The organism is Paenibacillus sp. YYML68, assembly GCF_027923405.1.
Lineage (GTDB): Bacteria > Bacillota > Bacilli > Paenibacillales > NBRC-103111 > Paenibacillus_G.
Map to the genome: position 1 here is coordinate 2,725,762 of NZ_BQYI01000001.1, position 57,671 is coordinate 2,783,432.

Genomic DNA, 57,671 nt, shown 5'->3' on the forward strand with positions numbered 1-57,671 from the left:
GTCACGAGTCTAGCGTCTAAAAAATGGATGTCTACACGAATCGTATAAAAGTTTATTGCTCTCGGCATGCCATAGTCGAAGCCATTGGTTGGGGGGATTCAGATGGACCGTATATTACGTTCCCGTTATGTCGTCCATAAGCCGATCTTGCCGCTGCGTAGCGGGATGCTGTACGAAGGGACGGACCTGTCCCTGCAACGTGAGCTCGTGCTGTTCATTCATGAGCTGCCGGGCGAATTCGAGCAGCAGTCCTTCCTGAGAGCGCTGCAGGCGGTGGCACACTTTAACGATAACCACTTTCTTCAGCTTCTTGACGTCGGGGTGGAAGATACTTCCAGCTATGCCGTCCTGAAGGCGCCGAGCGGTGAGCCGTTAAGCTTGCAGCTCTCGCAGCTGAGCCTCAGTGTTGGTGACGCCGTGCGCTGTGTAACGGAGCTGAGCAGTGGTATCCTTGATGCGCTGGAGCGGGGCATCGCGGGCTACTCCCTAATTGCGGACAATGTGTGGGTGAATGATGAGGGCCGATTACTATATATCAACTATTGGCAAAAAGGCAGCGAAGGCGACGTCGGTGCAGCAGGTCTCGCTTCGCTGATGTATCAGCTGACAACGGGCAGCGAGGCGCTTCCTGTGAGTGCGGAGGCGCGCGAGCTCAAGCTGCTCGCCTGTATGAAGCGCGGTGCTGTGGCGGAGGTGTACGTGCAGCAGATCGTGTCCCTGCTGGTGCGCGGCTGGAACGGGCAGGAGACGCTCGTCTCCTTCATCGTCCAGCTGCAGCGGCTGAAGGAGTCGCTGTCTGCTGCTCATGTGGAGCCGATGGGAGAAGATGCTGGCCGTGGGAGTCGTACTGCGGGTGAGGAAGGTGCGGCTCGGCATGGGGAGATGGAGGCCGGGCGTGCTGGAGCGGAACAGCATGAACAGCGGGAGGCGGAGCGCAGCAGCTCTGGCACTATGCCGATCAGACCGTCACATGCTTCTGCCGCGGCCGCGCAGCAGTCTGTACATTCAGAGGGAGAGGCTCACGCTGAGAAGCCGGATGAGCGCACGGCTGAATTCCAAGCGGTTAAGCTGACTCCAGAGGAGAGAAGTAAATCGTCCAAGGAGTTATTGCATAAGCGCGAGGATGAGGTCGCTGATGTGGCACTAGCCGACGAGGATGAGGGTGAGGATGAGAATGAAGCGCCGCAGCGGGTGTCGCTGCTGAAGAAGGCGCTGTTCGGCTTCCTACTCGCTGGTGTGGCCGCGGTGACAGCCGTGAGCGTGTTCTTGTTCATACTCGAGGCGGGTGCGAATCGTGCAACGCCTAGCCGGCTGAAGGCTGCAGCAGAGGCGAATGCCACAGTGACCCCGCAGGAGGGAACGGCTCAGCGGAAGCCGCCAGCAGCCTCGGAAGGGGCAGCACCGGTCCCGAAGGAGGAGCAGCCTTCCCGTGAAGCAGAGGCGCCTGCTTCGGTGGCCGAGGGAGCTGAGGTAAAGGTGCCGAACCTCGTCGGGCTGAAGAAGGAGGAGGCCGAGAAGCTGGCGCTGTCCTCCGGTGTGAAGTATCAGTATTTTCTCGAGAAGAATGATCAGCCCGCTGCTACCGTCATTCGGCAAAGCCCTGAGCCAGGAGCTACCGTCAAGAAGGGGGAGCAGATGACGTTCTGGGTGAGCAAGGGATCGTGAGTTATTCCTCCTTCGTACGATCAATCGCCTCCGCCATCGTTCGGTCGGTGAGATGGGCGTAGATTTGCGTCGTCTCGGGCGAGGCGTGACCGAGCTGCTCCTGCGTTTTGTACAGATCGTTGCGCAAGTAATAGTCCGTCGCGAACGAGTGCCGCAGCTTATGCACAGACAGGTACGGCTTGCCGAACCGCTTTGCATATTTGATGACCATCTCTTGAATGGCACGCTTAGTCATCCGATCGCCTTCTTTTTTGCCGTTGGCCAGGGCAAGGAAGAGGGCCTTTTCACGCTTCGGCGCCTTGTAGATGGACGAACGCAGCTCCAGATAAGCAGTCAGGTCGTCGATGGCGTCGGCGCGGAAGTAGACGGGCGTTTTGAACGTCTCGTCATTTTTACCTTTGCGGAACACGTACAGCAGCTTCTTCTTCAGATCGACGTCCTCTACATTCAGATTGACGACCTCCGACACACGCAGACCGGAATTAAGAATAAGGCTGACGATGCAGACGTCGCGTGTCTTGTTGATCTCGTAGGCGTAGGTCGCTTGCTTGTTGCTCGCCACATCCGTTCCGTAACCTAACCTGACGTAGTTGATGAATTCGGTGATCTCTACCTCTTGAAGCAGCTTGCCCTCCAGCTTGGCCGCCGTATCCTTCGGCTTATGCGTCCGCTTGATCTCGACCTTGGCCATCACGTTGCGCTTCAGAAGCGGGTAGAAATTCTCATCCTCAGCAATCTGGCTTAAGTAGTGAAAAAGCGACCTCAGCGACGACAGCTTGCGGGATATGGTCGTACGTGTGTTCGCATTCGTTCTACGCGAGGCGAGGTGCATCTTGAAGTTGTCGATGCTCTCCATATGCAGACGCTCGAGGTCCTCGATCGGTACGCCCTTCATGTGAGCGGCAGTGGTCAGACCTTCCGCGATGAGCCACGACAGGAACGTCTCGTAATCTCTCGTATATTCGAGCAAGGAGGAGGGGGAGAGATCCGGCAGCTTGTAGTTGATGAATTTCTCAATGTACCACGGCATGGAAGGCAGCTTCTTGTCGAGCTCGATGCGATCCTTGGCTTTGATGACGTTCATGGTGACCTCCTATGTAGGGTAGTGATGGGGTGGTAAAACGATGTCAAACGAATTGGCTCCGTTGAGGGTACCTTCTGGATGGAATGTGGTTTACAATGATTTAAGATGCTCGTTTCATCTCGAAGGCGATGATACCCAGAATCAAAAAGAAAACCTGTTGGTGATGACGTACCCCTATTACTCGAAAATCATCGATCTGGGTTGGTACCCATTTAGAAACGAGGGAGAATACTGTCTGGTCTTAACGGAATATGCAGAAGGTGTTGAGCACCTTGGTTACTGGATTGATCCTATCTTTATCTATAAGTCAGCTGAGCTACCACAAATCATTGATGTGATCAATCATGTGTTATACGAAGTTTCCAGAGGAAGACTCCTGTAACGCACGCCTTAAGCTACGAACTCTGGAATGACCCATAAGCCGGCTTCCCTAGCTAGTGGAATCTCCGGCTTGATGGATTATAGTGCGCTACACGTACATTCTCAGGGTAAAGCTTTACTTCACTCGCGCCTTAGCCGCCTCGCAGAACCGAGCAAGCGCCTCGACCACGATGGCACGCGGGCACGCGAGGTTGATCCGCAGCCAGCCTTCGCCTTCCGCGCCGAAGACGGAGCCTTCGCTGAACGCGACCTTGGCCTCCTTGAACATGAGCTCCTTCAGCCCCTTCACATCTAACCCAAGTCCTCGGCAGTCGACCCACAGCAGGTACGTTCCTTCCGAACGCAGCGGCTTAACCTCCGGTAGTTGATCAGCTAAATAATCAATGGTATAAGTCATATTGCCGCTCACGTACTCGATCATCGCATCGAGCCACTCCTCGCCCTCGCGGTAAGCAGCCTCGACAGCGTCCTGGGCGAAGTGCTGGGCCATGTGCAGGCTGAGCGTCTTGATCCGGTGATCGAAGCGACGCTTCAGCGAGCTGTTCGAGGTGACGACGAACGACGTGTGCAGGCCAGGCAGGTTGAACGTCTTCGTAGCAGCAAGACACGTAATCGTAATGTCTGCGAGCTCAGGCGACAGCGATGCGAACGGAACGTGCTTGTAGCCCGGCAAGGCGAGATCGGCATGAATTTCGTCGGAGACGACGGTGACGCCGTAGCGTAGACACAGCTCCCCGAGCTTCAGCAGCTCCTCGCGCTCCCAGACGCGTCCGCCTGGATTGTGTGGGCTGCATAAGAGCATCAGCTTCGCGCCCCCTGCGAACAATGACTCCAGATGGTCGTAGTCCATCTCATAACGGTTGTTACGCTGCACGAGCGGGTTAATCGCAAGCTTCCGATCATTGCTCAGTATGACGTCGTAGAACGGATAATAGACCGGAGACTGCAGTACGACTTGTCCGCCCGGCTCGCTGAACAGCTCGATGGCGATGCTCAGTGACGTGACGACACTTGGTACGTCGGTAATCCATTGCGGCTTAATCGTCCAGCCGTGGCGACGCTCGAACCAGCTGACGATCGCGTCGAAGTAGCTGTCCGTCCGTATCGAATATCCGTACACACCGAGTGCGGCACGCTCCTCGATCACCTTTCTCACCGCTGGCGGGCTGTAGAAGTCCATATCCGCTACCCATAGCGAGAGGACGTCAGCGTCTCCGAACAGCTTGTCGTTCTGATCCCATTTATAGGAACGTGTGTTGCGTCGATCAATGTGCTTGTCAAAGTCAAATGGCAAAACAGGTCACCTCATCCATATATGATGCCCTATTATACCATTACTTGGACGCGATGGGCGAGTGAACGAGCGGTTAAATAGGTGGCTTTTATACGTCACGCCTTGTGGAACTGGTAAGTGAAACGCTATAATGGACAGGAGAGCTATGAAGCCGTACCGATATTCATTGTTGAAAGTGAGCTGGGATTATGGGTCGCAAGTGGAACAATATTAAGGAAAAGAAAGCGTCCAAGGACGCGAATACGAGCCGGGTGTACGCGAAGTTCGGCATCGAAATCTATGTAGCTGCCAAGCGCGGCGAGCCAGACCCGGAATCGAACCGGGCGCTCAAGGTCGTACTGGAACGCGCGAAGACGTACAATGTGCCAAGAGCGATCATCGACCGAGCGCTGGAGAAGGCGAAGGGCGCTTCGGACGAGCAATATAATGAGCTGCGCTACGAGGGCTTCGGGCCGAACGGCTCGATGGTGATCGTTGATGCGCTGACGAACAACGTAAACCGTACCGCATCCGATGTGCGTGCATGCTTCACGAAGAATGGCGGCAGCATGGGCGTCAGCGGCTCTGTCGCTTATATGTTCGACCAGACAGCCGTTATTGGCGTAGCGGACAAGTCGATGGATGATGTACTGGAGCTTCTGATGGAGGCGGGCGTCGACTTCCGTGACATTCTCGAGGAGGACGAGTCCGTGATCGTGTACGCGGACCCGGATCAATTCCATGCTGTACAAGAGGCTTTCAAGCAGTCAGGCGTAACCGATTTCACCGTGGCAGAGATTACGATGCTAGCGCAGAACTACGTAACGATCCCAGCTGAATCGATGGCTCAGTTCGAGAAGATGATCGATGCGCTGGAGGATCTCGAGGACGTGCAGCAGGTGTATCATAACGTGGAGTTTGAGGAGTAGTCTTAAATCGATCTTGAATGTTACTATAGGCCAAGTGTGTCCAGCACTTGGTCTTTATTGCTTCAATTCAAGTATATTTGATTATAGCGATTCCAATAATACATGATTTGTATTTTTTTCGGAGGTTATGTTCATGTCAGAGATCAAGAGCTTAAGTCCGCAGGACGAGTTCACCGGCTACTACTTATTGAAGGAGCTGGAGGTGAAGCAGACGAACGGAACACCGCCCAAGGACTACTTCGATCTGGTCATCGGTGATGCGACGGGTCAGCTACCAGCGAAATATTGGGACGTGTCGGCGGCGGATAAGGAAACATTCTTCCCCATGACGCTGGTGAAGCTCAAGGGACTTGTGCACCTGTATCGGGAGAAGCCGCAGGTGAAGGTGCTGAAGCTTCGTCCGGTGACGAGCGAGGATGGTCTGTCGTTATCCGACTTCGTTCGGACCGCGCCGATTCGGCCAGTTGACCTGGTACATACGATCAAGCAGGTGATGAATAGTATTGAGGACGCACAAATACGAGCACTCGTGGCGTACTGCGTCGGCAAGGTCGAGGAGAAGCTGATGCATTATCCTGCGGCGAAGACGCACCATCATGCTTACTGCGCTGGACTTGCTTATCATATTGTACGCATGCTTGAACTCGGAGAGTTCGTATGTAAGCAGCGTCCATTCCTCAATGCGGATCTGATCAAGGCTGGTATCATCCTTCACGATATCGCGAAGCCCGAGGAGATGGAGGCTCAGCTCGGCGTCGTTACCGAATATTCCGTGCAGGGCAAGCTACTCGGACATATCTCGATGGCATCGAACTGGATTACCGAGGCCGCTATTCGCTGCGACGTCGACCTGCAATCCGAGAAGGTGCTCGCGCTGCATCATCTTGTGCTGTCTCATCACAACACGCTCGAATGGGGGAGTCCTGTGCAGCCGCAGTTACCGGAGGCGGTGGCTCTGCATCATATCGATTCGCTGGATGCGAAGCTGCAGATGGTTGAGGATGCGCTGGATACGACGCCTGAGACTGAGCGCTGGACACCTGTCATTCGGGGACTCGACAGCAAGCAGATCTATCGATTGAAGCTGGAGTAGCGTGGATGGTATTTATGACGAAACGGAGGCGTGGGGCCTCCGTTTCTGTCTGTCGATCGGTGCGCTGTGATGACGTACATGGAGTGCAGTAGTGCACTATAGTTTACATAATATTTATTATGTTATGTTGAAGCTGCTCGTTCGTACTGATGGTGTTTACTGAGGCAGCTTGATATTCACAAAAAATTATTTAGAAAAAAATATATGATTGATGATATATTAGGAAATGTACTTAAGTTATGAACGGAAGGAGGATCTCGACCGCTCATATGCGTGTTGTCTATGCGCTGTCGATGAGAGACTATACCGGAACCGCTTCCGAATAAGCATTCGTCACCTTAGATATGTATGCGGGAATGGTTATCAGCCCCAATCGGAGATGGGGCCATTGTAGTTGCTCAAGAACGGGATATGTACTCCTGGGTCTTTTGGCCGGACCATAGGGAGTATGAGAATACAGACAATCAGCCCTTCACTATTCCCCCCCAGAGCGCGAATACTCCTTTTTTTTCAAACCTCTTTTACTTTCCTACGATCGCAACAGAGAACTGTTAGTAAGAAGAACACCCTTTCACTTATGGCATTATTAGATTCAACTGCTTTGAATGAACGAACCGACGATGATATAACGTTAATTCTCGCTACGAGAAGAGGCGTGTTTACCATCCCAAAAAGTATGATCGGGATAATCGGCAAGGGGGATTATGTACCCTTTAGAGCAGAACTTGGTCGTGATTAAGCGTTGCAGCCCAATAAGCAAGAAAAGCTACGCGATTGAATCTTAAGGCTGATAAGGAGTGAAAGTATTGACTCGGCAATGGACAGCGTACCCGGAAGGGAACGTAGGGCTGGAGAATCAGGAACGGGATGCGGCAATCTTGTATTGGAACGGATATTTGTCCGGATATGAGCAGCAAACGCTAGTGCCGTTCGGAAAGCCGCAAAGCAAAGTCGACGGCTATGTAGCCCGCACGCTTTATTTTCGCTTTAGCGAGTCGCTTTGCATGGGCATGGAGCGGCTTGCAAGGGAGTGCCAAGCCACGATCAGCACGTTGATGCAAACGGTGTGGGGGCTGCTGCTGCAGCGCTACTACGGCAGCGGCGACGTTGTATTCGGCAGCGTCGTGCGGGCGCGCCCTGCCGGTCTCCCGGATGCAGAGCGAATAAGCAGGTTATTTATCGACACGATACCCGTTCGGATTCGCTGCGACGGGGCAGCGATCTTTGCCGATTTTCTGCAGCAAAACCACAAGCAAATTGTCGCTTCATGTTCGCACATGCCGCTTCCGCAGCATGATATTCAGAAGTTAATGGAGCAGAACAATAATTTGACCGGCAACCTGGTAATCTTTGAATACGATCCGATGGAAGAGCGAAATGAACAAGAGGGTGCAGCCGAAGCTACCCTCATAATGAAAGCGGAGATAGCGGAGCGAACGAACGATGACCTAATCGTGCGCGTATTGTCGGGCGAGGAGATTCAAGTCGGCATCTGCTACAACACGCTCATGTACGATTCGGAGAGCATCGAGCGAATATATGGTCACTATGCACATCTGCTGGAGCAGGTGGTTGCGAATCCGCACATGCCGATCCGCGATATGAATGTCGTGACGGAAGCTGAGAAAGCGCAAATTTTCGAGACGTTCAACGATAAAGCGATCGACTCGCCCCACAAGCAGACGATTCACGGCTTGTTGGAGCGGCAGACGGAGCGGACGCCGGACGTGCCGGCGTTGTACTTTGAAGGGAAGATGCTGACGTACCGGGAGCTGAACGAGCGTGCGAATCGTCTGGCGCGGACGCTGCGCAAGCTTGGCGTCGGCCGGGATACGCCTGTCGGTCTAATGGCGTATCGTTCGCTCAGCTTGTACGCAGGTTTGTTTGCGATATTGAAGGCCGGAGGCGCGTATGTGCCGATCGATCCTGAGCTTCCGAATGAACGGATTGCGTACATCCTCGAAGATTCCGGCGCAAAGCTACTACTGACCGAGGAGCGGCTGAAGGCGCAGGTACGGACGACAGGCGCAGTTCTCGCGCTGGACAACGAAGCAGCCTACGATGCGGATGGCTCCAACCTGGAGCCGACGTCGAGCGCGGACGATCTGGCCTATTTGATTTATACGTCGGGGACGACCGGCAAGCCGAAAGGGGTCATGGTCGAGCATCACGGCCTCGCCAACCTGAAAGTATATTTCGACCGGGAATTGAAGTTGACCCCGGCGGATCGAATACTGCAGTTTGCGAGCCTTTCGTTTGACGCGGCGTGCTGGGAAATATTCGCGGCGCTCTTCTGCGGTGCGACGCTGTATGTCCCGACTTCGGCGACCGTGTTGAACTACCAGCTGCTCGAACAATATGCGGCGGACCACGGCATAACGATGGCAGCACTGCCGCCGGCGTACGCGATTTATGTGGAGCCGGATCATATGCCAAGCTTGCGGATTCTGTTTACGGCCGGTTCGGCATCGTCGATGGCATTGGTGAAAAAGTGGAAAGACAAGGTGAAGTATTACAACGGATATGGTCCTACAGAGAACTCGATCGCAACGACGATCTGGCCGGTTTCCGATGACCCGCAGGCGGAGCGCTTCATGTCGATCGGCCGTCCGGTGCCGAACCATCGTGTCTATATCGTCGATGCTTTCGGCCATTTGGCGCCGGTGGGTGTACCCGGGGAGCTATATGCAGCAGGTATCGGCTTGGCGCGCGGCTATCTGAATCGTCCGGAATTGACGGCGGAGAAGTTGGTGATGAGCCGCTTCAGCAGGGAGCGGATGTACCGGACGGGCGACATGGCGAGATGGCTGCCGGACGGCAAGATCGAGTATTTGGGCCGGATCGACCATCAGGTGAAAATACGCGGATACCGGATCGAGCCGGGTGAAGTGGAAGCGATAATGCTTCTGGCGGACGGTGTGAAGGAAGTGACCGTTATTGCCCTGCCGGACGAAGCGGGGCAAGATCAGCTGCGCGCATACTTTGTGGCGGAGCGGGAGCTGAGTGCAAGCGAGCTGCGTACCTTTTTATCCGAGGCGTTGCCGTCCTACATGCTTCCGGCTCATTTCGTCCAGCTGGAGCGGATGCCGCTCACCGCAAATGGCAAGATCGACCGCAAGGCGCTGCCTGAGCTTCACGGACGGAAGCCGATAGAAAGAATGTCGTCGCCTCTGACCGAAACGGAGCAAAGGATCGCCCAGATATGGAAAGAAGTGATTGGCAGCTCCGACATTCCGCTGGATGTCAGCTTTTTTGATGCAGGCGGGGATTCGATGGGTATATTTCGACTTCATTACTTAATCTGTAGTCAAATCCATGAGGGTGTAACCATGATGGATTTGTTTCGCTTTCCGACGATAAGGTCGCTGGCCCGTTACTTAAATACAGATCTACTGACAGGGGAAACAAGCGAAAAAACGCCCATGAACGTCAGCCGGCGAGAGGATGAAATGAACCGGCAAAAAAGTCTTAGAGCGAGAGGAAGGTAAATCAATATGGCAACAAGTCAGAATGATGCACAATTGCGGGGAATTGCCGTAATCGGCATGGCGGGAAGGTTTCCCGGAGCGTCGGACCTCAATCATTATTGGGACAATCTGAAGAACGGAACGGAATCGATTACTTTCTTCAAGGAGCCGGAGCCGAACAGGATCAACGCTGCCGGGATCGTGGCGGATTATGCCGATTTTGATGCGGATTTTTTTGGCATGACTCCTCGCGAGGCCGAAATTACCGACCCGCAGCAGCGTATTTTTCTGGAATGCGCATACGAGGCTTTGGAATCGGCCGGTTACCGTCCGACAGCTTGTCCGGATCGGGTAGGGGTCTACGGCGGATGCAGCCAGTCAGAATACCTTCATCGTGTGCTGAGCCATCGCAATCTTGTTGAGAGCATCGGACATTTTCAGATTATGATCGGCAATTCGACCGAGTTTTTTGCCACTCGGGTTTCCCATAAGCTGAATTTGCGCGGACCGAGCGTTACGGTGCAAACGGCTTGCTCCAGCTCCCTGGTCGCTGTTCATATGGCTTGTCAGGCACTGCTTACTTATGAGTGCGATATGGCGCTAGCAGGAGGGCTGTCGATCAAAGCGGAGCAGACGGAAGGAAGCGATTACCAGGAAGGAGGCATTCACTCTCCGGACGGCCATTGCCGGGCGTTCGACGCATCTGCGCAAGGAACAGTGATCGGCAATGGAGGCGGTGTCGTGCTGCTGAAGCGGTTGGTGGATGCGGTGCAGGACGGCGATCCTGTTCTGGCCGTCATTCAGGGAAGCGCGATCAACAATGACGGAGCTGATAAAGTCGGCTTCACGGCCCCCAGTATTACAAGACAAGCCGAAGTAATTATGGAAGCGCTCGCCGTAGCCGATGTTCATCCGGAAACGATTGGCTATGTGGAGGCCCATGGCACGGGAACGCCGCTTGGCGATCCGATCGAAGTGGCGGCCTTGACCGACGCTTACCGCGCCTACACCAAGAAACAACAATATTGTGCGTTAGGTTCTGTAAAAACGAATATCGGACATCTCGACAGCGGCGCAGGGATTGCTGGACTAATTAAAGCGGTGCTTTCGATTCAGCACGGACTCATCCCGCCAAGCTTGCATTATACAACGCCGAATCCGAAGATCGATTTTAACGAAAGCCCGTTCTACGTCAATGCAGAACTTTCCTCATGGTCTGTAGAAGGACACCCGCGCCGCGCCGCTGTCAGCTCTTTCGGTATCGGGGGGACGAATGCCCATGTCATTGTAGAAGAGGCGCCGACCTGTGCGACTTCAACAAATGTGGAGAACCCCGGTAACGGAATCGGCGGTCCTCAGCTTCTCCCCTTGTCCGCCAAATCCGCAGAGTCTTTGAAGCGGAATGCGGTAAACCTCTTGAATTACCTCCGATCCAATCCGGAAGTATCTTTAGCCGACGCAGCTTATACGCTCGTTCGTAAAGAGCCATTCGCGCTTCGCATGGCAATTGTCGCAGAAACGACCGATGCGGCAATTCGGCAGCTTGAAGAGAAGCTGGATCGTCCGCTTGCAGATACGTCTGCTCCTCAAACGCCGGCGGTGTTCTTCTTGTTCTCCGGGCAAGGGTCGCAGTATGTGAATATGGGAAGTACCTTATATGAACAAGCGGACTCTGGCGGCAAGGCGCACGTTTATCGGGAAACGGTAGATCAGTGCGCCGTGCTGCTGAAGCCTCAGCTTGGCATCGATCTTCGACAACTGCTCTACCCTTCTAATGGCAGCGCTCCGGAAGAGACAAGCTCTCGGCTTAACCGTACAGCGATGGCCCAGCCCGCATTGTTCGTCGTTGAATATGCGATGGCGAAGCAGATGGAGGCATGGGGCATTCGTCCGCAAGCGATGCTCGGGCACAGCATCGGCGAATATGTGGCGGCTTGCCTGGCCGGAGTCATGTCGCTGGAGGACGCCCTGATTCTGGTCGCAGCAAGAGGAAGGCTCATGCAAGAGATGGCGCCCGGGGCGATGCTCGCAGTGAGCTTGCCCGAAGCCGAGCTGCGCCTGAGAATCGCTGCGGAGCGAGCTGACCTGTCCATTGCAGCGATTAACAGTCCCGGATCTTGTGTCGTCTCAGGCTCATTTGAGAGCATCGAGTCCTTCGAAGAGGCATTGGCGCTTGATTCCATATCGTGTAAAAGACTCGTAACCTCGCACGCCTATCACTCTGCAATGATGGAGCCGATGCTCGGCAGATATGAGGATCTGGTTCGCCGCATCCGTCTGCAGGAGCCTCGAATTCCGTATGTATCCAATATTACTGGATGTTGGATCACGGTCGAGCAAGCAATGGACCCACTATACTGGGTGAAGCATGTTCGGGAAGCAGTCCGTTTCAGCGACGGTATCGATCTTCTACTTCATCATGAAGGTCCGGCCTTATTCGTGGAGATCGGTCCCGGTCAGGTGCTGACTTCGCTGGCGCGCCAACATTTCAGCTCTGAGATGCAGTTCCGCGCGGCTGCGGTAAATACGTTTCCAACCGCAGTATCCAGCTCGTGTTCCTATGCGAGCGCGCTAAGGGCAATAGGGGAGCTATGGCAGCAAGGAGTCCAGCTTGAATTGTCGCCGTTTGGCGGCGGATCGTCTCGTCGGGTGCTGCCGCTTCCTACCTATGCCTTCGACCGCAAAACGTTGAAAGTGGATAATGCGAAGAATAATTCCTCTTCCATCATTTCCGGTTCGGAAGCCGTATCGGGCTCAACCGGGTGGTATTACTCTCCGATGTGGAAGCAGTCCGCGATTCCCGTTTCTCCCGCACGTTCACATGCGAATAACGACAGCCTTCATACATGCCTTATATTCCAAGACCTTCATGGCATTGCCGACTCATTCAGGCTTCTTCTGATAGAAGAAGGGCATACGGTGATCACCGTGCTGCAGGGAGATGCGTACAGGCAAATCGAAGAAGACGTGTTTGTCATAAATCCTCAGGATCATCTCTCATACGAGAAACTGTTTATGGAGCTTTCCGCCAGCGGGAAGCTGCCCCGAAAGCTGATTCATCTTTGGAATCTGGATATTCGGGAACACAATCGTGACGGTATCGATGAACAACAATTTGACTACATACAGCAGATGGGATTGTATAGCTTGATGCATATCGCGAAAGGAATCGGTATCACGACGGTCACGGAGCCCATTGAGATCATCGTCTTAACCCGGAACCTGTTCAGCATCGCCCAGGAGCAGATGATGGAGCCTGAACGGGCCACCATGCTTGGGGCCTTGCGTGTGATTCCGCAGGAATACGGACAGTTGAACACCCGGATCATTGATGTGGACGGGAGCGATCTCATGCTTGCGCGCGGCAAACGGCTCATCGAGCGGCTGTTTCGGGAAATCAGGGAGGAATCGTCTGAATTTATTGTGGCCTACCGGGGCAAGAACCGATTTATACAAGGGATTGAAAAAATTGAGCTACCTGTAAACGATGCTCCGCAGCCAATGTTTCAAGAGGGCGGCGTCTATTTGATCGCCGGGGCTGCGAGCGATCTTGGCATGAGCATGTGCGAAACGTTGACGCAAACGATGAATGCCACGTTCCTGCTTCTGGGGGATGTCGAAGATGAGTCTCCAATCCAAGTCGAACGAATTCGCAAATTGGAACAACCAGGCTGCTCCAGGGTGCAGTATGTAAGCGCGGACTGGCGCAATGAAGTCGCCCTTAATGAGTGTATTCGTCAGGCTGAAGCGGCTCACGGCGGGATTAAGGGCGTGCTGTTCATCACAGATGCGATTGAACCGGGACTTATTCAGCTGCAAGACTGTGAAGCGTCAAGCCGCGTTCTCCTCCCACAAGTGCTGGGAATGTCCCGTTTGGCAGCCGTGCTGCTGAAGCAGCGGGAGCTCGATTGGATATTGCTATTCTCAAGCGGAATTTCGCTTACGGGCGGCGTGGGCCAGATGAATCTATGTGCGGCGAATCAGTTTGCCGATATGTTTGCGGCCTACTTGGCACATCAGGGTTTGCATGCCGTTTCGATCAATTGGAGCATGTGGCAGGAGGGCGACTGGCTCGAAAAACAGGGCAATCTGCCTGCTCCATTGAAGGAACAGCTTCAACGGATGTACGCGGAATATGGCCTGTCCGTTGCAGAAGGAATTGATGCGATGAAGCAAGTCGTGGCGGGAGACTTCAGTCAGGTGATTGTGAGCAAGCAAAATATTTTTGACCTCCATCAACAATGGATTGCAGCTGTAGAGTCGTTGCCGGAAGCTGCCGAAATCGAAGGCGGCGGGGAATTCGTAGCGCCGCGTACCGTGACGGAGAAGAAGATAGCGGAGATTTGGGAAGCGTTGTTTGGTCTTCAGAACATTGGCGTGCAGCAAAGCTTCTTTGAAATAGGCGGCAATTCGCTGGTTTCGATTCAGCTCGTCGCGCGTCTTCGCCAAACCTTTCATGGCGATATTCCGATGGATGTCATCTTCGAAGCGCCGACGATCGAGAAGCTGGCGCTCTCTATTGAAGCCAAGCAGGTGAGTCAGAAGGAGCTGGAAGAGCTTGAACGGATGTTAAGTGAAATTGAGGAGCTGCATCCGGACGATCTGAGCCAACTTATTGGAAGCTTTACATAAAGGTGGGGGTGTCTCGAAATGAATAAACTGCAGCAAAGGTTGTCCGCCTTGTCCCCCGAGCAGCGAAAGCTATTGGAGCAACGCATGAAGAGTCAGGGAATGAAGCCAGAAACGATTTTGGCCCAGGGCAATATGCAGCAGGCTATCGGTTCTGCGTCACGAGCGGCAGATAAAACAACTCCTTTTACCCCGAAGCGCCGACGAGAAGATGGAACGATGGATTTTAGCCTGTTCTTTTTCTCCGGAGACGGTTCGACGATGGAATTGAACAAATACGGCATGCTGATGGAATGCGTGAAGTTTGCAGATCGGCATGGATTCCCGGCTGTATGGACGCCGGAGCGGCATTTCGAGGATTTCGGGGGACTTTACCCGAATCCTTCCGTCCTGAGCGCCGCTCTGGCTGCCGTAACTGAGACGATCGAAGTGAGAGCGGGCAGCGTGGTGCTTCCGCTCCATCATCCGATAAGATTTACGGAGGAATGGTCGGTTGTGGACAATTTGTCCAATGGGCGCGTATCGGTCTCCTTTGCGACTGGCTGGCACCCGGCTGATTTTTTGCTTGCTCCTGTCCAATCGCCGGACTACTATGAGAGTCGCAAAGCTGAAATGTTCCGCTCAATAGAAACGGTACAAGCTTTATGGCGAGGAGATGCCGTTCCGTTCACGGACATGTTCGGAACTGTCCGGGAGATTCGAACGCTGCCCCGCCCGATTCAGAAACAATTGACGGTATGGATCGCCACGAACGGAAGCGAGGAGTCTTATCGGCATGCGGCTGAAATCGGAGCAAACATTTTGACGGGCATCATCGGAAACAGCTTCGGGCAGCTGGAGGAAAAAATTTCACGATACCGTGAGATGCTCGCCGCAAACGGATATGATCCCGGCTCGCGTAAAGTGGCGGTTATGCTGCATACTTGCCTTGGCGATAGCAACGAGGAAGTGCGGCGGATGGTGGAGCAGCCGTTAAAGGAATATTTGAAGACGTTTATCCGCCAGCAAAAGAACTTTTCGGAATCATATGATGCGATGACTGCTGCGGATCTGGACGTCATCGTCTCGAAAGCGTTCGAAGCTTATTTTGAATTCAGCGCTCTCTTCGGCACGAAGGAAAAGTGCTATAAGCTGCTGCAAACGTACAGAGATATCGATGTGCAGGAAATTGCCTGTTTAATGGATTTTGGCGTAGATCAACATACCGTGATGACTACGATGCGCCACTTATCCGAGCTGCGGCAAACAATTGCCCGAACGAAGGAGCTGAAGATATGAAAAGTTTAGCGGACCGAATCCAAGCATTAACCCCCGATCAGCGAGCCTTGCTCGAAAAAAAACTGAAGGCTAATCAGATGGATTCCATCTTGAGCAGCATGACAGGAACGACGATTCCAAGACGGAATCATTCGGGACCAAGTCCGCTGTCGTTTGATCAGGAGCGGTTATGGTTTTTCCATCAGCTTCATCCGGAGTCGTATACCTATAATGTTTACGGCGTGGCGCGGATGAAGGGGGAAGTCCATTACGAAGCGTTGGTGCAGGCGATCAATGCGATCCTCGCCAGGCACGAAGGATGGCGGACAGTCTTCGATGCTGTGGAGCCGCTGCAGTATGTTCTTCCGGAAGTGAGCATATCTGTTCCTACGGAGGACTTGCGGCCGACGCCGGACCATCTTAAGGAATCGGTCGTACAGAAGCTGATGCGGGAAGAAGTGCAGCGTTTGTTTGATTTGCAAAAAGGACCGCTTGTTCGCTTCAAGCTGTTCTACTTATCGGATACGGAAGCAAGGTTCGTATTGACGGTTCACCATATTGTGAACGATCTAATTACGCTTTCCATATTTTTCGAGGAATTGGCCGCCCATTATTCGGCTATTGTGTCAGGGGAACGAGTAAGCCTCCCCGAGCCGCCGATTCAATATGCGGATTATGCGGAATGGCAGCGGAGAGATTTGCAAGGAGAGAAGAAGGAGAGGCTGCTCCAATTCTGGAAAGAGCAGTTGAAGGACAGCTCGTACATTTTGGATCTTCAGACTGACTTTCCGAGACCTCCCGTCATGAGCTATCAAGGGGCACGTGTTTTCATTCATACACCAAATGAAGTGTTCGACCGATTGAAGGCGATTGGGCAGCAAGAGAAGGCGACCAACTTTATGGTGATTTTGACCGCATTTTATATCCTGCTATACCGCTATACGGGACAAGCTGATGTCTTGGTCGGAACCCCGATTGCCAATCGCTATTTGCCCGAGATGGAGAGGGTGATGGGGTATTTTTTAACTATGGGGACGCTTCGCGCCAACATGTCCGGGGACATGACGGCCATGGAGCTGCTTCGTCAAGTACGGGAGACGTCGAAGGAGGTCTACAATCATCAGGAGCTGCCTGTCGGATTGCTGCTGGACGAGCTACGTATTCCGAATGATCCGAGCCGCAATCCGCTTGTGCAAGCCGTGTTCGTGTATGTGGATACGCCGCAACATAAATCAGGCCAATCGATCGTGGCGGGGCTAGAGGTGGAGCAGGAAGAGATCGACGGTGAAACAGCCAAGTATGATATTACGATCGGAGTCATGGAATCGCCGACGGGCTTGAGCGGCTTTCTTGAGTATCCGCCGGATTTGTTCCGCCGGGAAACGTTTGAGCGCATGGCGGAGCATTGGAATGAGCTGCTTGGCAGCATCGCGGATAATCCTGAGCAAACGTTGGCCGAGCTGGCGATGTTAACCGAGGCGGAATACAGGCAAATCGTTATCGAGTGGAATGACACGGACAAAGCTTACGATTCGACCATTCAATGTCTACATCAATGGCTTGAGGAGCAGGCGGCCCGAACGCCTGAGCGAACGGCGATCATCTTTGACGAGGCTGAGCTGACGTATCGGGAAATCAATGAGCGGGCCAATCGTCTTGCCCGGTCGCTCCGGGCCAAAGGGGTCGCTCCGGGCGAAGTCGTTGCGGTTATAGCGGAGCGCTCGTTTGAAATGGTGACGGGCATCTACGCCATCCTGAAAGCAGGAGGAGCCTACATACCGGTTGATCCGCATTATCCGGATGAACGCCTCCGATATATACTGGAGGACAGCGGAGCAAGGCTCGCGCTTGTACAAGAACGGTTCGAGGAACGTCTGGCGTTTCCTTGCCAGATCGTCAATTTGAACGATGAAAGGGAGTATGCGGAGGAAGTCGCCAATTTGGAGCTTGTTTCGCGACCGGAAGATTTGGCATATGTGATGTATACGTCAGGCTCTACAGGCAAACCGAAGGGGGTTATGACCGAGCATCGCTCCATCGTCAACCGGTTACTATGGATGCAGGATTATTATCCCATCGATGAGACGGATACGATTTTGCAAAAGACGACTTATACGTTCGACATTTCGGTGTGGGAATTGTTTTGGTGGACGATGGCCGGTTCAAAACTGTGCTTGTTGTCCGTTGACGGAGAGAAAAATCCCGAGCAGATTTTGGAGACGATCGCCAGGGAAAGAATCACGACGATCCATTTTGTACCCTCCATGCTGCAAGCATTCCTGAATTACACCGAACATTTCCCTGCGTCCAGTCTCGCGAAGAAGCTGGCGTCGCTGCGTCAAGTGTTTGCTACCGGAGAGCCGCTGCAGCCTCGACACGTGGATCGGTTCTACACAACGATCGCTGCGGCGAACGGAGCTCGCCTTGTCAATTTATACGGACCGACGGAGGCGGCCGTGGAGGTGTCACACTTCGAATGTAAGCCCGGCGTGTCTTATACGAGTGTTCCAATAGGCAAACCCGCGAGTAATACACAGCTTTATATATTGAAAGAGGGCACGACTCAACTACAGCCGGTCGGGGTAGCGGGCGAGCTGTGCATTGCCGGAGTACAAGTGGCAAGAGGCTACTTGAACCTACCGGAGCAGAACGCGGAGAAATTCGTTGACAATCCGTTTATTCCCGGCGGTAGGATGTATCGTACAGGCGATTTGGCAAAATGGCTGCCCGATGGCAGCGTCGAGTTGTTGGGGCGAATCGACCATCAGGTGAAAGTAAGGGGGTACCGGATTGAGCTGGGCGAGATTGAGTCGCAGCTGCTGAATCTGGAGTCGGTTACTGGGGCAGCGGTCGTCGCCCTTGAAGATGCGTCAGGGGGCCTGCAGCTGTACGCTTATTTCGTGGCAGACCGAAAGCTGTCTTCAGATAAGCTGAAAGCCGCGCTGTCCTGGGTGCTGCCCAGCTATATGGTGCCGGCCGCCTTCGTCCAATTGGAGCATATGCCACTTACTTCCAATGGAAAAATCAACCGCAAGGCGTTGCCTAAGCCGACCGCCAGCCGACGCCTCGAAACACCTTATGCCGGGCCGCGCTCAGATACTGAGCGGGAGTTCGTTTCTATCTGGCAGGAAGTTCTCGGTGTCCGGACGATCGGGATTCACGACAGCTTTTTTGATTTGGGAGGAGACTCGATCAAGGCGATCCAGCTGTTCTCAAGACTTATCCATACCGGATACAAGGTAGAGATGAAGGACTTGTTTCAATATCCGTCCATCGCATCGTTAAGCCCGTTTGTTCAAACGGTCAGCCGCATCGCGGAGCAAGGAGAAGTGACAGGGGAGGTTGGGCTTACGCCCATTCAGCACTGGTTTTTTGAGCTCGGCTTGACAGAGCCGCATCATTTTAACCAGACCGTCATGTTTCACAGAGCGCAAGGCTTTGATGCGTCGGCAGTTCGTCTCGCGCTCGGCAAACTCGCAGAGCATCATGACGCTTTGCGGATCGTCATGCGCCAAACCGGGAATGGGTTGTTCTTGCATAATCGCAGTACGGAAGAAGCGGGTGAGCTGTTCAGCCTGCAAATTTATGATTTCACAGCCGAAGAGAATATGGAATCAGCAGTCCAAGCGAAGGCGAACGAAATACAGCGCAGCATCAGCTTATCCGACGGCCCCTTGTTGAAATCAGGCCTGTTCCGCTGTCCGGACGGCGATCATTTGTTATTCTGTATCCATCATCTGGTTGTGGACGGAACGTCTTGGAGCATTCTGGTTGCTCATTTCACGATGGCTTACGAACAGGCGATTCAAAGTCGCCCCATCCTCCTACCTGGCAAATCCAATTCATTTCTCAGCTGGACCAATGAATTGCTTCAATATTCAAATGGACCGGTAATGGAGAAAGAAGTGGCATATTGGCAGCAAATCGAACAAACCGAAGTGAAATCGCTGCCCAAAGATCATCCTGAAGCGACCGGGATGATTGTTGGGGAGAGCCGGACAGTGACGGTATTATTATCGGAAGAGGAAACCGAAGCTCTGCAAAAACAGGCGCATCGCGCTTACAACACAGATTTGCCCGATTTGCTGCTCGCTGCGCTGGGCATGGCCGTTCACGAGTGGACGGGTATGAAGGAAGTGCTCATCGGTATGGAAGGTCATGGTCGACCGCCGATTCATCCCGATCTGGACGTTTCGCTCACAGTGGGTTGGTTTACAAGTTTGTATCCGTTTTTGCTTCAAACCGGGGCAGAGATGTCGATGCCGCAGCGTATTATTAACGTGAAAGAAAGCCGGCGCCAAATTCCGCATGATGGAATCGGTTACGGGCTTCTAAGATATTTGTCCAAACAGAAAGATAAGCTTAGGCTCGAGTCTGAGCCGGAATTGATCTTTAATTATTTCGGTCAATTGGATATGGAGATCAACGGTCTGATGAAGCGGTCTCCGTTGTCCAGCGGCGAAAACATAAGCGAAAGAACGAGATTGAGGCATCTCATCGGTGTGAATAGCTTCATCTCCGGCGGCGTACTGAACCTGACGGTGGAATATAACGGCAAGGCGTACAGCCAAAGCACGATGGAGCAATTGGCCGAACGGATCAGATCGGGCTTGCGGCAAGTCGTTTCGCATTGCATGGCTCAGAAACGAGCGGTGCTGACGCCGAGCGACGTTCTGTTTAAGGGATTAAGTCTAGATGATCTGCAGCAGCTTGCAGCGTCTACCTCTTCCGTCGGTGAGATTGAGAATGTTTTCGACATGACGCCCATGCAGAAGGGAATGTTGTTCCATAGTTTGCTGAACCCTGAGTCTTCGGCCTACTTTCAACAAGCTACCTTTGATCTTCTAGGCAATCTGGACGTCGAGCTTTTTCATGAGAGCTTGAATTTGATGGTTCAGCGTCACCAGGCTTTGCGGACAAACCTGTATCACGGTTGGAAAGGCGAGCATTTACAGGTCGTATTCAAAAGTAAATCTTGCGAGCTTTACTACGAGGACTTGCGGAATCGGAGCCGTACGGATCAAATGGCCTACGCGGAACAATACAGGCAAAAGGACAAAACGCGAAGTTTTGACTTGTACCGGGATTCCTTGATGCGAGTATCGATTCTGCAGACGGGAGATCGTGAGTATCGCTTCATTTGGAGCTTCCACCATATGATCATGGACGGCTGGTGCATCGCCCTCGTGACGAACGAAGTGTTTGACAGCTATAGCGCGCTTGTCAGAGGTCAGCAGCCTGTGTTGTATCCGGTAACACCTTACAGCGAATACATGACTTGGCTGGGACGCCAGGACGTCAGCGCTGCCGCTGCGTATTGGACCGAGTATCTGAGAGGCTGTGATTCTGCGACGGTGCTGACGAAGACAAAGCAACTATCGATAGGGGAGGGGTATTCGGCCGAAAAGCTGACCTCCGTGCTGGAAACAGATGTGAACGAAAGTCTACACCTCGCAGCCAAACAGCATCAAGTGACCATCCATTCATTGATCCAAACCGCTTGGGGAGTACTGCTGCAAAATAATAACTATCGTCAGGATGTCGTCTTCGGTTGCGTCGTGTCCGGAAGATCGGCGCAAGTCAAAGGGTTCGATAAGATGATCGGGTTGTTTATCAATACGATTCCCGTTCGTATTATCTGCGATGGGGAGGAGCCGTTCAGTGGCGTCATGAAACGAATGCAGGAGTTCGCACTGGCATCGAAGGAATACGAAACGTACCCGCTGTATGAAATTCAGGCAAAAAGCGTTCTTAAGCATAAACTAATCAGCCATATCATCAACTTTCTGAATTTTCCTCCTTCGCAATTGGATGAAACAAGAAGTGAATTGTCCGAACTTAAATTCGTGAATGTAAACTTTAATGAGGAAGTCAACTATAATTTTTTGCTTACCATTTCGCTGGCGGATTCGTTAATTCTGGAATACAACTACAACGCTTTGGTTTATAGCAAAGAAGACATCGAAGAGTTGAACCATGATTTCATTCAAATTCTGAAGCGAATTGCAATCAATCCGCTTGTCAGCATTGAGGATCTTAATCATCCTCATCACTATTCTTGGAGAAAGCAAGAAAATTACTGGCTGGAAAGATTGGCCGGAGAATGGCCTGTAATGGATCTGCCAACAGATTATCCAAGACCTGTTACACCTAACTATGGGAGGGAGAGAGGCGCAGTTGAATTTGTGATCGATCCTGCATTAACGGAGGGGTTGGGGCTGTTGTCCGGCCAATGCGGCAGCACCCTATTCACGGTTCTTCTTGCCGCATATTCGATTATGCTTTCCCAAAATAGCGGACAAACGGACATTCGGGTAGGCTGCCCTGTTGTAGTAAAACCGTCATCGGATCAGGGTAAAGAGGTCGAAAGCGGCGATAATACGCTGGTGCTGCGAAGCTTTCCAGAGGAAGACAAAACATTTGCTGCCTACTTGCAAGAAGTGAAGGAAACGATGCTGAACGCTATCGCGAATCAGAATTATCCATTCGAAGTGCTTGCGGAAAGGCTCGGCCTGGTGCGGAAAGATAGCTGCATTCCGACGATGCAAGCGATGTTTGTACAGCAAAGCGATGAAAGGAAGCTACTGGAACCGCCAGTCGGGCCGTCATTCATTTCCCACGGACGCCATTCAGCGGCATATAACATCGCTTGCAGCGATCTTTGCCTGTATGCTGCCGAGCAGGGAGAAGAGATCGGATGCCGTTTCGAGTACAACACGAAATTGTTTGAACGAAATACTATAGAGGAAATGATTAGCGACCTTACATGGCTGTTATCCGTCCTCATTGATAAGCCGCAACTCAAGCTGTCACAGCTAGAGCCGTCGGGCAGTGGCGTATCTGATAGTCCGTTAATTGAATTTAATTTTTAGTCCCGAGATCTGAACTCCGGAAAGTGCAGAACAGCGCCTTTCCGGAGTGAAATTAATCTTGTTGTTATATTTGGGCGAGTTTCATTCTGTCGTCACATTGGTAATCTTGAAAGCAGCGTCCTAAAGGTAACCGAACCGTTCCCCGTAATCTTGTCGCAAAGAATCATGATCCTTTGCTGTTTAACTTGGCAAGCACCTTCTAGTCGTTCTTAAATAACTGTCACTATTCTGGTACTACACTAAGTAGGCATTTATATCGTATAATAACAGCACATAATCTATATTATGTGCTGTTATGTGCCAACCTTGTGCCCACAGAAAGGAACATATGGATGAATCATTCACTAGATGCGACTGTTCAGCAGGACCTTGAAGATTTTCTCATCTATATCCAGAGCCGATCGTTCTCGACTCATACGAAAGATGCTTACATACGTGACGTGAAGGGCTTACTGGAGTACGTCGGTCGATCTGCGGATCAGATTAAGAAGGTCGATATTATGAGGTATCAGAAAATCGTGCGTGATCGCGGGGCAGGGGACCGTTCGATTAATCGAATGCTATCTGCGGTACGCTGCTTCTATAATGCACTGATCGAGTTCGAGCGAGTGGAGGTCAACCCTACGCTTACCATCAAGAAGGCGAAGGTCGAGAAGAACGTCGTTCCCGTCTATCTGAATGAAGAAGAACTTGCCAGCTTTCATGAAAGCATCTCAGGAAGGCATAAGCTGCGCGATCTTACGATGTGCCTCTTAATGGGCTATGCGGGGCTGCGCGTGTTTGAGATCCATTCGCTGAATGTCGAGCATTTCGTCGATGGATCGGAGCCGTACCTGCAATTTATGGGGAAGGGGAGAAAGTGGCGCACGGTACCGCTGCACGCAGATATTGCTTCTATTATAAGGAGGTATGCTGCGGAGCGTCTCACGGTTAAGGATGAAGCCGACTCCACCGCGTTGTTCGTCTCTCAGAAGGGACATCGCATCAGCAGACGTACGATTCAGAGCGTCGTCGAGCGTACGGTGAAGCAGGTCAAGGGCAAGCGACCGGAGCTGAAGCATAAGAAGATCAGCAGTCATAAGCTACGGCATACGTTTGCCACCTCACACTTTCGCCGCGGCACGGACCTGCGAACGCTGCAGGCGTTACTCGGACATTCGGATATTTCGACGACTCAAGTGTATACGCATGTGGAGAACAAGCAGCTCGTGGAGGCTCAGGCGAGGATTAGTCCGAATATTCCGAGGTTGGATTAGTCTAGGTTAGACGCTCTCCTGAATGGAGGTTCAGGAGAGCTCTCCAAAAGATATTGACATAATTAATATTATGTTATCATATTGCGAGATAGCGAGCGATAGCTTGACGATATACTTGTATGGGTCGGAGTCCGACGAGTCGGTCGACCGGTTCTCCTTGATTAAAGACGATGACGGTCGGCATAGACATAATTCCATATTCACTAGCCAACTGAGGAGACTCATCACAGTTGACCTTCAGAATCGCAATGTGCTCAGAATGCTCCTTATCCAACGTGTACAGTACGGGTGTCATTGCTTTACATGGTGGACACCACGGTGCACCGAAATAGACCAGAGCGATATCGGACTGAATGACAGCTTCCCGTAAGGTAGATTCATGAATATCGATTATACTCAACGTAGTTCCTCCAATACCGATTATTCTGCCTGTGGAGCGGCAGTGTTTGTCTCAAGCTTATAGGCTTGAATCCGATCCTCCAGATTGACTTTAATTCTTTGCAGTGTTGCGATCTGTAGATCGATTTCCGCAAGCTTTTGTTGATAGACGGGTAGCACCTCCTTGCAGAAGCTTTCTTTATTCGTCAAGACACAGTGGAGGAAGCTGGCAATCTGCGCAGTCGTCAAGCCAAGACTCAAGTAAAATTGGATCGTTCTTACTTGTTCCACCGCAAAGGGGGAATACTCTCTATATCCATTGGTATCGCGGATTGGAGAAAGAAGTCCTTGCTCCTCATAGTATCGGATTGATCGAACGCTGCAGCCTGTTCGCCTCGAAAGCTCGCCGATTCGCATCTTGACAACCTCCAATCTGTTCTAATATGTATACTAAACGATACCATTGGTGTGAGGGTCAAGGGGAAATTGAAAAATGCTGAACATTAACATGGACAGCATACTCCGACTAACATTTTCACAAAACCCGTATTTTGTACAAATGTCATAGTCGTTTAATATCCCATGTCTCGTACTGTCCTTCGAGTCCAATTAACTAATTTACATATCATAACCCGTAATCCGCAAGCAACTTATCTATCCTCTGCCTGCACGGATCACGGGTTATGTGGCACTGCGTGAGATTACCATGTACGTTTAATGAAGCTTGATTACTTATTGAATGACCATTTCTGATTGGCGCCACCGTTGTGATCCCAGATGACTAGACCTGTTCCTGTTGAGGTTGAGAATCCAGGCACATCTAATACTCGCCCTGAGCTATGTTGAATGGTTCCATCTGATTGCTTACTCCACTGCTGATTCGTGCTGTTATTACAAACTTGCAGCTCGACATTCGCTCCGTTATCCGTCGAGGCTCCGGATGTTCCAAGACAGCCATTCTGGGTATGCAGCGTGCCATCCGACGCAAAGACGAACACTTGATTGCTATTCGTGTGACATGTGTACTGGTCTACAGGAGTTCCAGGTGCACTGCTATTGTTACGAACATCTGCGCATAAACCGCTATTCGCGTTGACGAGTCTTCCCGCGTAAGAATTACCAATCCCGTTCTCGTGAACAGCACTAGTTCCTGTAACATGCAGCTTCGTGTAAGAAGCGCACGTCGTGCTTGTATTGGTGCTGATGAGTTTAGCCTCGACGGTACCATTATTCGTTGTAGGTGCTTCTACCTTCATCGTGGAATACGGGGAATCGGTGCAGCGTGTGCTAGCATCGTTCCAGTCAAAGTATTCGGTCCATGATGAAATATTCCCTTTAATCGCGTTACCTGTACCTACTTGTAGCTGTCCAAGGTCAAATATCGTTCCAATAGTTATATTATACACCTTGACACCATAATACCCATTCCCACGATCCGACAAAACAAATTTGTAGGTGTGATGAGGAATGGGCCTTACGTTATATCGGCAGGAGTAGCCAGTGCCGTCCTCAGAGAATTTCACACAATAGGAACCTTCAACTCCAGGTATTGCCCCTGTAGCATTCCATGCGGAGAAGATGAACATCCCCCCACCATCCTTGAACGTTTGAAAACCCGTATATGCGACATCGTTGTTTTTGAACGCAAACTGATGTGCCCAAAAAATGTTCGCTCTTCCCGGGTCGGTTTCAAGTCTTTGTGAGAATGTTACTTGCGTATACGTTCCTGTGCCCAATGAATAATTGACATAGCTTCCAGGTGTCTCTCCTGATGCGAGTGCAACGTTACTCAGATACGTAGTACCTAGTAGCAAAGCAGTCATCATAACAAAAGCAATTTTCCGAAAAAACGTGTACATAAGTCGCCTCCTTACAATTTTGAAATGACAGTGTTCCTTGGTATAAGGTTGTTTGTTCCTCCAATGTCCCTCCCCCATGTGTATATATTTAACAATAGTGTTTTCTATTACAAAATATTGCAGAAAGCTGCGCTGACTAAGCCTTCACCCGCAGCAATCGCATACTATTCAAGATGACAAGGACGGCAGCACCCGTATCACTAAGGACGGCGATCCACAAGGTCAGTAGCTCCGGAAATATCAGCATAAAAGCGGCAGCCTTAATGATCAACGAGAACCAAATATTTTGCTTAATAATGCGAATAGCTTGACGGCTTAGCTTAATCGAATAGGCGAGCTTCACCAGGTTGTCAGCCATCAGGACCATATTCGCCGTCTGCATCGCGGTATCGGTTCCAGCCCCACCCATAGCAATCCCGAGGTCAGCTGTGGCAAGTGCTGGTGCATCATTTATGCCATCTCCCACCATCGCTACGCGATGACCGTTCTTTTGCAGCTGCTGGATGGCAGACACCTTCTGCTCCGGTAGCAGCTCGGACGAGAAATGGTGGATGCCAGACTCGAGTGCTACCTTCTTCGCTGAGCCCTCCGTATCGCCGGTTAGCATAACGAGCTGCTCAATACCGACACGTTGAAGGTCTTGAATCGCTTGCACAGATGTGTCTCGGACGCGGTCAGCTACAGCTAGGACGCCTAGTATATGTTGCTCGGTACCGATGATGACGATCGTCTGCCCCTCCTGCTGCAGAGCCCGTACACGGTCTTCGATCACTGCCAAGCCTTCGTGCTGCAGCTCTCGAAACAATCTCACATTACCAGCGTAGTATCGCCTCCCCATCTCCCCGATGACCGCCTCGACACCTTGACCGACCCTATTGCGGAACTGCTTCCCTGGTTGCGGTGTGAGACCCTTCGTTGTCGCATAATCGACAATCGCTTTCGCTATGGGATGGGTGGAATACGCCTCCAATGTATACGCGATAGTAAGAAGCTCCTCCTCTGTCGATTCATTCACGATAACTTGTGTAACGAAGGGCGTCCCTTCAGTCAACGTGCCAGTCTTATCGAAGGCAATAGCCGAGAGGCTTCCTGCGATTTCCAGGTACGTGCCACCCTTGATCAGAACACCATTCTTCGCAGCCTGACCTATAGCTGATACGATCGCAACAGGGGTAGAAATGACGAGCGCACACGGGCATGCGATGACGAGCAGCTCTAATCCTTTGTATAGCCACTCCTTCCAAGCACCGGCTCCGAGCAAGGGGGGAACAACCATGACCGCTAGGGCAAGCAAGAATACGATCGGTGTATATATTTTGGCAAATTGATCAATAAAAGCTTCGGTCGGTGCCTTCTGCTCTTGCGCTTCTTCCACAAGATGAATGATCTTGGCAATGGTCGTATCCTGGACCCACTTCGTAACCTTCACTTCAAGCGAGCCATGAACATTGATTGTTCCCGCATACACAAGATCTCCGGGCTGCTTATCAGCAGGAATGGATTCACCCGTAATTGGTGCTTGATTCACACTAGATTCGCCGGCCACAACCTCACCATCCAGTGGAATCTTCTCTCCTGGCTTCACGACGATGATGTCACCGATAGCAACGTCCTTGACACCTAGGCGAATCAACTGATTCCCACGCTTCACATTCGCCTCAGCGGGAGCTAGCTCGAGTAAGCTGCGAATCGACTGTCGTGTCTTCTCCATGGAGCGTGCCTGGAGCATGTTCCCTAAGGCGAAGAGCCATACGACCGTTGCGCCTTCCAGCCACTCGCCGATCGCAGCCGCACCAAGGGCAGCCGTAGTCATCAGCACATTCATGTCTAAGGAGCGGCTCCTCACAGCATAATAGGCGCTTCTAGCTGGCTTATACCCTCCCACGATGATAGACAATGCATAGAGAACCGTAATGACTATTGAAGGAACGTCCATGTATGACCCCATAACGCCGAGTAGCAGCATCAGACCCGACAGAACGACTGTGCGTGTATCCGATCTCAGCCCTCCCTTCCCCTCTTCACGGGCTTCACCACTACCAGTCGTGAGAACAGCAGCCTGGAAGCCGAGTTTCGTAACTTCATGGATCAGCTGCTCATCGGTGAGATCATGCTCCACGGTCATCTTACCTGATGAGAAGTGGACCCTCGCAGTCTGCACCCGAGCATGTGCCTTCAGATGATTCTCAATCGTTACCGCACAGGAGCCACAATCCATGCCATCCACACAGTACGTACGCTCAGTGCTCGACTTCTGACTATGGGGAGTCAAGACGGTGACGACAGAGTCGCTCTCCCTAGACTTATCACTGCAGCATTGATCTTGACAATTCGAACTCATCATGACTCCCTCCTATCCCTTTGAGCAGCAATCCAGCTCCGAATTTCTCTCGCAGGCAGCTACTTCCTCCTCGACCTGTGTGAATACAGCGTCCATCATGTCCAGCAGCTGAACGATCTGCTCGTTTCTCAAGCTGTAGAACATGTACTTGCCCTCCTGTCTGCCTACAACGATGCCGCAGCCCTTCAAGCATGCCAGATGCTGCGAGATGTTCGATTGATTTCCTTGCAGCGCCTCCACAAGCTCAGATACCGTTTTTTCTGAGCCCTTCAGACATTCCAATATGTGCAGTCTCGTTTTGTCACTGAATCCTCGAATGAACTTCGCCTTTACTTCACAGTCTCGCTGTTCCATCATTTAATATCCTCCGTCCTATCACATCAGTTCCTACTAATATGTATCATATTAACAATGACTAATGCGTATGTCAAATCGACACTACAGCTTGAACCTATTCCTCCCATCTACGCCGAAGGATCACGCCTAATGGCTGCTAAAAAACCACCTTACGCAAGCCGCGGTAAGGTGGTCACAAAGCGATACATATTCGGTTGGAGACTAGGATACAACCTTCTTAAGCTCCACTTCAGCCAGCTTAATTTTGCCCAGGCTGTTCTGGTTGTTTTGCAGCAGTGTTTCCAACGTTGCTAACAGCTGCTGTAGCGTAGCGGACGCCTGCTCGCTGACAGACGCGAGATGCGAGGTCGAATCCGAGATCTGGCCGGACGATTCCGTCACCTTACCCATGACCTCGGCATAGCTGCCGGATAGCTCGTGAAGCTGTGCGACGGAGTCATTAATGGAGGTGAACGCTTCCTTCGTCTCTTCTGTAATGGTATGACTGTTCTGCATCAGATTCGCGACTCGGTTCATGTTGATGCGCGTCTGCTCGGATTTCTCCGAGAACGATTGCAGCTGCTCCGATATTTGCGAAGCCGCCTGTGCGGTTAGATCAGCCAGCTTGCGAATCTCACCGGCTACGACCGCGAAGCCTCGCCCCTGCTCTCCTGCACGGGCGGCTTCGATACTCGCATTCAGCGACAGCAGGTTCGTCTGGTTCGCGATCTCATGAATGGTCGCGCTGAACTTGCTCGTTTCCTCCAGGTTCGTGATCAGCTCTGCGATTTCATGAGACATCCGCTCGATGTCCACACGGAACTCGGAGATTGTGCTCGATAACGAACTCATTTTGCCCTTACCAGATTCGGATAAGTCAGACGCTTCCTTGGATTTTCCTTCAAGCGTCTGTACCGATTGCCACATATGTTGAATCATATCGTTCATGCCGAGCACGGAGTCACTGATAGAGACTGTGGAATCCACTTGTACAGCGGCTCCCTTGGATATTTCATGGAACGCAGTGTTCATTTCACCGAAGGACTGCATATTCTCCTCACTGGCGCGAGAAATCGCAATCATGTTCTCTGTGATGAACTTGACGTTCGTGACGAGTGTTTCCTTCTGCTCCTGCTGCTGCTTCAGCAATTCCTCGGTCTGCAGCCTTGACGCCTCCATTGTTTGGATCATGTGACGGGAGACGCTCGATAACGAGATGATCAGAACACTAATTAAGATGAAGTAGATCAAGTATGTCGTGACGTTATTCGGGTTGTAGTTGGCAGCTTCTGCCCCGCGAATGAACACCAGATAGACGAACTGGAAGGACCCCAAGACTACGGCTCCGAGGGTCAGTCTACGATCCATATAGATGGATGCCATAATTAGCATGTAGAAGATCGAGAATACGTTGGTAATGTCAGGCTGAATCATGTTAAGCATAAATCCGATCGCAAAGCTTCCGCCAATTGCGATGTATTTAATGATATGAATGGCATTACGAGTCATGTGCAAATAAATCATAGTAAGGAATTGCAGGACAAGTGTCCCGGCAACTATTAATATACCTGTACTTTGTAAATTGCTATCATCTTGTAGACCGAAGATGGCGAGAAGCGACAGCATTGTAGTGACCCCTACCGCCCAAAGAATGACTTTATTGCGCCGCATCAAGTCCTGCTGTTGTAATGTTAAAGATGAATGCCTCTCGCTTGCTTGTCTTGCCGTCTTCCGAAAAAACAATAGGATCAGTCCTTTCCTGTATGTAGGAACTATAATCGTAACGATGACAACCTGAATATTTCATGCTCTTAACATCTATTCAATATAAATCGTCAAATTCCTCTATTTTTCGACAAAAAATCACACTTGACTTACACGAAGTTTTTTCCATGTGAAACGTTTCCATACGTAACGTAGTAAAAATGAAAAAGCCTCTGTCTCTGGAACAGAGGCGAATGGTCTGAGTATCCTGTTACTTCCGGAACTGCTCCGCTAGCTTCATCAATGCTCCGTCACGGATCGGCTCCTCCTCATTCGTGAATTTGACAATGGTGATGCGCATCGGATCGTCCGGATTCGGATCGAGAAAGACGAGATTGTCTGCATCCTCGATCTGAACCGGATAGCCGCCTTCTTGTAAGGCGGTCTGGAGCTGAGCTGCTGTTGGCTTGTCATCCGATTCCGTGAATATAAGCCCCTTCAGGTTGCGCTCTTCTCCCCGCTCATTGAGATGATCAATTCGGTATAAGAAATTCCATTCCATATTACAGCATCCTCTCCACCATGTACGAGAATATGTTCCTATACGTAATATGGAGAATTGTGGTGCTTTCTATCCAAGAAGGAACGGTTTACCTACCATTCCCTTCCATCAATCGGCGCTTCAGCGGCAGTATCGTCCCATACGTTCCGGCACGCCAGACCCACTCCAGCGGCCCCATCGTATATCGTCTCAGCCACAGCTCACTTAAGAGCAGCTGTATGGTCAACAGTAAGCACGAATATACGAGCGTAGCTAACGACGTCCATTCGCTCATCGCAGGCCAGACCGCAAGCAGCAGCACCGTAACGATCGATTGTCCGAGGTAGACTGTGAAGGCCATCCGACCCATCGACTGCAGAGCTGTGAATCGGCGGGTGCCGAGCCTTCTGAAGATGAGCAGCAGTGTGCACACGTAGAAGATCGCTAACGATTTGCCAGACAAGTATGTATAGTGAGACAGAAGATTCGGAGCGTAGCTGGCCGAGCTCCACCAGCTATGTACGATCGGTATGGATAGCAATACCGTTACTGCGAATGAGCCCCATTGCCAACGTCTCAGCAGCTTGGTGCTCAGCTTCCCCGGCTCAAGCCACCCTCGCACCCCGGCATAGATGCCTAGCAGCATCAGGCCGATAATTTCAGGAGCGCGAATGAAGAGCTCAATGGCCGTGTAATCCATGATGAATTGCAGGCGACCTCTTAGATTAGGAACAGCATCGAATAACGGCTTCATCATTTCAGCTGGGTCCAGCAACAGAGCTAGTATCTTTAAGAGCACGTAGATGAGCATTGACCATCCGAGCAAGCCGATTCCGAAGCCGAGTATCGTGCGGGGACTTCGCTTATAGAATAAGAATAAGGCGAAGCCGCATATCGCATACAGATGCAAGACGTCTCCATACCAGATGAAGATCAAGTGCGCGAGACCGATTCCGAGCAGCAGAAGCAGCCTTCGCACCATAGATCGGTGCCCGGTCGCTCCCCGCTCCTCCGCACGGCGCATGAACAAGTAGAAGCTGAGTCCGAACAAGAATGAGAACAAGGTATAAAACTTAGTCTGCACGAGTAAGTCGATGGCCAGTCGTATGCTAGCATCTACACCCGAATAAGAAGGAATGAACGAAATGCCGTTGCCGATCATTTCGGGTACATTGGCCACACAGATGCCGAGCAAGGCGAAGCCGCGCAGCAGGTCGACCTCCTCGACACGGCGGATCGACGCTGGAGAATTAATCTGCATAATCGTAAATACTCCTATATGTGTAAGATAAAGACTACCTCATATTACTACAATTATCCATCCTTGACTACCGACTCCATATAGGACCTATATTTTACTTATAAGGGCCGTTGTCTCATACGTTGCGTGCTGGTTCGACATAAGCTGAGTTATCACCTGCAACCCACCCTATAGTCATGGAAAGGGAGTGTGATGTGTCATGGCTACCTTCAACTTCCCGGTAGCGGTAGGTCCGCAAGCGCAATTCGAGCCGGCTATTGCGGTCAATCTGCTTCTTCCCAGTACCATGGTCTGTGTGGCTGTCGAATTCGTCGGTAACTTACCTCATACCGGTGTATATCGATCACTCGATGGCGGGGCCAACTGGGATCGCAGAATATTGCCGATTCCACCACAGTTCACAGGTGCCGAGGCACCATACGTCGCGTATTCGTTCCCGAACACGTTCTATATTACCGCACATGTGTTCCCAGGAGCGGAGAGCGGAACGTGTGTCATCTACAAATCGACCGACAACGGAACTACCTACAGCGATCCGCTCATCGTAGGGTCGGGCTACGGGATCTACATCAACAACGACGAGACGCTTGTCACCGTTGATAACGGTCAAGCCAGTCCGTATCTAGGCAACGTATATGTCGCATATAACCACCAATTCAACGTTACGAGCAGTGGTAACTCGGTCGCCTTCCTCAATCGATCGATGGATGGCGGACTGACATTTGACGTGCCGGTCAGATTGTCCGAGCAGTCTGACTCTGTGGAACGGCCGGATGTGGCGGTAAGCTTGGTTGGGACTGTGTACGCCGCCTGGATCACAACAAGTCCGACCTCCCGGTACTTCGTAAGACGCTCATTAGACGGCGGAGCAACGTTCGAGCAATCGGTGCTTGTAGCTAATGTGGTGCCCGTTCCGACGATCTTGCCGGTTCCCGGCTACAATTTCCGCGTGCTGACCTTCGCCAGTATCAGCGTTGACAACTCGGCGAGCCCGAATCGAGGCGCCGTCTACACGGTCTGGCAAGACTTCCGGCAAGGCTACTCGGACATATTCATGTCCAGATCGTTCGACAACGGCTCGAACTGGACGCCGCCGGTCAGCATCACGAATGCGCCTGCGGGCTCACAGAACTTCTTCCCGGCGATCGATGTGGACCCACTGCTAGGCGTTGTCAACATCATCTACTACAGCAACCAGGTAGACGGCTTCCACCTCGACGTATTCGTCGCACGCTCCATTAATGGAGGAAATACGTTCAGGAATACGCGAATTACGACGACCTCCTTCAATCCGAACGGGAACAGTCCAACGCCAGTAGCGTTAATCGGTGACTACATTGACATCGCCAGCGTCCCACCCGGCGGCTACATTGGAGCATGGGCCGATACACGTAACGGATCGCTCGATATATTCGCCGGTTACTCTGGCAATGTGATCACATGATATGCATAAATAAGCACCCTGAAGCTCATCCACTCCTGCAAGCGGCAGGCTGACTTCAAGCGTGCTTATTTTCGTTCGTTCACATTATTAATCATTAATGCCATTTAAGCTTTAACGCCTAATGCTTTCAGCATAGTGGTGAAGCTTTCATGAAATTTTTGGGGTGTAAACCGCTCCTTAATCAGACGTTCGCCAGCCATCCGCAGACGACCGCGAAGCTCTACGTTCATTAGTAATCTTGACGCTTGAATAGCAGCTTCATCCAGATCGCCGCGCTTGTAATACAAGCCTGTTTCGTTATCGATAATGAAGTTACGAACTCCGTCCGAATCGGTCGTCAGCACCGGACACCGGCACAGCAATGCCTCGGCTACCGCATAGCCGAAACCTTCATAGATGGACGTAGAGCACAGGAAGCCCCCGCTCTCGCCAATGATGGACAAGTAATCTGCCATCAGCGCATGAGGAACGTTCGAATGCTGAATAAGTCGGTTCTCCAGCTTGTACTCGCTCACCAGCTTGTCGAACAATTGCTGCTGGTCCTCTTCATATTGGTTCATATCCCCGAACATCCATAGCTGTAGGCCCGGATACGTCTTCAGCAGCCGTTGTCCGATCTCGATGAACTCTCTCCAGTTCTTGTTCACCTCAATACGTCCGATCCACGCCACTATAGGTCCGCGATCTACCGGATAAGGTGTATAGCCGAAGCTGTCCAGATTCATCGGGTTATCGAAGCAGAAGTGCGGCTTGGCTGGGAAGCGACGCTTCATCAGTTGAATCAGATGCGGCGTGCGCGGATAGTGTAGCGCGCTTGCATTGTTGCGGATTGAAGCAGTGGCCTGCTCCAATATTTGCTCAGCTGTCTTCATATCACCGAGACCTTGCACCTCGTATATAATCGGGCCTTGGTAGCCGCTCGCTCGAATGGTATCCATCAAGCCGTAGTCGGTACAGATAATAATCGCGTCATAGTTCTCACGCTTCACGAGCGCTGTGATTTCTGCTTTACTATCGGTGACGAAGGTACGGATGTTACGGATGTTTTGCTTGCCGAGCGCTTCGTATTTATAGAGCAGATGACATTCGATCTGATGCCGCTGTAAGATCTCACAGCGCGTCCGATTGAGCGTTTCCATACCTCCGCTTGGATTGTAGAACGTGAATAAGAGCTTCATGACCCTCGCTCTCCCTCCTTCTGTTGAAAGCGCAGCAGCTGAACGAGCTTCTCCGTTCGGAACAGCTGATCCTCATAGCTGTCGTAGTATACGAAGTCGGAGCGATAGCCTACCAATCGGTTGTCCGTGTAATAATTAGCAGACAGATGAGGCGGTGCCTTGCTCATTTCGTTCAAGAGCACTTCCAGGTCGAGCGTAGAGCCGAACGGTTCTGGCCCGAGCACCATCGTATAGGGAGTTCTCACTTTTTCAATATAAGACAACACAGCAAGATCCTTCGCCATGCCCGGTCGCTTGATCGGAGCAAAGGTCGGATGTGCGATCTGTGAGAGCACCTCGGTGGCGGAGCCGTCAGCCGATAGATCGATGAAGAAAACTTGATAATTGCTGTAGGACTGCTCATATAAGCTCTCCAGTCTTGCTACTGCCTTCTCATCGGCCTCAGCCAAGGCATATACGATGGTGAGCTCACTCGGGATTCCACGCCGCGAACGTGCCCGATACCGGGCCGTGTGGTAGGCGAATCGCCAATACCGGTGACGCTCCTTGCTCTGCAGCGTAGCCGAGATGCTCAGCTCCGAGCACGTACGGTAGTCCATCAGCTCGATCGGCACATATTTCGTATCGCAGTGCTCGGTTAGACGCAGCCAATAATCGTAATCCTCCACCGGCTCAAGACCATAGCCTTCGATCTGCTTCGCATCACGCGCGCGGTACATGAAGGACACTCCGACGATGCAGCTGTCGAGCAGATGCTCCTTCGACCTGCTCTGGTAGTGACGCTGTAGAGCGAGCTCCTTCTCGCCGTGGACAAGTGTGCCTTGCTGGTCAATGGTGCGGAAGGAGCTGTACACGAGTCCGACTTGCACAGCGCTTGTATGCAGCGCTCGCCGAAGCACCTCGATGAAATACGGGGAGTACAGATTGTCGCTGGATATCCATGTCAAGTATTCAATGGATCTGTTCCGATACAGGACATCGAAGCCGCGGTTCAGCGCCTTGGCGACGCCTTGATTCGTTTCATTCAAGACGTATTGAACACGCGGATCATCTCGGACGATAGCCTGACACAGCTTATGCATGTTGGCATCTCCATCGATGACAATAATGAGCACGTAGTTGTCGTACGTTTGATTCAATATGGATTGAAGCGCGGCGGCCAGAAACTCCGGCTTTTGCGTATAGACGGGCATGACAATCCCTACATCCGGCAATGCTCTCCCTCCTTACGATGTGAATACGCCTCATGGACAAGTAACCCATATATCTATGTATATATACATATGTTGAAAGGACTGATCTGACTGTACGTATGCCCCGCTTCACATAAGGCTGCCCTCCGCCTTTGTCTGAAGACGCGCGCAGAGGGCAAGGTGAAGCCTGGTATGAATGTATTCCGAGGGTGCTGTGCAGTTAGGTGTCTGCAATCAAGACAACTAGATCGGAGACAGCGTCTGCACCTGAGTCAGCTCACTCTGGGCAAACCGCTGGTCCGTTACCAGGTTGCCGAACTCGTCCAATCCATAGATCGACATAATGACGTTCTGCGGCGTCGTTCCGCTAACATTCAGCTGCACCTCGTACGACACATTGCCAGCGATGAAAAATTCACGAATATGAAACGAATTCGGGGCTATCGGATAAGCAGTCTGATAGAGCGGGACGAGTGCGCTGGAATCGGTCGAGCCGAAAATTTGCACGAGCACAGTCGCGGCGTTCACGCTGCTGATGTTGCGTGCGTTAATGACGATGTTCGTAGCAGCTGTGCCGAAATCTCGCGTATTCGTGACCAGTCCTGTTGTGAAGGGCATGCTTCAGCCTCCTCTCTCCTTGGTATGCTATTAAAATATGAGTGTGATTCATAAAGTTAACGGCGATTGGACAAGGTACATATATGGAATTATTTACTTGCAAACATATGTTCTTGAATGTATAATCAACTTGTTGCCCATATTAGGTAATATCAGCTATCTCTATTGCGCTGATCCCGAATATGTCAGTAATCGAATCTATAATGACGAAGGAGATTGAGGAGAATGACCATGAAGTTGATCCCGTATTTTGTTATGGCGGGCAATGCGAACGAGGCAATCGAGTTTTACCAAGAAGCACTCGGAGGTAAGCTGGAGTACAAGCAGACGTTCGGCGAGATGCCCGAGAATCCGGAGTTCCCACTTCCTGAAGAAGCGAAGTCACTCGTATCTCACGCTACGGTGAAGTTCGGTGAAACCGATGTGATGTTCTCCGATTCGTTCCCTGGACAACCTCATCAGAGCGGCAACCAAGTTACGTTGTGTATCTCGATTGACAGCAAGGAGAAGGCGGAGCACATCTTCAACGCGCTGAAGGAAGGCGGACAAGTCAGCATGCCTTTACAAGAGACATTCTTCAGCCCGGCATATGCCATCGTTGTAGACAAGTTCGGTATTACGTTCCAGATCTACACGGAGAAGGCAATGTCCGGGTCGTAATATCCTCACCGCTACATACACCTCCAACTACACAAGAACCACACCGTATATCCAGACATCTCCTTCTATAAGACAGTTAGACTTGAAGCTTCCTGTCTGACTTGTAGTAAGGAATCTGTTGGAGCATTAGGTGTGGTTCTATCTTGTTCAACTACAAGTCTCTTCCGAAGCTTCTTGTTAATAGTCTGGTTGCGGTAAGCGACATCGCGTAGATGAGGAAGGCAACGGTAACCGACACGATAAGCGCCCACTGCAGCGCGTAGCCTTCATTCTGCAGGAATGCATAGGCACCTTGTCCGCATATGCCCATGAATAGCAAGCTAAGCGACATCTTCGCATACGGACGCAGCTCGATCGCGAAGCCAATCTGCTTGGCAAGTGCAATGAAATTCAGCAGCAGTATCAGGCACAAGCCGAAATTAATGCCCGCAGCTACCCCATAGATCCCCCACTCCGAGCCGAATATAAACATAGCTATCGACTGCAGCAGCGTACTCATAATGAAATTCCACATCACCGTCCTGACGCGTCCGATGCCGAGCAATATAGCATGCAAGGGCGCCTCGAAGTAGTGAAGCAGAAAAAAGGGCGCAAGCAGCTTCAACAGGCGGCCTGCCTCTGGCTCGTTGTATACAACGATCGTAAGTGGCTCTGCCCACAGGTACAGTGTCAACGTGCAAGGAGCACCGATCATGAAGGCTAGACGTATCGCTTGCTCCATCCGCTCATGGATAAGCTTCGGATTGTTGCCCGCACTAGCCTCACTGATCGATGGGATCAGCGCTGTTGACAGCGAGTGCATGATGAATGTCGGGAAGACGAGCAGCGGGAACGCGTAGCCGACGAGCAGACCATACTGCTTCGTCGCGACAGCCGTGCCAATACCTGCGATGGCCAGACTCTTAATAATAAGGGCGGGCTTAATCGCCCGGTAGATCGAGTCAATGAACCCTTGCCCAGTGAACGGTAGGCCGATCTGCAGCAGCTCAAGCAACGTCCGCTTCTTCTCCCGAAACGATGAGGGTGCAAGGTCTGTCTCATGCTGCGATTGTGTGTCGCGCAGTTGTGCAGACAATGCTGGGGACTGGCGCTTGTGTGCCGATTTGCGTCGATGCAAGGTGTACATCAAGGACAAGTAGGCTAGACCCGAGCACTCTCCGAGTACAGTGCACAGCATCGCTCCAGCCGCCGCATATTCGATCCCATAAGGTAGCAGCACCTGAACCAGAGCTGCAATGAGACCGATCTGCACCGTATTTTCGATAACGTCGGAGACGGCGAGCGGCTTCATATTTTGCTTCCCGCGAAAATATCCCTTCAGCACAGCCGATACCGCTACGATCGGGGCAATCGGGACGATGGCCAGCATCGCATAGTAGGCACGTTGGTCGGCCAGTATGAGTGCTGCAATCGGCTTCGCCCCGATGAAGACGCCGAGCGTCAGCACGATGCTGATCGAGATCGTCATCATGAGCGACACTTGTACGATACGTCTTACCTTCGCCGTATCACCGAGCGCCTCCGCCTCGGCAACGAGCTTGGAGATCGCAACAGGCAGACCGAGACTCGTCAATGTAATCAGCATCGGCACGAGCGGATGCGCCATCATGAGCAGGCCGATCCCTTCTGGACCTAAGTACCGAGCAAGCAGAATGCTGCCAAAGAAGCCGAGAATCCGTGTGACGAGCGCCGCAGCCGTCAACACGACGGTTCCGCGGATAAAGGACGTTTCCTGTTCTCGCATGTCATGAACATCTCCATATCTATGAGCTTACTTTAGACTATTCGGACAACTCGACATGTATGCGAACAAGCAGACTGCGGATTTACATGAGGAGCTTGTCAGGACAGGCTCCCCATGTACATTCTGCCTGCTGCAACTATTATTTTTGAACCGGAAGGATTTTCTTACGAGACCGCGAAATATATAAGGATGCTCGTGCACAACTGCATATTCACATAATGAAGGTGCCTTTGCCTTGAGCAAAGGGTAACAGGGAATCGGGTGCAAATCCCGAGCGGTCCCGCCACTGTATACGGGGAGCTATCGTCAGCAAGGTCACTCGGCTTAGGCCGGGGAAGACGACGAGCAGCGCTGATCCGTGAGCCAGGAGACCTACCTACATTATGCACCGAACAGCCTTCGAGGAAAGGAGAGGTGTACGTCTGATGAACCGGCGAATCCTTGTGATCCATCTGTCTATTTTTGCGTACCCGTAGTTGTAACCAATCCTGTCAAGAGGATTGGTTTTTTTGTGTTGCCTTGTGGTCTGTGCGCGAAGATAGAAGGAGGATTAGTAGGATGATGATCCAATGGAAACGAAAAGCAGCCTTTGTGCTGCTCGTAACAATGTTCACCCTATACTTGCTTGTCAACACCCCGGAAACGGTATATGCCATGCATATTATGGAGGGCTTCCTACCAATTGGCTGGGCGATCTTCTGGTGGGTCGTCTTCGTGCCGTTCTTCGTGCTCGGCCTTCGGTCGCTGCGCCGGATCGTGAAGGAGACGCCGGAGTTGAAGATGCTGCTCGGCCTTGCTGCCGCGTTCACGTTCGTCCTCTCTGCGCTGAAGCTTCCATCGGTCACGGGCAGCAGCTCACATCCGACAGGCACCGGTCTTGGCACCGTCATGTTCGGCCCGCTGCCGATGAGCGTGCTCGGCTCGATCGTACTGCTGTTCCAGGCAGTGCTACTTGCGCACGGCGGTGTAACGACGCTAGGCGCGAACGCCTTCTCGATGGCTGTAGCAGGTCCACTGCTCGGCTATGCCGTCTACAGGCTCATGATGAAGCTGTCTATGAAGCAAACGGTGTCGATCTTCTCTGCAGCTGCGCTAGCTAACTTGACGACGTACGTCGTAACATCCTTACAGCTTGCGCTCGCTTTTCCGGCGGAAGCCGGGGGTATAGCTGCGTCATTCGTCAAGTTCGCCGGCGTATTCGCGATTACGCAAATACCGCTTGCGATTAGCGAAGGGCTGCTGACCGTTCTGATCTGGAACGTCCTGCGTTCCTACAGCCCGAACGAGCTTCAACAGATCCAGCAGCGCTTGAAAGGAGCGAGCAAAGCATGAAAGCAACAACGAAGCTTATAGTGAGGCAGACTGCAATCGTGGCGGTCGTCATTGCACTAGCGGTAATTCCCTTGTTATGGATCGACAGTGACTTCGGCGGCGCCGACGGCAAGGCTGAGGAACTGATCGCCGAGCTTGCTCCCTCCTACGAACCATGGTTCTCAAGCTTCTTCGAGCTTCCGTCGGAGACGGAAAGCATGCTGTTCGCACTGCAAGCAGCGATCGGTGCAAGTGTAATTGGCTATGTGCTCGGTCTAATGCGAGGAAGGGCATCGAGCACGCGTTCGGAGAGCGAATGATTCAGTGGATCGATCGCGTCTCGCATTCGAATAAGCTGGTCAGTCTGGACCCTCTATGGAAAAGCGGCTTCGCCGCCTCCCTGCTGCTGCTCGCCTACGTCACCGAGCCGCTAGTGCAGCTGCTGATCGCACTGTGGCTACTGCTGTGGCTCATCGTGTACGCCAATGTGCCTCTGCGGCTGTATAGCGCGCTGCTCGGAGCGACGCTATTGTTCTATGCAGCCAGCCTCCCTGCTCTCTTGCTGGAGCTGGCTCCTCCGGAAAGCGGCGGCTACCTCCTCCAGGATGCGGTGTGGAGCTTGCAGACCGAACGCTTTGGCACGCTATATGCGCCTGGGAGCCGTTTGTCGCTAGCCTTGTCTATTCTAGCTCGCGTGCTCGCATGTGCGTCGTGCATGTATTTCCTTGCGCTCACGACACCGATGCTGGAGCTGCTGCAGGTATTGTATAAGCTCCGTATGCCGATGCTCGTGCTGGAGCTGATGCAGATCATGTATCGCTTCCTGTTCATACTGTCACAGTCGCGCGAGCAGCTCTACGCAGCTCAGCTGGCACGAGGTGGCCACTCTAGTGTAACGTCGCGTATTCGAGATTCCGCTTGGATCGCCGTCTCACTGTTCAGCAAGACGATGCAGCGCTATAGCGGGCTGTCGAACGGTCTGCAAGCGAGAGGCTTCGGCGATGGACCTATTCTCGCACCGTATGTGCCGTTGAAGGTGGCAAGACGTTATTGGATTGAGGCTGGCGCTGGTATGACCGTGCTCATCTTGCTGGAGCTGTCGATATAGGGGGAATATGGGATGAATCATCCGATCGTAGAAGCATTACACGTACAATATGAATACCCGGGAGCTGCCGCAGGTGCGCTGAATGGGCTGTCTGTACAAGTACCAGCCGGTGCGCGTACAGCGCTCGTCGGACATAACGGCTCCGGCAAGTCAACCTTCTTCCTGCAGATGATCGGCTTGTGCCGCCCGGATGCAGGACAGCTGCTGTGGAACGGCCAGCCTTACAGCTACAACGGTGCTCATCTGAAGCAGCTGCGCCGACAGATCGGGCTCGTCTTCCAGGACCCAGAGCATCAGCTGATCCTGAATACGGCACGTCAAGACATAGGCTACGGACTGCGCAATGCTGGGTACTCCGATCGTGAGGCGAAGCTGATGACCGATGAGGTGCTAGAGAAGCTAAAGCTGATGGAGCTTGCGGACACCCCGCTTCATCATCTAAGCCTTGGGCAGAAGAAGCGTGTCGCGCTAGCAGGTGTCCTCGTGTTGAAGCCGCAGCTGCTGCTGCTGGACGAGCCGACCGCCTATCTCGACCGTGCCTCCGAGCGTCAGCTGCTCGATGAGCTAGACCGCATCCACGCAGAAGGCGTTAGCGTGCTGATGGCGAGCCATGATATGGACGTCGCCTACGCTTGGGCGGACTGGGTGCTCGTCATGGATCACGGCCGCTGTGTGATGGCCGGTACGCCACAAGACGTATTCTCGCAGTCGAACGCAATCCGGCAGTTGGGGCTCGATCAGCCGATGCTGCTGCAGATGTGGGAGGCGCTTCCAGCTTCGATACGCGGGAGCCATCCCCCGCCGAAGCAGATGGAGGAGCTCTTAGCTCTGTGCCGGCTGCTTGATAGTGATGGCTTGAAGCTCAGTACGTGGTCGTACAGTTAATGAACGAGAGTAAGCCCCGCTACGATTTTATCTTGGACGGATAATCGTATCGGGGCTTATACATTTCAGGATAAGGGACAAGGCTATTTCTTCCACACAAGGGATTCGAATATCGCAGCCAGACCTGCAATAGCTAATACAAGGAATAACGGATACAGCCAAGGCAGGTAAAGGTACGTTAAAGTAATGATAAGCGAAGACCATATCCCCACACACCAATGACACGTTATGAAGCTGCCGATCCAATACCGCCAGCTTCCTTCTACCATAGCCTCGCGCTCCTCCTTGCTTGTCGGAACGAAAGGCCTGCGCAAAAACCAGGTTATCTGATCATACACAATCAAATGGGTTAATCGAAACGATGAGAGGGCAAGGATGAATAGCTGTAACCATGTTATGCTCTCCACGAGTCTCAGCCTCCTGTACCAATTCATTAAGCCTGTAAGCTGTGTTGAGTGAAGTTATTGAATCTGGAAGCCTATGATGTGACAGATCGATACAACTACATTATCATCAAGCTTTAACACGCCGTTATTGACGCTGATTACTTCCCCGATTCTTTGCTGAGGACCGAACACGGCGTTAGCAGATGATGTAAAGACCTCAATCGTCGTCGGGGGGTCCGTAACAAGCGCCTGCAGCTCTTGCTGCATCTGATCAAAGCAGCAATCGTCACATTCTTGTTGCTGCTGTCCGCAAGGAACGCATCCCGTAAATTTGAATGACATAGTATCGCCTCCTTTCCTTACTAACAAGTTATGAACAAGCATTAGGAAAGGTATGGGTCATTGGAGCCTGATACTTATATCAATATTTCACGGTATAATGAAGGTCAATTTGAAGCGTCCCTGTACAGAATGCGGAGGGTTTATTACCGCTGCATAATAGATCGACTTTATTCAAATTCGGGATGGTACCAGTGAAAGAGGACAAGGGATCAATAATCGTTCTGGACTGACTGCCATCGACGGAAGTAATTGTGGCCCTCATCGTACATTCGGGGCTTGAATTGACAATCGTCACCGTACCTGATGGATAACCGATCATGCTGCTGTCTCGAACCGGAGTGAAGAAATAAGCTTGATTTGTAACGCCATCACACTTCTGATTAATTGGGACGCAGCGGCTAATCTGAATGAGTCGTGTACGTATTGCTTTATTGCGCTTTCTGCATACAGGAGACGTCTTTCTTTTTTTTCGTTTACAGCCTGACTTGGTTGGACAATTTACATTTACGATGGATGTTTGCTTTGCCGAAATTTTGTTGTTGACCTGAACGGAAGCTTTCTTTTGTTTTTTTGATTTGGTGGCATTCGATGCGACCTGCACCTCTGCCTCATTCGTTAATTCCATTCGAATCGTCACCTCCATAATAATGAGCCACTACTGTATAGCTTATGAGCCGGTAGGGGCAATTGAACAGGGGTAAACACACATCTTTACTAGATTTCACCTGTCAGTAGATACCAGTCTATGACTCTAACCAAAATAGTCTATTGTTCTTGAACCAAACGCACATACGACCATTTGCTTGAGCACATAAGCTGAAGCATGAGACGATAACCAATTGGTCTCAATACAACCCAAGGAGAAGTGATATCATGAGCTGCTCGACAAAAAGTGAAGTTTGCTGCCCGATTTCTTGCGCAGGACTGGACCTGTTTCCGAAGCAATTGATTCTGGTCAAAAGATGTACACCTATCCGTAACATCTGTGACGGTGCGACAGAGGCTGTCGTATTTACCGCAGCAGACACACCTTCCCTGCAGCTGCCAAAAGGTATTATATCCGTTGTAAACACAAGCACGAACTGCACAATGGATGTCACAGTAACAGATATGAGCGGCGCCAACACGTACACGCTGCTTCCTCAATCCTCTGTGACTGTAGAAGTCAACGAATTGAGCTCTGTAACGGTCATTTGTACAGGACCGAACCCTGCCGATTTTTGCACAGGTACGTTCGAAGCCGATCTCCAGTACACGGTCTTGAAGTAGTAGCAGCGTGAATCAGTAGAAGGCACACAGCAAAAAGGCATAACTCTTAGAATGATCTAAGAGTTATGCCTTTACCTTTACATACACTTTGTACAGACTCCCTGCTATAGAATCATCCGCTAACTTCGTCTGCTTCCCGTCAGCAGCAGTAGCAGGAAGGATACGAAGATGATCGATATGGTCCACGCCCACGCCATCGTGTAATGACCCGCATCGACGGCGACGTAGATCGCGGTCGGGATCGTCTGCGTGTGGCCGGGGATGTTGCCAGCGATCATCAGCGTCGCGCCGAATTCGCCGAGGCTGCGGGCGAAGCCGAGAATGTAAGCCGTGACGAAGGCCGGTGCGGCTAACGGCAATGTAATGTAGCGCAGCAGCTGCCATTCGGTGGCGCCGCTCGAGCGGGCGACGTCCTCAAGCTCACGGTCGACAGAGGCGAAGCCGTTCTTGAGCGTCTGGTAGACGAGCGGGAAGGCGACGACGACAGAGGCAATGACGGCGGCCCACCAGGTGAAGACGATCGGCGCAGCGAAGAGCTGCTCCAGCAGGCGACCAAGCCAAGACCGTCTGCCGAGCAGGACGAGCAGGAGGAAGCCTACTACGGTCGGCGGTAGCACGAGCGGTAGCATGAACACCGTCTCAACGAGCAGCTTCCCTCGGAACGATCGTCTTGCCATATACCCGCCTGCAAGCCCTCCAAGCAGCATGACCAGCACACTTGCGACTAGCGACACTTGAAGTGATAGTCGGATCGGCGGCCAGAACGCTTCCCAGTCCATGTCCGTCAGCCTCATGGCGCTTGCGGAGAAGAGAATCCGTACCTCATGAACACGTCCATCGCTTCCTCTGACAGTAAGTATTCGTATAATCGCTGCGCCTCAACAGCTTGCTTCGTCGACTTGATGATGCCGATGGGGTATTCGATCGATGGGTAGTTCGCTTGATCAATTTCGAACGCGAGCCTTACCTTGCTCGAGGTCTTAGCGTCAGTCTTGTAGACGAACCCTGCATCCGCGTTGCCTGTCTCTACATAGCTCAGCACTTGTCTAACATCCTTCGCTTGAACGACCTTCGGCTGCAGCGTATTCCACAGGCTTGCGTGCACGAGAGCCTCCTTCGCGTAGCTGCCGGCCGGCACGCTGTCGGGGATGCCGATAGCAACTGTACGCACGCTCGGCTTCGCGAGGTCGGCCATCGAATGGATCACTGCATGACCAGCCTGCGCTTCTGTGGGGACGACTACAACAAGCTTATTCGTCAGCATGGTTCGCTGTGTCTCTACAGCTACAAGCTGCTGCTCCACGAGCGTCTTCATATGCTTCGGTGCGGCAGTGATGAACAGGTCAACGGGGGCCCCCTGCTCGATCTGCTGCTGCAGCGCCCCGGAGGCGGCGAGGTTCAAGCTTATCTTCACATGCGAATGCTCGGACTCATATTGTGCGACGAGCTCATGGAGTGCATCCGTTAAGCTTGTCGCGGCAGATATAGTCAGCTCGATTGGCTTCTTATCGTTGTTAGCTGCTGGTTCGTCGGTCGAGCATCCTGCTGCAAATAGGATCGCAACCAGAAGCACTGCTACGAGCCTACAGACTCTTATGTTCTCTTTCATCTGTTCTACTCACTCCTGCTAGCGTATCGGTTGCTGAACTAATGGTACCATTATAACACAAGTAAAAGCATGCTAGCGTCTTGACCCGGTTTCGATGGAGCCTGAGAGTGATCCCCTAGTAACCATACTCACACGAGACGTTCATGATATACATGACATAATAATTATTATGTAACTAAATTATACTTGTCGAAGGTGTCTCGCCTTCCGCTTCTATACTAAGCTAAGTGTCACTGGGCATGTGACACGCTGCTCCGAGCATAACAATGGGACCTGTACACAAGCACAAGGTCCCATTGCATTTCAACTAAAGCCGCTTATTTACTCCTATACAGCAAGTATAGAAAGTACGGTGCCCCTACCCCGGCTGTGAATACGCCTGCTGGCACGTCGATCGGTGCAAACAGCATGCGACCTGCTAGGTCCGCCAGCAGTAGAATGATCGCGCCAAGCAGCGCAGCCGTCGGGAGCACGAAGCCATGAGCGCTGCCGACCAGCTTACGCGCCATATGCGGGGCGAGCAGCCCGATGAACGAGAGCATCCCCGCCATACCGACCGCTGCTCCTGCGAGCGCGACGCAGCAGAGCAGCATGACGAGACGATCGCGCTGCAGTCGACTACCGAGACCGATCGCTACGCTATCTCCTAATGACTGCACATTCAGGGCGCTTGCATAGATGAGCGTGAACGGCAGGAACAGCCCGATCCATGGCCCTAGGGCGAGCATCTGCTTCCACCCGGTACCGTAAATGCTGCCCGTCATCCAGTTCAGCACCTGTGAGGCTAAATGGGCCGGCCCGCTGATTAAGAGGAACGTCGTCATCGCCGCGAGCGCCGTCGATAGGCCGATGCCGATCAGTACGAGCCGATATGGCGAGATGCCCTGCTTCCAGGTCAAAACATAATTAAGCGCCGTTGCGACGAAGGCGCCGGCTATCGAGATGAGCGGCAGCCAATGTATACTTAAGCTGCCTGCCGACATCGTCAAGAAGGCGACAGCTGCCACCGAGGCGCCACCTGTAACGCCGATTAGCTCCGGCGAGGCGAGTGGATTGCGGACGATGCCTTGCAGCAGTACACCTGACACGGCAAGTGCAGCGCCGACACATAGAGCGGCTAGCACTCGCGGCAGACGGAACTGAACGACGATAAGCTGAGCGCTCTCGGCAGCGCGACCGAGCAATGCGGCTATGACTTCTCGCAGCGGAATGCTCGAGCTGCCTATGGACAGGCAGACCATCGACAGCAGCACCAGTAGCATGGCTAGTATAAGTAGTGTAATGCGCTGCTTCGTCTTACGTCTTGGGCGCAGCAGCATGGCCGATGATTCGATATTTTTATTTACCGGGCTACTCATGCTTCCCCCTCCTTGCAACATAGATCAGGAACGGCACGCCGAGCAGCGCTGTCGAGACGCCTACAGGCACCTCTTTAGGCATAAGCATATAGCGTGAGGCTACATCAGCTCCGACGAGCAAGAGCGCTCCTCCCACCGCACAATACGGCAGCAGCCACCGATGATCATTGCCAGTAATGAAGCGGCATAAGTGCGGCACGATTAAGCCGACGAAGGCGATCGGTCCGGCTACAGCTACAGCCGCGCCTGCCAGCAGGACGATGCTAACGCACGCCAATATGCGAGTCAGCATTAACCGCTGACCGAGACCGACCGACACATCATCTCCAAGCGCCATGACGTTCAGCGCCCCGGACAGTACAAGAGCGATCACTAAGCCGATCAGCATGTAAGGAGTGACGATCGACAGATGCTCCAGCTTCCGGTCCACAATGGAGCCAACCATCCAGAACAGTGCCTGATCCAGTGAGCTCTTGTCAATAATAACGATTCCACTCGTCACAGACGAAGCGAACGCTGCGATGGAGGCACCAGCAAGCGTTAACTTGACGGGTGTGAAGCCTTGTCCGCCGCGCGAGCCGAGGACGAAGACGAATAAGGCCGTTAGCGCTGCGCCAGCGAAGGAGATCCAGATCATGGAGCCGAACGTCAGCGCCGAGCCGAACATCGAGATCGACAACACGAGCAGCAGCACCGCCCCTGCATTAATGCCGAACACGGACGGCGACGCCAGCGGATTGCGACTCAGCACCTGCATGAGCGCTCCAGCAACCGCGAGACTCGCTCCGACAGCAGCGCCGACAAGGGCACGCGGCACTCTCGCATTCGTAATGACCAGATGATCATTCGAGCCGTCGAAGCTCGTATACGCTTCCCATACGGTGCGCAGATCATAATTATGTATACCGAACAAGACACTCGCCAGCATGCATAGCAGCAGCAGCAGCATACCAGCTGCCAGCACGAGCACCCTGCCTCCTCGAGCCATATGAAGAACGGGCATGTGAAGGTCAACCCCTTTTTCTTATTAATGATACAGAATAAGCCCGTTATTCATTGTAGAAGCGCTGCATACACTTGTCAACGAGTATGATAATCATTTTCAATAAAACTGTTGACAGATGTTGATCCATCCCTTATATTGGCATTGATAATGATTCCCATTGTCAGATGCGGCCGCGTCTAACAACAATAGAATTAGAGGAGAGAAGCTACATATGTTTAGTACATCGAAATTCCGCTTCACCACATCGTTCCTTGCCATCATCATGACTACCATTCTCGTGTTCATGGCTGGCTGCGGCACAGCTTCGACAGATGCCCCTTCGAACGCAAGCTCCCAGAAGGAAGCAGAAGCACCGAAGAAGGACGAAGCTCGTATCATCAAGCATGCTATGGAAGAAACAACAATCAATGGCACACCACAGCGTGTCGTCATCTTGACGAACGAAGGTACAGAGGCGGTTCTCACGCTTGGCGTAAAGCCGGTCGGCGCTGTACAATCTTGGGTAGGCGAGCCTTGGTATGATCATATTAAGAAGGACATGGAAGGCGTTACCGTGCTTGGCGAAGAGACTCAGCCGAACATCGAGCTGATCGCTGGACTGAAGCCGGATCTGATCCTCGGTAACAAGGTACGTCATGAGAAGATTTATGAGCAGCTGAAGCAGATTGCTCCTACTGTATTCTCCGCTGACCTTGCAGGCGATTGGAAGAAGAACTTCGCACTCTACGCGGAAGCGTTGAACAAGAAAGCAGAAGGCGATAAGGCGCTTGCTGAATTCGACAAGAAAGTAGCCGATGTGAAGGGTAAGCTTGGCGATAAGGCCAATACGAAAGTATCCGTCGTTCGCTTCACAGCTGGCGATGTGCGCATCTATCAGAAGCAGACATTCAGCGGTGTGCTGTTCAGCCAGCTTGGTGTCGCACGTCCCGCTTCCCAGGATAAGGACCAGTTCATCGAGAAGCTGACGAAGGAGCGCATTGCCGATATGGATGGCGACGTTCTGTTCTACTTCTTGTCTGAGCAGCCGGGCTCGAACGATGCGGAGAAGGTGTCCAAGGAGTGGATGGCTGATCCGATGTTCCAGAACTTGAACGTTGCGAAGACGAACAAGATCGTGAAGGTCAATGAGGTTGTGTGGAACTTGGCCGGCGGTTATAAGGCAGCGAACCTGTTGCTTGAGGAAGTTGCGAAATATTTCGAAGTGAAGTAAGACAAATGCTGTAAATCATAGCAGGCCCGTCTCATCTGTTCGGCTGATCCATGCTCTGCATGGCGCCGGACAGCGAGTCGGGCCTTCCTTATGTGAATCGCATGCGTGTGGTGTGAGTGACTCCATCAACCTAACTTCTGCGCTCGGAAGCTGCTGCGTTGCCTGTAGCCGCGGAGCCGGTCACCTCCTGAATCCGGAGGAGCCGCTATACGAGCACGAGCGCACGCGAGCGCTTATCGGACCGCTGCTCCATTAAGTAGTGGACGTACGCCTCATCACGGACGAGCCATGCGCTGAATCGACGCTTCACGAATCGCTCCGCCTGTGCGAAGGTCGAGAACCGCTCGCTGCACTCCTGATCGTCGACATCGACCTCCCACTCCTTATCCGATGAAAAGATGAAGATTTGCTGCTCCTTGCGATTCTCATACAGGGTGCCGAATGGCGAATCCTTCAGGTTGTACTTGTTCTTGAATGCATCCGGTCGTACAGGCTCCATCGTGAACGTCTCCGATACGTACAGCCGATATACCTCCTCGCCCATCGAGCAGCCCGATGCCTTCGAGTGACCGCCTCCGCCGAACCTCGCGGCGATCTCGGATACGTCGATATGGTCATGAATCGTACGCAGACTCATCTTCTTCCCGCCTACATTGAGGATGGCAATGTAATCCAGATGCGGATTGTCTCGGCCCAGCTCGTGACCGAGCTCCGAGTGGTAGGACTCCGCGTGGACAATGCCGACACACCTGTCGTGGATGTACGTCTGGACGAGCTCTCGCTTCTTCCGCCGCACGTAACGCTCGATCCGCTCCTCCTCGATGTTCAGTATCTTGTCCTCGAAATCGCTGAAGGCGAATGGCTGATCGTCATCCTCCAGCCGCTCCAGCATCGTCTCCTCGAATTCCTCCATCGATACCATGAAGAACAGGTCGTTCAGCCGCTTCGCTTCCACTCTCCCCGCCTTCTCCCACTCCCACGTATCGTACAGCCGTACCAGCTCCACATAATCGTCCAGCGCCTTCGTCGGCTTCAGCAGTCTCTGCTGGATGAAATGCTCATACAGCAGCGAGGTCGCAGAGGCGAGCTTGCCATTCTCATACTCCACCTGCACCTTGCCCCACGGATATTCGTTCAGATGCAGCGCCGTCTTGTGATGATCGAGCAGTAGTACCTTCCCGCCTGCCCGGTAATAAGCGTCCAAGCCGCGCTCGTTCTGCTCGTTGACGGACAGATCAGTAATAATGAGCGAGCTCTTCTTCTTCGGCCGTTCCAAGTAGCGGGCCACCTGATCGTTCAAGCCACCTATGGAATTATATCGAATTTCGACCTTCTCCCCGAAGGCGCACTTCGCCAGGATGCCGCAGCTGACGCCGTCAAGATCGTTATGTGTATACAAGTGGTACATAAGTCCGCCTCCAATATCGGGTCAATCTCCTGTTCTACCGATACATTCCCCTATGGGCTGACGGTTTATGCCTAGGTTCCCGATTCCTGTGCGCTCGCCACTCGCCATGCGCTACAAGCGAACGGTCATTGCTTCGATGAAGTCGAAGGTGGACCGGCAGCTCCACATCGATGCGACGAAGCTTCATCGTGCTCTTACCTGAATGGGAGCCTCCTTCCACACTTAGGAAGCTGTGAGTTCCGACGATGAAGGGAGCAGCCTGTACAAATAATTTCAGCCTTGGTCCTCACTTCCGCTAGGCTGATTTCTCGCTCCCCATTCGCACAGCTGCTCGAGAGCAGGCAATAAGGTACGTGCCTTATCCGTCAGAGCATATTCTACCTTAGGCGGTATTTGCGGATACTCCGTTCGGATCACCATTCCATCGGCTTCCAGCTCCTTCAGCTGACTGCTTAGCGTCTTGAACGTAATCGTGCCTAGCTGTCGCTTCAGCTCATTGAAGCGCACCGGCTCGTTCTCGGCCAGCATATACAGAATCGCCAGCTTCCACTTGCCGCCGATGACCGACAACGTGTAGCCGAATGGCGTCTTTCTCATATCGACGCCTTGCCCCTTATACGCGGCCATTCCCATAGGCTCACTATCCTTTCTGACAGTAGGTGTCCATAAAGTGCGTACTTATGTACGTTTCGATTTCATTCTATACTTACCTTACATTCAGAACGAAGGAGAGATCAAGATGAACATATCCATTTATAATCACGGGGTAGCATGGGAAGAGACATTCAGCGTTACCCAGGCGTGCAGAGTGAAGGACACGATCTACATATCGGGACAATTCTCACATGACATGGAAGGTGTCTTCGTAGGCGAAGGGGACATTGCAGCTCAGACTCGTCAGTCGTTCGATAACCTGGATCGCGTGCTCGAAGGGTTCGGCGTGAAGCGGACTCATATCGCGGAGCTGGAGGTGTTCCTCACCGATCCGCAGCAGCAATTCGAGCCGTTCATCGCGATCTACCGAGACTATGTCGGCGACCACAGGCCTGCTGCCACACTCGTCGGCGTGTCCAGTCTCGCCTTCCCACATCAGCTGATCGAGATTCGTGCCATCGCTCATACCGATTAACATCGCTGCTTCTATGCTCTACCCTATATTTGACACACTCACCGCCATACCCTTCCACTTCTATCTATATGATGTGTGAAAAAGCTAAAAAACCGCTGAACGAAGCTTCTCGCTTCCTTCAGCGGTTCTCTCACGTTACCATCACTATTGCAGCTCAACGTCGATCATGTGTAGTGAATTGGAAGCACGTTCCAGTAATACAGGTAGCCTGTGTAAGCCAGCACGCTTAGTCCGAATACAGTTCGCCATACCGCTGCCGATCGGGCAACCGCTCCGCGACCGAGCTGAGCCCCGCTTCGATATAGCAAGTAGATCGCAGCGAGCGCGGAGACGATCGGCAACGAGCTTATGCCCCAGCTGTACCAGAGCGGGTAACCATACATAACCTGCTGGTTGCCGTACGTCATTTGCAGCAGCATGAAGATCGAGTTCAGCAGCAGAATGATCGTCACAGCCGCGGACATCGGCTTCTTCTCCTTACGGAACAGCCGAACTACATAGCGGATCAACGTCACCACGAGTAGCAGAATGAAGAGCGCAGCCGTACCGACATAGATCGTGAACAGCGTCTTCGTCTGCTGCCAGAACGATACTTGGGTCGTCGTTACATTGTTCGTGTCGGTGAGTGCCCACGACCCGTCGAGCTGGTGGAAGGCCAGCTGCTGGTGGCCGCCCTCCTCCTCGAAGAACCCATCTCCCTTATGGATGAACCTCTTTTGCTTCTTCGTATCGCCCTCCCCGTGGAAATACCCATCGACCAGCAGCGTATTCGCATCAGCCGCCTGCACGCTATAGCTGAAGCCTCCGAAGAACCGTAGCCACTTGCCCCAGCCTTGCACCGGATTGACCCCGGTCTGATACTCTCCCTCCAGCTGCTCCATCGTCAGCGACCCGGCGGCCGTCTGAAGACGATTCACCTGCGAAGTCGGCTGCTTCTCCCCTTCAGCCCCCGATTGAACAACGGTCAATTGCTGCGTGACGACCTCCATAATTTTGTCGTGCAGATCGACACCAGCAGCCGCGCTGTTAACCGTCACGAACAGTCCGACTCGAGCGGACGGGATCAGCACCATTTTGGATACGAACTGATCAATTTCCCCTGTCGCCCATAACGTCTGCACCCCATTGCCCATCGTCCCTCGGAAAAATCCATACCCCAATCCATCCATCCTCGGATGCGCGGCGAATTGCTTCTCATGCATCTGGCGCACCGTCTCCGGCTTCAGTATCGCCCCATCCGCGTAGCGTCCTTCGTTCAGATGAGCGATCACATAGTGAGCGAATTCGCTCGGCGTCACGTTGAGCGCACCCGAGCCCGGCAGGTTGATGTTCGAGTAAGGAGCCTCCTCGAAGCCTGTCTTCGGCGAGTAGCCGTAAGACTTCGCCAGCTGCGGATTGTCTAGCGGAATGTCCAGTGTCGCGCTCGGCATCTGAAGCGGCTTGAACAGCTTCTCGGTCATCGCCTCACTCAACGTCTTACCCGATACCTGCTCTATGACGTTACCGACGAGAGCGAGACTGACGTTGCTGTACTCATACTTTACCCCAGGCGCCCTGACGGGAGGCTGCTCCTTGCTGAACTGCTGCAAGTACGCTTCCGCCGATGTGCGCTCCTCCTTGGACGGTGCGCTAACCGCATAGACCGCTTGATCAAGACCAGCTGAATGTGTCAACAGATGGTGGAGTGTTATCGGCTTGTCGACAACAGGTCCGAGCTGATACGTCTTCAAGTAACGGTTAATATCGTCGTGCAGGCTAACTTCATTGTTCTCGACGAGCTGCATGGCAGCTGTCGCGGTGAATGACTTAGCCAAGGAGCCTACACGCATAATGGTCCGATCTGGGTCGATCGGTGTTCGGCTGTTCACATCCGCATACCCATAGCCCTTACGGAAGAAGATCGAGTCCCCTTGTGTGACGACGACGGCCGCGCCCGGGATATGCTGCTTCTCAAGCTCCTCTGCTATAACGGCATCGAGCTTAGCCTCAAGCTGAGCAGAGGTTACACCGAGCGCTCCTTCTTCGGCAGCATGGACTCCTGTAACGGGCAGAATCAAATTCAGCAAAAGTGACATGGTAACTAGAAGACGAAGCATTTGATTGTTCATATCCACGTTCCTTTCCTGTTAGATCAAGTCTAGCCATGTACCCCACACGATAGGGAAATGACTTCGAATTCTCAACGACGACATGGACGACCTGTACGCCTTGCATGATATTACTGGAACTTGGTATCGGCATACATTATTCCATAATTACCCAAACATTCCGATTCCAAACCTCTTTATTTCATAAAGTTTGTAACCAGTAGGTGCTTGACCATACGTGCTCCTCTTCACTTACATAATATAGGAGTACGAAACGAGAGCCCGTTATAGGGCCGTACCCGGCCATATTTACAAATTCTTAATTGGGCAACCATGGCGCGAGCGCGGCACCTTCAGGTGATGTCAGATCGAGGACGGCCTTACATGGGCTGCGCCAAATTCGAGGCTTGCCATAACAAATTCCGATTTTTAGGGAACCTGTTATTTCAGGATAGGAGGTGATTAGAATTATGGGGGTCAAAGACGGCAAAACATACATTCAGCAAATCGACAAGCTGCATAACGAAGTGTGGATCGACGGTCACCGTATCGAAGGTCTTCTCTCTGAGCATCGGGCGTATCGTGGAGCGATGGCCACTCAAGCGGAGCTATATGACATGCAGCTAAAGGAGGATATGCAGGAGCTGCTCACTTATGAATCCGACACGGCAACGGGCGAGCGTTCCGGGCTGTCCTACCTGCCCCCGCGGGAGGCAGAGGATCTAATCAGACGACGTGTCATGATTCAGGAGTGGGCAGCGATCACGAACGGCTTCATGGGGCGGTCGCCCGACTATATGAACTCAGTTGTGATGCTGCTGGGGGAGACTGCGGAGTTATTTGCCGAGGGAGAGCAGCAGTTCGCGGACAATGCCCGCGCTTACGCACAGCTGTGCCGAAAGTACGATATGACGCTGACGCACACGTTCGTGCGGCCGCAGACGAACCGCTCCATGAGCTTCATGGACTCGGTGACGAAGGATCAGGCGTCGGCTCGCATCGTCGGGAAAACTCCAGACGGTCTCATCATCCGCGGTGCGCTGCTGCTGGCAACCCAAGGCGGCATGACCGACGAGCTGCTCGTCTTCCCCGGTCCGATCCCACGCGGCGGCAGCGAGAAGGACAATCCGTACGCGTTCGCCTTCGCGATCCCATCGAATACGAAGGGGCTGAGGTTCATCGCCCGTGATAGCTTCGATAATGGACGATCAGCCGCAGACGCTCCGCTTAGCTCGAGATTCGAGGAGATGGATACGGCCGTCGTGTTCGATGACGTGTGCGTGCCTTGGGAGCGGGTCTTCATCGCTGGGAGAGCCGATATTGCGAGCAGCTACTTCTACGAGAGCAACTACTATGCCCATATTACGCATCAGGTCGCCTGCCGCCGAGTCGTGAAGCTGGAGTTCATGCTCGGTCTTGTGGAGTCGCTGGTGGATGCCCTCTCGATCCGTGAGCACCTGCACATTCAGGAGAAGGTCGTAGAGGCAATCGTCGCGTATGAAAATATGAGAGCGCTTATGATGACGTCCGAGCTCGACGCCGCCCCCGATCAATGGGGCTTGTGGATGCCGGACCCGAAGCCGCTCAATGCAGCCTGTCTGTACTTTGCCCAGGTGTATCCGCGTATCGCGGAGCTCGTTCAGTTGATCGGGGCGAGCGGACTCGTCGGCGCTCCCTCCCTCGCATCGTTCGAGTCACCGCTGCGCCCGCAGCTGGAGTCGTATCTGCAGACTGGGACGATGTCCGCAACGGAGCGGGTGAAGCTGTTCCGTCTCGCCTGGGACGCGACGATGAGCGCCTTCGGCACAAGGCAGACGCTGTACGAGCGCTTCTTCTTCGGTGACCCGGCGCGCCTCGCGGGACGACTGTATGCCGGGTACGACAAGTGGCACGCAACGGAGCGGGTACGGCGGGTGCTGGAGGATTGAGCGAGGTTGTCAGCGAGGCCGCGGCTGTAACGATGAAGAACATCGTTACGGTGCTGGTTTGAGCGAGGCAAACAGTGCGTCACTGGTTGTTACGATGATTTACACTTGTTACAGCGCTATTCCGGACGCACTATTCCTAGTCACGAGCTATTGAGGGTTGACATTCGTGTCGAGCGGACCACCTTACGCATAAAGCAAAGGAGTGCCTGCCCAGCGGCAAGCACTCCTTCCAGCTTTCAATCCATACAGTCAGCTTCGTCTATTCACTTCATCGCTTCACTCTACGAGTCTGACGTCTCAAGCTTTCTCTTGGACATCGCTCCACTCTACGCGCCCGACGTCTCAAGCTGTCGCTTGGAATCCCCTGATGCAGCTTGACGTTCCTCAATCTGCTTCAGCACCTTCAGAATCAGCTGCGCATTCTCCTCCACGAAGCCAGACTCCAGCACCTCGTCGTGGTTGCCGATCAGACGATGCTCAGTGTACTCGCCAGCTGTGGCGCTCTTCCAGGACAGCTTGTCGCCGTTAGGTCCCTTGGCGGCGCTATGTGCCGCGACCATACCGTGTACGTTCGCCTGCACGCTGCCCATATTGAGCAGCCCGTTACGGTAGATCGCGTAGGCGTAGATCTTCTCGCGATGTGTACCGGAGAGCAGCGCTTGATACGCCTCTGGTGCTTTCTCCAGCGCCTGGTCAATATGCTTGATTGTCTCTTCCCGCGTCGCCGTCACCGTGCGCTCACTCTTCACCGAATCGACCATCAGCAGGTCGGACACTGGAAGACCGCGCAGCTCCATCGCCTTCGCCACCTCGAACGCCAGATTGCCGCCGAGCGAGTAGCCGAGCAATACGTACGGCCCTACTGGCTGCACACGCTGGATCAGCTCGATGTACTGCTCCGTCAGATGACGCTCATCCTCATATTGATCGATAAAATCTACCCCATACACCGTCGCATGCGGCTCCAGCTGCTTCGCCAGCTCCGCGAACGCCATCCCGTAGCCGAGCATCGGCGGGAAGCAGAAGACGTTCCTCGCGCCCGACTCGTTCAACCGCACGATGGCACTCTGACCAGCTGCGACCAAGCCACCCGCGTGCTCCTCCAGAGCACGGACAAGCCCGGCAATCGTAGGCGATTCGAACACGGTGCGCAGTGGAAGCTCCACACCAACCTGCTGATGAATGTGGCGGATCAGCTCCAACACCTTGAGCGAGTGGCCGCCGAGGTCGAAGAAGCTGTCTTGGACGCCGACGCTCGGCACACCGAGCACCTGCTGCCAGATAAGCGCCAGCTGCTGCTCAAGCTCCGTCTGCGGTGCGGAGTCGACCGACGCAGTCGCCTGCTCCATCTCTGAGCCTACAGCCTTCATGGCAGGCAGCGCCTTACGGTCGATCTTGCCGTTCGACGTCAGCGGCATGCGCTCCAGCTGCACGAACTGCGACGGAACCATGTAGCTCGGCAGCGACTTGCC

Annotated in this window: 46 protein-coding genes and 1 riboswitch (1 of these 47 running past the window's edge); of the genes, 21 read left to right on the forward strand and 25 right to left on the reverse strand. The window is 52.7% G+C overall.

Going from position 1 to position 57,671, the window contains the following annotated elements:
- The first annotated feature begins 102 nt into the window (after nucleotides 1-102).
- Complete coding sequence (locus PAE68_RS12550) at nucleotides 103-1,665, forward strand: PASTA domain-containing protein (RefSeq protein ID WP_281887439.1); 1,563 nt, start codon at nucleotides 103-105, stop codon at nucleotides 1,663-1,665.
- A gap of 1 nt (nucleotide 1,666) precedes the next feature.
- On the opposite strand, the gene xerS is transcribed toward PAE68_RS12550, so the two are convergent.
- On the reverse strand, nucleotides 1,667-2,749 hold the full coding sequence (xerS, locus tag PAE68_RS12555) for a tyrosine recombinase XerS (RefSeq protein WP_281887440.1): 1,083 nt from the start codon (nucleotides 2,747-2,749) through the stop codon (nucleotides 1,667-1,669).
- 40 nt (nucleotides 2,750-2,789) lie between these two features.
- Here xerS and PAE68_RS12560 point away from each other — a divergent pair, with 40 nt between their 5' ends.
- A complete protein-coding gene (locus tag PAE68_RS12560) occupies nucleotides 2,790-3,131 on the forward strand; it encodes a hypothetical protein (RefSeq protein WP_281887441.1) in 342 nt (113 codons plus the stop codon).
- Nucleotides 3,132-3,245: 114 nt separating this feature from the next.
- On the opposite strand, the gene PAE68_RS12565 is transcribed toward PAE68_RS12560, so the two are convergent.
- Nucleotides 3,246-4,424 (reverse strand): MalY/PatB family protein, encoded by a 1,179-nt coding sequence (locus PAE68_RS12565; RefSeq protein ID WP_281887442.1) that lies wholly within the window; start codon nucleotides 4,422-4,424, stop codon nucleotides 3,246-3,248.
- 188 nt (nucleotides 4,425-4,612) lie between these two features.
- Between PAE68_RS12565 and PAE68_RS12570 the strand changes: the two genes are divergently transcribed.
- From PAE68_RS12570 to PAE68_RS12600, 8 genes are all read left to right on the forward strand, one after another.
- The gene (locus tag PAE68_RS12570; RefSeq protein ID WP_281887443.1) at nucleotides 4,613-5,332 is read left to right on the forward strand and encodes a YebC/PmpR family DNA-binding transcriptional regulator; all 720 of its coding nucleotides are present in this window, start codon (nucleotides 4,613-4,615) and stop codon (nucleotides 5,330-5,332) included.
- 133 nt (nucleotides 5,333-5,465) lie between these two features.
- Nucleotides 5,466-6,425 (forward strand): 3'-5' exoribonuclease YhaM family protein, encoded by a 960-nt coding sequence (locus PAE68_RS12575; protein ID WP_281887444.1) that lies wholly within the window; start codon nucleotides 5,466-5,468, stop codon nucleotides 6,423-6,425.
- A 348-nt stretch (nucleotides 6,426-6,773) separates the two neighbouring features.
- Nucleotides 6,774-6,980, forward strand: a complete 207-nt coding sequence (locus PAE68_RS22830; RefSeq protein WP_397378694.1) for a protein phosphatase 2C domain-containing protein — start codon at nucleotides 6,774-6,776, stop codon at nucleotides 6,978-6,980.
- Nucleotides 6,981-7,231: 251 nt separating this feature from the next.
- Entirely contained in the window at nucleotides 7,232-9,913 is a 2,682-nt protein-coding gene (locus PAE68_RS12580) for a non-ribosomal peptide synthetase (RefSeq protein ID WP_281887445.1), read from the forward strand.
- 6 nt (nucleotides 9,914-9,919) lie between these two features.
- Nucleotides 9,920-14,524 carry a type I polyketide synthase gene (locus PAE68_RS12585; RefSeq protein ID WP_281887446.1) on the forward strand — a complete coding sequence of 1,535 codons (4,605 nt, stop codon included), beginning with the start codon at nucleotides 9,920-9,922 and terminating at the stop codon, nucleotides 14,522-14,524.
- An 18-nt stretch (nucleotides 14,525-14,542) separates the two neighbouring features.
- Complete coding sequence (locus PAE68_RS12590; RefSeq protein WP_281887447.1) at nucleotides 14,543-15,799, forward strand: MupA/Atu3671 family FMN-dependent luciferase-like monooxygenase; 1,257 nt, start codon at nucleotides 14,543-14,545, stop codon at nucleotides 15,797-15,799.
- Complete coding sequence (locus PAE68_RS12595; RefSeq protein WP_281887448.1) at nucleotides 15,796-22,650, forward strand: non-ribosomal peptide synthetase; 6,855 nt, start codon at nucleotides 15,796-15,798, stop codon at nucleotides 22,648-22,650. The genes PAE68_RS12590 and PAE68_RS12595 overlap by 4 nt, the downstream gene beginning before the upstream one ends.
- A gap of 332 nt (nucleotides 22,651-22,982) precedes the next feature.
- Complete coding sequence (locus tag PAE68_RS12600; protein ID WP_281887449.1) at nucleotides 22,983-23,906, forward strand: tyrosine-type recombinase/integrase; 924 nt, start codon at nucleotides 22,983-22,985, stop codon at nucleotides 23,904-23,906.
- Between the two features lie 76 nt (nucleotides 23,907-23,982).
- Here the strand turns inward: PAE68_RS12600 and PAE68_RS12605 are convergent, their stop codons facing one another.
- The 8 genes from PAE68_RS12605 to PAE68_RS12640 form a co-directional block, all read right to left on the reverse strand.
- A complete protein-coding gene (locus PAE68_RS12605) occupies nucleotides 23,983-24,306 on the reverse strand; it encodes a thioredoxin family protein (protein ID WP_281887450.1) in 324 nt (107 codons plus the stop codon).
- A 20-nt stretch (nucleotides 24,307-24,326) separates the two neighbouring features.
- Complete coding sequence (locus PAE68_RS12610) at nucleotides 24,327-24,701, reverse strand: MerR family transcriptional regulator (protein WP_281887451.1); 375 nt, start codon at nucleotides 24,699-24,701, stop codon at nucleotides 24,327-24,329.
- 311 nt (nucleotides 24,702-25,012) lie between these two features.
- Complete coding sequence (locus PAE68_RS12615) at nucleotides 25,013-26,143, reverse strand: RICIN domain-containing protein (protein ID WP_281887452.1); 1,131 nt, start codon at nucleotides 26,141-26,143, stop codon at nucleotides 25,013-25,015.
- 136 nt (nucleotides 26,144-26,279) lie between these two features.
- A complete protein-coding gene (locus PAE68_RS12620) occupies nucleotides 26,280-28,484 on the reverse strand; it encodes a heavy metal translocating P-type ATPase (RefSeq protein WP_281887453.1) in 2,205 nt (734 codons plus the stop codon).
- 12 nt (nucleotides 28,485-28,496) lie between these two features.
- Nucleotides 28,497-28,841 (reverse strand): ArsR/SmtB family transcription factor, encoded by a 345-nt coding sequence (locus PAE68_RS12625; protein ID WP_397378698.1) that lies wholly within the window; start codon nucleotides 28,839-28,841, stop codon nucleotides 28,497-28,499.
- A 201-nt stretch (nucleotides 28,842-29,042) separates the two neighbouring features.
- Nucleotides 29,043-30,254, reverse strand: a complete 1,212-nt coding sequence (locus tag PAE68_RS12630; protein ID WP_281887454.1) for a methyl-accepting chemotaxis protein — start codon at nucleotides 30,252-30,254, stop codon at nucleotides 29,043-29,045.
- A gap of 541 nt (nucleotides 30,255-30,795) precedes the next feature.
- The gene (locus PAE68_RS12635) at nucleotides 30,796-31,086 is read right to left on the reverse strand and encodes a hypothetical protein (RefSeq protein ID WP_281887455.1); all 291 of its coding nucleotides are present in this window, start codon (nucleotides 31,084-31,086) and stop codon (nucleotides 30,796-30,798) included.
- A gap of 88 nt (nucleotides 31,087-31,174) precedes the next feature.
- Nucleotides 31,175-32,326 (reverse strand): DUF418 domain-containing protein, encoded by a 1,152-nt coding sequence (locus tag PAE68_RS12640; RefSeq protein ID WP_281887456.1) that lies wholly within the window; start codon nucleotides 32,324-32,326, stop codon nucleotides 31,175-31,177.
- 199 nt (nucleotides 32,327-32,525) lie between these two features.
- On the opposite strand from PAE68_RS12640, the gene PAE68_RS12645 reads away from it, so the two are divergent.
- On the forward strand, nucleotides 32,526-33,770 hold the full coding sequence (locus tag PAE68_RS12645) for a sialidase family protein (protein ID WP_281887457.1): 1,245 nt from the start codon (nucleotides 32,526-32,528) through the stop codon (nucleotides 33,768-33,770).
- A gap of 104 nt (nucleotides 33,771-33,874) precedes the next feature.
- Here the strand turns inward: PAE68_RS12645 and PAE68_RS12650 are convergent, their stop codons facing one another.
- The 3 genes from PAE68_RS12650 to PAE68_RS12660 form a co-directional block, all read right to left on the reverse strand.
- A complete protein-coding gene (locus PAE68_RS12650; protein ID WP_281887458.1) occupies nucleotides 33,875-34,948 on the reverse strand; it encodes a glycosyltransferase family 4 protein in 1,074 nt (357 codons plus the stop codon).
- The gene (locus tag PAE68_RS12655) at nucleotides 34,945-36,162 is read right to left on the reverse strand and encodes a glycosyltransferase family 2 protein (RefSeq protein WP_281887459.1); all 1,218 of its coding nucleotides are present in this window, start codon (nucleotides 36,160-36,162) and stop codon (nucleotides 34,945-34,947) included. The genes PAE68_RS12650 and PAE68_RS12655 overlap by 4 nt, the downstream gene beginning before the upstream one ends.
- Before the next feature lie 222 nt (nucleotides 36,163-36,384).
- Complete coding sequence (locus tag PAE68_RS12660; protein WP_281887460.1) at nucleotides 36,385-36,759, reverse strand: hypothetical protein; 375 nt, start codon at nucleotides 36,757-36,759, stop codon at nucleotides 36,385-36,387.
- Nucleotides 36,760-36,984: 225 nt separating this feature from the next.
- Here PAE68_RS12660 and PAE68_RS12665 point away from each other — a divergent pair, with 225 nt between their 5' ends.
- On the forward strand, nucleotides 36,985-37,419 hold the full coding sequence (locus tag PAE68_RS12665; protein ID WP_281887461.1) for a VOC family protein: 435 nt from the start codon (nucleotides 36,985-36,987) through the stop codon (nucleotides 37,417-37,419).
- Between the two features lie 151 nt (nucleotides 37,420-37,570).
- Here the strand turns inward: PAE68_RS12665 and spoVB are convergent, their stop codons facing one another.
- Nucleotides 37,571-39,163: a stage V sporulation protein B gene (spoVB, locus tag PAE68_RS12670; RefSeq protein ID WP_281887462.1), complete on the reverse strand. Its 1,593-nt coding sequence runs from the start codon at nucleotides 39,161-39,163 to the stop codon at nucleotides 37,571-37,573.
- A 205-nt stretch (nucleotides 39,164-39,368) separates the two neighbouring features.
- Nucleotides 39,369-39,557: riboswitch (cobalamin riboswitch) on the forward strand.
- Between the two features lie 164 nt (nucleotides 39,558-39,721).
- Here spoVB and PAE68_RS12675 point away from each other — a divergent pair.
- Genes PAE68_RS12675 through PAE68_RS12690 form a run of 4 tightly spaced genes read left to right on the forward strand, consistent with a single transcriptional unit; the run spans nucleotide 39,722 to nucleotide 42,467 of the window.
- Nucleotides 39,722-40,495, forward strand: coding sequence for an energy-coupling factor ABC transporter permease (locus tag PAE68_RS12675; RefSeq protein ID WP_281887463.1), 774 nt, complete (start codon nucleotides 39,722-39,724; stop codon nucleotides 40,493-40,495).
- On the forward strand, nucleotides 40,492-40,794 hold the full coding sequence (locus PAE68_RS12680) for an energy-coupling factor ABC transporter substrate-binding protein (protein WP_281887464.1): 303 nt from the start codon (nucleotides 40,492-40,494) through the stop codon (nucleotides 40,792-40,794). Before PAE68_RS12675 ends, PAE68_RS12680 begins: the two co-directional genes overlap by 4 nt.
- Complete coding sequence (gene cbiQ / locus PAE68_RS12685) at nucleotides 40,791-41,582, forward strand: cobalt ECF transporter T component CbiQ (RefSeq protein WP_281887465.1); 792 nt, start codon at nucleotides 40,791-40,793, stop codon at nucleotides 41,580-41,582. Before PAE68_RS12680 ends, cbiQ begins: the two co-directional genes overlap by 4 nt.
- A 12-nt stretch (nucleotides 41,583-41,594) precedes the next feature.
- Complete coding sequence (locus PAE68_RS12690) at nucleotides 41,595-42,467, forward strand: energy-coupling factor ABC transporter ATP-binding protein (protein ID WP_281887466.1); 873 nt, start codon at nucleotides 41,595-41,597, stop codon at nucleotides 42,465-42,467.
- A gap of 83 nt (nucleotides 42,468-42,550) precedes the next feature.
- Here the strand turns inward: PAE68_RS12690 and PAE68_RS12695 are convergent, their stop codons facing one another.
- The 3 genes from PAE68_RS12695 to PAE68_RS12705 form a co-directional block, all read right to left on the reverse strand.
- Complete coding sequence (locus tag PAE68_RS12695; protein ID WP_309299329.1) at nucleotides 42,551-42,901, reverse strand: DUF1360 domain-containing protein; 351 nt, start codon at nucleotides 42,899-42,901, stop codon at nucleotides 42,551-42,553.
- A gap of 27 nt (nucleotides 42,902-42,928) precedes the next feature.
- On the reverse strand, nucleotides 42,929-43,195 hold the full coding sequence (locus PAE68_RS12700; RefSeq protein WP_281887468.1) for a hypothetical protein: 267 nt from the start codon (nucleotides 43,193-43,195) through the stop codon (nucleotides 42,929-42,931).
- 79 nt (nucleotides 43,196-43,274) lie between these two features.
- Nucleotides 43,275-43,820, reverse strand: coding sequence for an S-Ena type endospore appendage (locus PAE68_RS12705; protein ID WP_281887469.1), 546 nt, complete (start codon nucleotides 43,818-43,820; stop codon nucleotides 43,275-43,277).
- Between the two features lie 248 nt (nucleotides 43,821-44,068).
- On the opposite strand from PAE68_RS12705, the gene PAE68_RS12710 reads away from it, so the two are divergent.
- Nucleotides 44,069-44,464, forward strand: a complete 396-nt coding sequence (locus tag PAE68_RS12710; RefSeq protein ID WP_281887470.1) for an S-Ena type endospore appendage — start codon at nucleotides 44,069-44,071, stop codon at nucleotides 44,462-44,464.
- A gap of 119 nt (nucleotides 44,465-44,583) precedes the next feature.
- Here the strand turns inward: PAE68_RS12710 and modB are convergent, their stop codons facing one another.
- The 4 genes from modB to PAE68_RS12730 all read right to left on the reverse strand — a co-directional run bounded on the left by modB (nucleotide 44,584) and on the right by PAE68_RS12730 (nucleotide 48,434).
- Complete coding sequence (gene modB, locus PAE68_RS12715; RefSeq protein ID WP_281887471.1) at nucleotides 44,584-45,258, reverse strand: molybdate ABC transporter permease subunit; 675 nt, start codon at nucleotides 45,256-45,258, stop codon at nucleotides 44,584-44,586.
- Complete coding sequence (gene modA, locus PAE68_RS12720; protein ID WP_281887472.1) at nucleotides 45,255-46,073, reverse strand: molybdate ABC transporter substrate-binding protein; 819 nt, start codon at nucleotides 46,071-46,073, stop codon at nucleotides 45,255-45,257. Before modA ends, modB begins: the two co-directional genes overlap by 4 nt.
- A gap of 317 nt (nucleotides 46,074-46,390) precedes the next feature.
- The gene (locus PAE68_RS12725) at nucleotides 46,391-47,431 is read right to left on the reverse strand and encodes a FecCD family ABC transporter permease (RefSeq protein WP_281887473.1); all 1,041 of its coding nucleotides are present in this window, start codon (nucleotides 47,429-47,431) and stop codon (nucleotides 46,391-46,393) included.
- A complete protein-coding gene (locus PAE68_RS12730; RefSeq protein ID WP_281887474.1) occupies nucleotides 47,424-48,434 on the reverse strand; it encodes a FecCD family ABC transporter permease in 1,011 nt (336 codons plus the stop codon). The genes PAE68_RS12725 and PAE68_RS12730 overlap by 8 nt, the downstream gene beginning before the upstream one ends.
- A 214-nt stretch (nucleotides 48,435-48,648) precedes the next feature.
- Here PAE68_RS12730 and PAE68_RS12735 point away from each other — a divergent pair, with 214 nt between their 5' ends.
- Nucleotides 48,649-49,647: an ABC transporter substrate-binding protein gene (locus PAE68_RS12735; RefSeq protein WP_281887475.1), complete on the forward strand. Its 999-nt coding sequence runs from the start codon at nucleotides 48,649-48,651 to the stop codon at nucleotides 49,645-49,647.
- Between the two features lie 205 nt (nucleotides 49,648-49,852).
- Here the strand turns inward: PAE68_RS12735 and PAE68_RS12740 are convergent, their stop codons facing one another.
- On the reverse strand, nucleotides 49,853-51,055 hold the full coding sequence (locus PAE68_RS12740; protein WP_281887476.1) for a DHH family phosphoesterase: 1,203 nt from the start codon (nucleotides 51,053-51,055) through the stop codon (nucleotides 49,853-49,855).
- Nucleotides 51,056-51,122: 67 nt separating this feature from the next.
- Here PAE68_RS12740 and PAE68_RS12745 point away from each other — a divergent pair, with 67 nt between their 5' ends.
- Entirely contained in the window at nucleotides 51,123-51,257 is a 135-nt protein-coding gene (locus PAE68_RS12745) for a hypothetical protein (RefSeq protein WP_281887477.1), read from the forward strand.
- A 71-nt stretch (nucleotides 51,258-51,328) separates the two neighbouring features.
- Here the strand turns inward: PAE68_RS12745 and PAE68_RS12750 are convergent, their stop codons facing one another.
- Nucleotides 51,329-51,688, reverse strand: a complete 360-nt coding sequence (locus PAE68_RS12750) for a winged helix-turn-helix transcriptional regulator (protein ID WP_281887478.1) — start codon at nucleotides 51,686-51,688, stop codon at nucleotides 51,329-51,331.
- Between the two features lie 106 nt (nucleotides 51,689-51,794).
- On the opposite strand from PAE68_RS12750, the gene PAE68_RS12755 reads away from it, so the two are divergent.
- On the forward strand, nucleotides 51,795-52,184 hold the full coding sequence (locus PAE68_RS12755; protein WP_281887479.1) for a RidA family protein: 390 nt from the start codon (nucleotides 51,795-51,797) through the stop codon (nucleotides 52,182-52,184).
- Between the two features lie 164 nt (nucleotides 52,185-52,348).
- Here PAE68_RS12755 and PAE68_RS12760 read toward each other — a convergent pair whose 3' ends face one another.
- Complete coding sequence (locus tag PAE68_RS12760) at nucleotides 52,349-54,292, reverse strand: serine hydrolase domain-containing protein (RefSeq protein WP_281887480.1); 1,944 nt, start codon at nucleotides 54,290-54,292, stop codon at nucleotides 52,349-52,351.
- A gap of 449 nt (nucleotides 54,293-54,741) precedes the next feature.
- On the opposite strand from PAE68_RS12760, the gene hpaB reads away from it, so the two are divergent.
- On the forward strand, nucleotides 54,742-56,199 hold the full coding sequence (gene hpaB, locus PAE68_RS12765) for a 4-hydroxyphenylacetate 3-monooxygenase, oxygenase component (RefSeq protein WP_281887481.1): 1,458 nt from the start codon (nucleotides 54,742-54,744) through the stop codon (nucleotides 56,197-56,199).
- Between the two features lie 326 nt (nucleotides 56,200-56,525).
- Here the strand turns inward: hpaB and PAE68_RS12770 are convergent, their stop codons facing one another.
- A protein-coding gene (locus tag PAE68_RS12770) for a non-ribosomal peptide synthetase (protein ID WP_281887482.1) crosses the window boundary here: on the reverse strand, nucleotides 56,526-57,671 show its end. 10,065 nt of this gene lie beyond the right edge of the window; 1,146 of the gene's 11,211 nt are visible here — the last part of the coding sequence; the start codon falls outside the window, past its right edge; its stop codon occupies nucleotides 56,526-56,528.

Excerpts from the sequence above, each read along its gene's own strand:
- PAE68_RS12650 (WP_281887458.1), bottom strand. The coding sequence starts at position 34,948 with ATGAAGCTCTTATTCACGTTCTACAATCCAAGCGGAGGTATGGAAACG.
- modA (WP_281887472.1), bottom strand. The coding sequence starts at position 46,073 with ATGAAAGAGAACATAAGAGTCTGTAGGCTCGTAGCAGTGCTTCTGGTT.
- PAE68_RS12610 (WP_281887451.1), bottom strand. The coding sequence starts at position 24,701 with ATGCGAATCGGCGAGCTTTCGAGGCGAACAGGCTGCAGCGTTCGATCA.
- PAE68_RS12630 (WP_281887454.1), bottom strand. The coding sequence starts at position 30,254 with ATGATTCAGCCTGACATTACCAACGTATTCTCGATCTTCTACATGCTA.
- PAE68_RS12700 (WP_281887468.1), bottom strand. The coding sequence starts at position 43,195 with ATGTCATTCAAATTTACGGGATGCGTTCCTTGCGGACAGCAGCAACAA.
- PAE68_RS12590 (WP_281887447.1), top strand. The coding sequence starts at position 14,543 with ATGAATAAACTGCAGCAAAGGTTGTCCGCCTTGTCCCCCGAGCAGCGA.
- PAE68_RS12560 (WP_281887441.1), top strand. The coding sequence starts at position 2,790 with ATGTCAAACGAATTGGCTCCGTTGAGGGTACCTTCTGGATGGAATGTG.
- PAE68_RS12750 (WP_281887478.1), bottom strand. The coding sequence starts at position 51,688 with ATGGGAATGGCCGCGTATAAGGGGCAAGGCGTCGATATGAGAAAGACG.
- spoVB (WP_281887462.1), bottom strand. The coding sequence starts at position 39,163 with ATGCGAGAACAGGAAACGTCCTTTATCCGCGGAACCGTCGTGTTGACG.
- PAE68_RS12695 (WP_309299329.1), bottom strand. The coding sequence starts at position 42,901 with ATGAATTGGTACAGGAGGCTGAGACTCGTGGAGAGCATAACATGGTTA.
- PAE68_RS12625 (WP_397378698.1), bottom strand. The coding sequence starts at position 28,841 with ATGATGGAACAGCGAGACTGTGAAGTAAAGGCGAAGTTCATTCGAGGA.
- PAE68_RS12760 (WP_281887480.1), bottom strand. The coding sequence starts at position 54,292 with ATGAACAATCAAATGCTTCGTCTTCTAGTTACCATGTCACTTTTGCTG.
- PAE68_RS12645 (WP_281887457.1), top strand. The coding sequence starts at position 32,526 with ATGGCTACCTTCAACTTCCCGGTAGCGGTAGGTCCGCAAGCGCAATTC.
- PAE68_RS12665 (WP_281887461.1), top strand. The coding sequence starts at position 36,985 with ATGACCATGAAGTTGATCCCGTATTTTGTTATGGCGGGCAATGCGAAC.
- PAE68_RS12600 (WP_281887449.1), top strand. The coding sequence starts at position 22,983 with ATGAATCATTCACTAGATGCGACTGTTCAGCAGGACCTTGAAGATTTT.
- modB (WP_281887471.1), bottom strand. The coding sequence starts at position 45,258 with ATGAGGCTGACGGACATGGACTGGGAAGCGTTCTGGCCGCCGATCCGA.
- xerS (WP_281887440.1), bottom strand. The coding sequence starts at position 2,749 with ATGAACGTCATCAAAGCCAAGGATCGCATCGAGCTCGACAAGAAGCTG.
- hpaB (WP_281887481.1), top strand. The coding sequence starts at position 54,742 with ATGGGGGTCAAAGACGGCAAAACATACATTCAGCAAATCGACAAGCTG.
- PAE68_RS12660 (WP_281887460.1), bottom strand. The coding sequence starts at position 36,759 with ATGCCCTTCACAACAGGACTGGTCACGAATACGCGAGATTTCGGCACA.
- cbiQ (WP_281887465.1), top strand. The coding sequence starts at position 40,791 with ATGATTCAGTGGATCGATCGCGTCTCGCATTCGAATAAGCTGGTCAGT.
- PAE68_RS12710 (WP_281887470.1), top strand. The coding sequence starts at position 44,069 with ATGAGCTGCTCGACAAAAAGTGAAGTTTGCTGCCCGATTTCTTGCGCA.
- PAE68_RS12570 (WP_281887443.1), top strand. The coding sequence starts at position 4,613 with ATGGGTCGCAAGTGGAACAATATTAAGGAAAAGAAAGCGTCCAAGGAC.
- PAE68_RS12550 (WP_281887439.1), top strand. The coding sequence starts at position 103 with ATGGACCGTATATTACGTTCCCGTTATGTCGTCCATAAGCCGATCTTG.
- PAE68_RS12705 (WP_281887469.1), bottom strand. The coding sequence starts at position 43,820 with ATGGAATTAACGAATGAGGCAGAGGTGCAGGTCGCATCGAATGCCACC.
- PAE68_RS12585 (WP_281887446.1), top strand. The coding sequence starts at position 9,920 with ATGGCAACAAGTCAGAATGATGCACAATTGCGGGGAATTGCCGTAATC.
- PAE68_RS12575 (WP_281887444.1), top strand. The coding sequence starts at position 5,466 with ATGTCAGAGATCAAGAGCTTAAGTCCGCAGGACGAGTTCACCGGCTAC.
- PAE68_RS12690 (WP_281887466.1), top strand. The coding sequence starts at position 41,595 with ATGAATCATCCGATCGTAGAAGCATTACACGTACAATATGAATACCCG.
- PAE68_RS12675 (WP_281887463.1), top strand. The coding sequence starts at position 39,722 with ATGATGATCCAATGGAAACGAAAAGCAGCCTTTGTGCTGCTCGTAACA.
- PAE68_RS12595 (WP_281887448.1), top strand. The coding sequence starts at position 15,796 with ATGAAAAGTTTAGCGGACCGAATCCAAGCATTAACCCCCGATCAGCGA.
- PAE68_RS12725 (WP_281887473.1), bottom strand. The coding sequence starts at position 47,431 with ATGAGTAGCCCGGTAAATAAAAATATCGAATCATCGGCCATGCTGCTG.
- PAE68_RS12640 (WP_281887456.1), bottom strand. The coding sequence starts at position 32,326 with ATGCAGATTAATTCTCCAGCGTCGATCCGCCGTGTCGAGGAGGTCGAC.
- PAE68_RS22830 (WP_397378694.1), top strand. The coding sequence starts at position 6,774 with ATGCGGGAATGGTTATCAGCCCCAATCGGAGATGGGGCCATTGTAGTT.
- PAE68_RS12635 (WP_281887455.1), bottom strand. The coding sequence starts at position 31,086 with ATGGAATGGAATTTCTTATACCGAATTGATCATCTCAATGAGCGGGGA.
- PAE68_RS12730 (WP_281887474.1), bottom strand. The coding sequence starts at position 48,434 with ATGCCCGTTCTTCATATGGCTCGAGGAGGCAGGGTGCTCGTGCTGGCA.
- PAE68_RS12740 (WP_281887476.1), bottom strand. The coding sequence starts at position 51,055 with ATGTACCACTTGTATACACATAACGATCTTGACGGCGTCAGCTGCGGC.
- PAE68_RS12745 (WP_281887477.1), top strand. The coding sequence starts at position 51,123 with ATGCCTAGGTTCCCGATTCCTGTGCGCTCGCCACTCGCCATGCGCTAC.
- PAE68_RS12755 (WP_281887479.1), top strand. The coding sequence starts at position 51,795 with ATGAACATATCCATTTATAATCACGGGGTAGCATGGGAAGAGACATTC.
- PAE68_RS12680 (WP_281887464.1), top strand. The coding sequence starts at position 40,492 with ATGAAAGCAACAACGAAGCTTATAGTGAGGCAGACTGCAATCGTGGCG.
- PAE68_RS12615 (WP_281887452.1), bottom strand. The coding sequence starts at position 26,143 with ATGTACACGTTTTTTCGGAAAATTGCTTTTGTTATGATGACTGCTTTG.
- PAE68_RS12620 (WP_281887453.1), bottom strand. The coding sequence starts at position 28,484 with ATGAGTTCGAATTGTCAAGATCAATGCTGCAGTGATAAGTCTAGGGAG.
- PAE68_RS12735 (WP_281887475.1), top strand. The coding sequence starts at position 48,649 with ATGTTTAGTACATCGAAATTCCGCTTCACCACATCGTTCCTTGCCATC.